Source organism: Corynebacterium aurimucosum ATCC 700975, assembly GCF_000022905.1.
GTDB lineage: Bacteria > Actinomycetota > Actinomycetes > Mycobacteriales > Mycobacteriaceae > Corynebacterium > Corynebacterium aurimucosum_F.
This window is the reverse complement of sequence record NC_012590.1, coordinates 2,347,082-2,404,373: the sequence shown is the minus strand read 5'-3', so window position 1 is coordinate 2,404,373 and position 57,292 is coordinate 2,347,082. Positions and strand designations below refer to the sequence as shown.

The 57,292-nt window shown below is 61.7% G+C and carries 50 protein-coding genes, 1 tRNA gene and 1 pseudogene (2 of these 52 cut by a window edge); 28 read left to right on the top strand and 24 right to left on the bottom strand.

The features are described from left to right. Both CAURI_RS11580 and CAURI_RS11575 read right to left on the bottom strand, forming a co-directional pair. Positions 1-208, bottom strand: partial view of a metal ABC transporter ATP-binding protein gene (locus tag CAURI_RS11580; protein WP_010188893.1) — the beginning only. 494 nt of this gene lie to the left of the window's left edge; only the first 208 of its 702 coding nucleotides appear in the window; its start codon is at positions 206-208; its stop codon lies beyond the left edge, outside the window. Then, complete coding sequence (locus CAURI_RS11575) at positions 209-1,276, bottom strand: metal ABC transporter solute-binding protein, Zn/Mn family (protein WP_010188894.1); 1,068 nt, start codon at positions 1,274-1,276, stop codon at positions 209-211. It abuts the gene before it with no gap. Positions 1,277-1,348: 72 nt separating this feature from the next. Between CAURI_RS11575 and CAURI_RS11570 the strand changes: the two genes are divergently transcribed. Beyond that, on the top strand, positions 1,349-2,434 hold the full coding sequence (locus CAURI_RS11570; RefSeq protein ID WP_012715307.1) for a LacI family DNA-binding transcriptional regulator: 1,086 nt from the start codon (positions 1,349-1,351) through the stop codon (positions 2,432-2,434). Here CAURI_RS11570 and otsB read toward each other — a convergent pair. The 5 genes from otsB to thrE are packed head-to-tail and all read right to left on the bottom strand — an operon-like array spanning position 2,431 to position 7,237. Then, positions 2,431-3,174, bottom strand: coding sequence for a trehalose-phosphatase (gene otsB, locus CAURI_RS11565; RefSeq protein ID WP_010188896.1), 744 nt, complete (start codon positions 3,172-3,174; stop codon positions 2,431-2,433). The two genes, CAURI_RS11570 and otsB, sit on opposite strands and share 4 nt — an antisense overlap. A 31-nt stretch (positions 3,175-3,205) precedes the next feature. After that, complete coding sequence (locus CAURI_RS11560) at positions 3,206-3,730, bottom strand: hypothetical protein (protein WP_010188898.1); 525 nt, start codon at positions 3,728-3,730, stop codon at positions 3,206-3,208. Continuing rightward, positions 3,727-5,148, bottom strand: a complete 1,422-nt coding sequence (locus CAURI_RS11555) for an alpha,alpha-trehalose-phosphate synthase (UDP-forming) (protein ID WP_010188900.1) — start codon at positions 5,146-5,148, stop codon at positions 3,727-3,729. Before CAURI_RS11555 ends, CAURI_RS11560 begins: the two co-directional genes overlap by 4 nt. A 2-nt stretch (positions 5,149-5,150) precedes the next feature. Then, the gene (locus tag CAURI_RS11550) at positions 5,151-5,510 is read right to left on the bottom strand and encodes a hypothetical protein (protein WP_010188902.1); all 360 of its coding nucleotides are present in this window, start codon (positions 5,508-5,510) and stop codon (positions 5,151-5,153) included. 50 nt (positions 5,511-5,560) lie between these two features. Further along, on the bottom strand, positions 5,561-7,237 hold the full coding sequence (gene thrE, locus CAURI_RS11545) for a threonine/serine exporter ThrE (RefSeq protein ID WP_010188904.1): 1,677 nt from the start codon (positions 7,235-7,237) through the stop codon (positions 5,561-5,563). A 185-nt stretch (positions 7,238-7,422) separates the two neighbouring features. Between thrE and CAURI_RS11540 the strand changes: the two genes are divergently transcribed. Continuing rightward, positions 7,423-7,495, top strand: a tRNA-Thr gene (locus tag CAURI_RS11540). A gap of 42 nt (positions 7,496-7,537) precedes the next feature. Here the strand turns inward: CAURI_RS11540 and CAURI_RS11535 are convergent. Next, positions 7,538-7,957: a TetR/AcrR family transcriptional regulator gene (locus tag CAURI_RS11535; RefSeq protein ID WP_012715306.1), complete on the bottom strand. Its 420-nt coding sequence runs from the start codon at positions 7,955-7,957 to the stop codon at positions 7,538-7,540. A 107-nt stretch (positions 7,958-8,064) separates the two neighbouring features. Between CAURI_RS11535 and CAURI_RS11525 the strand changes: the two genes are divergently transcribed. Next, positions 8,065-9,257 (top strand): IS3 family transposase gene (locus CAURI_RS11525; protein WP_420805221.1). Its coding sequence is split into 2 segments (ribosomal slippage): positions 8,065-8,347 and positions 8,347-9,257, totalling 1,194 coding nucleotides; the frame shifts between segments, so codons are not numbered across the junction. A gap of 100 nt (positions 9,258-9,357) precedes the next feature. On the opposite strand, the gene CAURI_RS11520 is transcribed toward CAURI_RS11525, so the two are convergent. After that, complete coding sequence (locus CAURI_RS11520; protein ID WP_010188916.1) at positions 9,358-10,857, bottom strand: MFS transporter; 1,500 nt, start codon at positions 10,855-10,857, stop codon at positions 9,358-9,360. Positions 10,858-11,026: 169 nt separating this feature from the next. On the opposite strand from CAURI_RS11520, the gene CAURI_RS11515 reads away from it, so the two are divergent. Further along, positions 11,027-12,772 carry a pyruvate dehydrogenase gene (locus tag CAURI_RS11515; protein WP_010188918.1) on the top strand — a complete coding sequence of 582 codons (1,746 nt, stop codon included), beginning with the start codon at positions 11,027-11,029 and terminating at the stop codon, positions 12,770-12,772. Positions 12,773-12,843: 71 nt separating this feature from the next. Here the strand turns inward: CAURI_RS11515 and CAURI_RS11510 are convergent. Further along, positions 12,844-14,133, bottom strand: a pseudogene (locus CAURI_RS11510) (MFS transporter). 81 nt (positions 14,134-14,214) lie between these two features. Here CAURI_RS11510 and CAURI_RS11505 point away from each other — a divergent pair. The 3 genes from CAURI_RS11505 (at position 14,215) to CAURI_RS11495 (ending at position 17,288) form a co-directional block, all read left to right on the top strand. Beyond that, entirely contained in the window at positions 14,215-14,988 is a 774-nt protein-coding gene (locus CAURI_RS11505; protein ID WP_010188922.1) for a MerR family transcriptional regulator, read from the top strand. Between the two features lie 132 nt (positions 14,989-15,120). Then, a complete protein-coding gene (locus tag CAURI_RS11500; protein ID WP_010188924.1) occupies positions 15,121-15,825 on the top strand; it encodes a response regulator transcription factor in 705 nt (234 codons plus the stop codon). Between the two features lie 11 nt (positions 15,826-15,836). Beyond that, the gene (locus tag CAURI_RS11495; RefSeq protein ID WP_010188926.1) at positions 15,837-17,288 is read left to right on the top strand and encodes a sensor histidine kinase; all 1,452 of its coding nucleotides are present in this window, start codon (positions 15,837-15,839) and stop codon (positions 17,286-17,288) included. Positions 17,289-17,311: 23 nt separating this feature from the next. On the opposite strand, the gene CAURI_RS11490 is transcribed toward CAURI_RS11495, so the two are convergent. Then, the gene (locus CAURI_RS11490) at positions 17,312-17,740 is read right to left on the bottom strand and encodes an HIT family protein (protein WP_010188927.1); all 429 of its coding nucleotides are present in this window, start codon (positions 17,738-17,740) and stop codon (positions 17,312-17,314) included. Positions 17,741-17,774: 34 nt separating this feature from the next. On the opposite strand from CAURI_RS11490, the gene purD reads away from it, so the two are divergent. Next, positions 17,775-19,049: a phosphoribosylamine--glycine ligase gene (gene purD / locus CAURI_RS11485; protein WP_010188928.1), complete on the top strand. Its 1,275-nt coding sequence runs from the start codon at positions 17,775-17,777 to the stop codon at positions 19,047-19,049. Between the two features lie 39 nt (positions 19,050-19,088). Further along, positions 19,089-20,528, top strand: coding sequence for an adenylosuccinate lyase (gene purB, locus CAURI_RS11480; protein WP_010188929.1), 1,440 nt, complete (start codon positions 19,089-19,091; stop codon positions 20,526-20,528). Between the two features lie 195 nt (positions 20,529-20,723). On the opposite strand, the gene CAURI_RS11475 is transcribed toward purB, so the two are convergent. Further along, positions 20,724-21,530 (bottom strand): hypothetical protein, encoded by an 807-nt coding sequence (locus tag CAURI_RS11475; protein WP_012715302.1) that lies wholly within the window; start codon positions 21,528-21,530, stop codon positions 20,724-20,726. A 64-nt stretch (positions 21,531-21,594) separates the two neighbouring features. Here CAURI_RS11475 and CAURI_RS13860 point away from each other — a divergent pair, with 64 nt between their 5' ends. From CAURI_RS13860 to CAURI_RS11460, 3 genes are all read left to right on the top strand, one after another. After that, positions 21,595-22,452, top strand: a complete 858-nt coding sequence (locus CAURI_RS13860; RefSeq protein ID WP_010188943.1) for a phosphoribosylaminoimidazolesuccinocarboxamide synthase — start codon at positions 21,595-21,597, stop codon at positions 22,450-22,452. Positions 22,453-22,461: 9 nt separating this feature from the next. Further along, entirely contained in the window at positions 22,462-24,570 is a 2,109-nt protein-coding gene (locus CAURI_RS11465; RefSeq protein ID WP_010188944.1) for a S9 family peptidase, read from the top strand. Between the two features lie 118 nt (positions 24,571-24,688). Then, on the top strand, positions 24,689-25,372 hold the full coding sequence (locus CAURI_RS11460) for a DUF2334 domain-containing protein (protein ID WP_010188945.1): 684 nt from the start codon (positions 24,689-24,691) through the stop codon (positions 25,370-25,372). Between the two features lie 311 nt (positions 25,373-25,683). Here CAURI_RS11460 and CAURI_RS11455 read toward each other — a convergent pair whose 3' ends face one another. Further along, positions 25,684-26,838 carry an HNH endonuclease signature motif containing protein gene (locus tag CAURI_RS11455; RefSeq protein ID WP_012715299.1) on the bottom strand — a complete coding sequence of 385 codons (1,155 nt, stop codon included), beginning with the start codon at positions 26,836-26,838 and terminating at the stop codon, positions 25,684-25,686. 153 nt (positions 26,839-26,991) lie between these two features. Continuing rightward, positions 26,992-29,820 carry an ExeM/NucH family extracellular endonuclease gene (locus CAURI_RS11450; protein ID WP_010188948.1) on the bottom strand — a complete coding sequence of 943 codons (2,829 nt, stop codon included), beginning with the start codon at positions 29,818-29,820 and terminating at the stop codon, positions 26,992-26,994. 229 nt (positions 29,821-30,049) lie between these two features. Between CAURI_RS11450 and purS the strand changes: the two genes are divergently transcribed. From purS to purL, 3 genes are read left to right on the top strand one after another with little or no spacing between them, the layout of a single operon-like run. Further along, complete coding sequence (gene purS / locus CAURI_RS11445) at positions 30,050-30,280, top strand: phosphoribosylformylglycinamidine synthase subunit PurS (RefSeq protein WP_010188960.1); 231 nt, start codon at positions 30,050-30,052, stop codon at positions 30,278-30,280. After that, positions 30,280-30,942 carry a phosphoribosylformylglycinamidine synthase subunit PurQ gene (purQ, locus tag CAURI_RS11440; protein WP_010188961.1) on the top strand — a complete coding sequence of 221 codons (663 nt, stop codon included), beginning with the start codon at positions 30,280-30,282 and terminating at the stop codon, positions 30,940-30,942. The genes purS and purQ overlap by 1 nt, the downstream gene beginning before the upstream one ends. A gap of 28 nt (positions 30,943-30,970) precedes the next feature. After that, positions 30,971-33,268: a phosphoribosylformylglycinamidine synthase subunit PurL gene (gene purL, locus CAURI_RS11435; protein ID WP_012715298.1), complete on the top strand. Its 2,298-nt coding sequence runs from the start codon at positions 30,971-30,973 to the stop codon at positions 33,266-33,268. 229 nt (positions 33,269-33,497) lie between these two features. On the opposite strand, the gene CAURI_RS11430 is transcribed toward purL, so the two are convergent. Next, positions 33,498-35,027: an IS1634 family transposase gene (locus CAURI_RS11430; protein WP_041729718.1), complete on the bottom strand. Its 1,530-nt coding sequence runs from the start codon at positions 35,025-35,027 to the stop codon at positions 33,498-33,500. 127 nt (positions 35,028-35,154) lie between these two features. Between CAURI_RS11430 and CAURI_RS11425 the strand changes: the two genes are divergently transcribed. The 3 genes from CAURI_RS11425 (at position 35,155) to CAURI_RS11415 (ending at position 37,721) form a co-directional block, all read left to right on the top strand. Beyond that, positions 35,155-35,400, top strand: coding sequence for a phosphoribosylformylglycinamidine synthase 2 (locus CAURI_RS11425; RefSeq protein WP_012715296.1), 246 nt, complete (start codon positions 35,155-35,157; stop codon positions 35,398-35,400). A gap of 444 nt (positions 35,401-35,844) precedes the next feature. Further along, entirely contained in the window at positions 35,845-37,461 is a 1,617-nt protein-coding gene (locus CAURI_RS11420) for an FAD-dependent oxidoreductase (RefSeq protein ID WP_010188966.1), read from the top strand. Beyond that, positions 37,461-37,721 (top strand): metal-sensitive transcriptional regulator, encoded by a 261-nt coding sequence (locus CAURI_RS11415; RefSeq protein WP_010188967.1) that lies wholly within the window; start codon positions 37,461-37,463, stop codon positions 37,719-37,721. Before CAURI_RS11420 ends, CAURI_RS11415 begins: the two co-directional genes overlap by 1 nt. On the opposite strand, the gene CAURI_RS11410 is transcribed toward CAURI_RS11415, so the two are convergent. Then, positions 37,718-38,755, bottom strand: coding sequence for an alpha/beta hydrolase (locus CAURI_RS11410; protein WP_010188968.1), 1,038 nt, complete (start codon positions 38,753-38,755; stop codon positions 37,718-37,720). The two genes, CAURI_RS11415 and CAURI_RS11410, sit on opposite strands and share 4 nt — an antisense overlap. Before the next feature lie 290 nt (positions 38,756-39,045). Between CAURI_RS11410 and trhA the strand changes: the two genes are divergently transcribed. Next, a complete protein-coding gene (gene trhA / locus CAURI_RS11405) occupies positions 39,046-39,699 on the top strand; it encodes a PAQR family membrane homeostasis protein TrhA (protein WP_236660870.1) in 654 nt (217 codons plus the stop codon). Positions 39,700-39,744: 45 nt separating this feature from the next. On the opposite strand, the gene CAURI_RS11400 is transcribed toward trhA, so the two are convergent. From CAURI_RS11400 to CAURI_RS11390, 3 genes are all read right to left on the bottom strand, one after another. After that, the gene (locus CAURI_RS11400) at positions 39,745-40,386 is read right to left on the bottom strand and encodes a DUF6891 domain-containing protein (protein ID WP_012715293.1); all 642 of its coding nucleotides are present in this window, start codon (positions 40,384-40,386) and stop codon (positions 39,745-39,747) included. A gap of 105 nt (positions 40,387-40,491) precedes the next feature. After that, complete coding sequence (locus tag CAURI_RS11395) at positions 40,492-42,576, bottom strand: acyl-CoA dehydrogenase family protein (protein ID WP_010188978.1); 2,085 nt, start codon at positions 42,574-42,576, stop codon at positions 40,492-40,494. Between the two features lie 28 nt (positions 42,577-42,604). Then, positions 42,605-43,903, bottom strand: coding sequence for an acetyl-CoA C-acetyltransferase (locus CAURI_RS11390; protein ID WP_010188980.1), 1,299 nt, complete (start codon positions 43,901-43,903; stop codon positions 42,605-42,607). Between the two features lie 185 nt (positions 43,904-44,088). Here CAURI_RS11390 and CAURI_RS11385 point away from each other — a divergent pair, with 185 nt between their 5' ends. Then, the gene (locus CAURI_RS11385) at positions 44,089-45,429 is read left to right on the top strand and encodes a 3-oxoacyl-ACP reductase (protein WP_010188981.1); all 1,341 of its coding nucleotides are present in this window, start codon (positions 44,089-44,091) and stop codon (positions 45,427-45,429) included. Further along, positions 45,430-46,359 carry a MaoC/PaaZ C-terminal domain-containing protein gene (locus CAURI_RS11380; RefSeq protein ID WP_010188983.1) on the top strand — a complete coding sequence of 310 codons (930 nt, stop codon included), beginning with the start codon at positions 45,430-45,432 and terminating at the stop codon, positions 46,357-46,359. It begins immediately after the preceding gene. 48 nt (positions 46,360-46,407) lie between these two features. On the opposite strand, the gene CAURI_RS11375 is transcribed toward CAURI_RS11380, so the two are convergent. Next, positions 46,408-47,442 (bottom strand): acyl-CoA thioesterase, encoded by a 1,035-nt coding sequence (locus CAURI_RS11375; RefSeq protein ID WP_012715292.1) that lies wholly within the window; start codon positions 47,440-47,442, stop codon positions 46,408-46,410. A gap of 33 nt (positions 47,443-47,475) precedes the next feature. Here CAURI_RS11375 and CAURI_RS11370 point away from each other — a divergent pair, with 33 nt between their 5' ends. The 3 genes from CAURI_RS11370 to purM are packed head-to-tail and all read left to right on the top strand — an operon-like array spanning position 47,476 to position 50,476. Further along, a complete protein-coding gene (locus CAURI_RS11370) occupies positions 47,476-47,880 on the top strand; it encodes a sterol carrier family protein (RefSeq protein WP_010188987.1) in 405 nt (134 codons plus the stop codon). A 34-nt stretch (positions 47,881-47,914) separates the two neighbouring features. Continuing rightward, the gene (gene purF, locus CAURI_RS11365; RefSeq protein ID WP_174878617.1) at positions 47,915-49,402 is read left to right on the top strand and encodes an amidophosphoribosyltransferase; all 1,488 of its coding nucleotides are present in this window, start codon (positions 47,915-47,917) and stop codon (positions 49,400-49,402) included. Positions 49,403-49,423: 21 nt separating this feature from the next. After that, a complete protein-coding gene (purM, locus tag CAURI_RS11360; RefSeq protein ID WP_010188991.1) occupies positions 49,424-50,476 on the top strand; it encodes a phosphoribosylformylglycinamidine cyclo-ligase in 1,053 nt (350 codons plus the stop codon). A 118-nt stretch (positions 50,477-50,594) separates the two neighbouring features. On the opposite strand, the gene CAURI_RS11355 is transcribed toward purM, so the two are convergent. Both CAURI_RS11355 and ygfZ read right to left on the bottom strand, forming a co-directional pair. Further along, positions 50,595-50,822, bottom strand: a complete 228-nt coding sequence (locus CAURI_RS11355) for a DUF3073 domain-containing protein (protein WP_012715291.1) — start codon at positions 50,820-50,822, stop codon at positions 50,595-50,597. Between the two features lie 188 nt (positions 50,823-51,010). Next, on the bottom strand, positions 51,011-52,072 hold the full coding sequence (gene ygfZ / locus CAURI_RS11350; RefSeq protein ID WP_012715290.1) for a CAF17-like 4Fe-4S cluster assembly/insertion protein YgfZ: 1,062 nt from the start codon (positions 52,070-52,072) through the stop codon (positions 51,011-51,013). A 30-nt stretch (positions 52,073-52,102) separates the two neighbouring features. Here ygfZ and CAURI_RS11345 point away from each other — a divergent pair, with 30 nt between their 5' ends. Next, complete coding sequence (locus CAURI_RS11345; protein ID WP_012715289.1) at positions 52,103-52,990, top strand: aminodeoxychorismate lyase; 888 nt, start codon at positions 52,103-52,105, stop codon at positions 52,988-52,990. Between the two features lie 53 nt (positions 52,991-53,043). Here CAURI_RS11345 and CAURI_RS11340 read toward each other — a convergent pair whose 3' ends face one another. Then, a complete protein-coding gene (locus tag CAURI_RS11340; RefSeq protein ID WP_010189008.1) occupies positions 53,044-53,718 on the bottom strand; it encodes a heme-binding beta-barrel domain-containing protein in 675 nt (224 codons plus the stop codon). Between the two features lie 63 nt (positions 53,719-53,781). Between CAURI_RS11340 and CAURI_RS11335 the strand changes: the two genes are divergently transcribed. Then, the gene (locus tag CAURI_RS11335; protein WP_010189010.1) at positions 53,782-54,822 is read left to right on the top strand and encodes a diacylglycerol/lipid kinase family protein; all 1,041 of its coding nucleotides are present in this window, start codon (positions 53,782-53,784) and stop codon (positions 54,820-54,822) included. Here the strand turns inward: CAURI_RS11335 and CAURI_RS11330 are convergent. After that, a complete protein-coding gene (locus tag CAURI_RS11330) occupies positions 54,819-55,655 on the bottom strand; it encodes an LmeA family phospholipid-binding protein (RefSeq protein WP_010189011.1) in 837 nt (278 codons plus the stop codon). The two genes, CAURI_RS11335 and CAURI_RS11330, sit on opposite strands and share 4 nt — an antisense overlap. Positions 55,656-55,688: 33 nt before the next feature. On the opposite strand from CAURI_RS11330, the gene mshD reads away from it, so the two are divergent. Further along, positions 55,689-56,603 (top strand): mycothiol synthase, encoded by a 915-nt coding sequence (mshD, locus tag CAURI_RS11325; protein ID WP_010189012.1) that lies wholly within the window; start codon positions 55,689-55,691, stop codon positions 56,601-56,603. 174 nt (positions 56,604-56,777) lie between these two features. Continuing rightward, positions 56,778-57,292: the 5' end (the start) of a phosphate ABC transporter substrate-binding protein PstS gene (gene pstS, locus CAURI_RS11320; RefSeq protein ID WP_010189013.1), read on the top strand. 595 nt of this gene lie beyond the right edge of the window; the window shows 515 of its 1,110 coding nt (coding positions 1-515); the start codon lies at positions 56,778-56,780; its stop codon lies beyond the right edge, outside the window.

Genomic DNA, 57,292 nt, shown 5'->3' with positions numbered 1-57,292 from the left:
ACATTCTTTGCTGCGGGATAAAGCCCACGCGGCACGTGACACCCACACTGCCCGCGGTCAGCTGGCGGGTGCCCAAGATAGTTCCCAGCAGCGTGGACTTGCCCACGCCGTTGGGGCCTAAAACGGCGATGAACTCGCCGCGGTCTACGGCGAGGTTCATGTCCGACCACAGTGGTTCTACTGCGGCATTCTTAAAAGAGATGAGCACTTACACAGCCTCGAGTGCGTTGACGACTTCTTCGTAGTAGTCGAGGAAGTTGGTCTCCTCCGGTGGGGTTTCCCCAATCTCTACCACCGGGATGTTCTTGTCCTCGGCGGCGGCGCGGATGCGCTTGGTCATGTCGGTTTCGGTCTGCGGGTTAAAGATGAGCAGGTCGATCTTGTCCTGCTTGATGTCCTCAAGGAAGCGGGCCAAATCCGCGGCGGTGGGTTCGCTCTCGGCGACGGTGGCCTTGCGGTAACCCTCCGGAGTGGCATCGGTGTACTTGAAGATGTAGTCCGCGATGGGCTCGGTCTGCGCGTAATTGCGCTGCGGGAGCTTCTCGATGCGTGCCTTCAGGCCCTCCACGCGCTCGACTAGCGGATCAGCGGTGGCCTTGGCTTCTGGGTTGGTTTCGTTAACGAGCTCGGCCACTTCGGTCGCCACCTTCTCGATGGCTGCGGCGTCGTACCACACGTGCTCGTTGCCATCGATGTTGGTGATTTGCTCGGGGTGCTCGGCGGCGATCTTCTTGGCCTCGTCCATGGTCACGGTCTCGCCTTCATGAGCGTGGTCATGGTCATGCGCATGTTCATCATGGTCATGCGCATGGTCGTGTTCCTCGCCATGCTCATGTTCTCCATGATCATGATCGCCATGGTCATGCGCGGTGAGCGGCAGGGCGTGAATGATCTGGTCTTGGTTCTTGACCGCTTGGTAAAGCCATGCGTCGTAGCCGCCGCCACCGGCGATGATGACGTCGGCCTCGTTGGCGCGGGCGATATCCGCGGCGGTGGGCTCGAAATGGTGTGGGTCCACGCTGTTACCGCTCACGATGGCGTGGACGTCGATGTTGACGTCGGTCTGCGCGGTGTTGACGACCGCCTGGGCCACATCAGCCCAGATGGAGGTCGAGGCGACGACCTGGATTGTCTCCTTATCGGAACCGGCATCCGAACCGCCGTCGGCGTTATCGCCGCTGGAGGAGCAGGCGCTCAGCGTGGCGGCGCCCAGGGTGGCAGCGAAGAGGAGGGCGGTGGGACGTCGGAAAGCACGGCGTGAGAGGGAAGTGGTCATGTCCCTATTTCTACGCTTTAGTGAAAATTGTTGTCAAATGATAATGAGTTGAAAACGGGTAACCTTACCGTCATGTCCAAACGCAGCACGACGCTGGCCTCCCTGGCCGCCGAACTCGGGGTTTCGCCCACCACGGTGTCCAACGCGTACAACCGGCCGGACCAGCTGGCGCCTGCCACCCGGGAGCGCATCCTCGCCGCCGCGGCGGAGCACGGCTACACAGGCCCGGATCCCACCGCGCGCAGCTTGCGCACGCGCCGCCAGGGTTCGCTGGGCGTCCTGCTTACTGAGCACCTGTCCTATGCCTTCGAGGACATGGCCTCGGTGGATTTCCTCGCCGGCATGGCGGAGGCCTCGGCAGGGGCGAGCACGACGCTTACTCTCATCCCCGCCGGCCCAGATACCGTTGGTGCTCCCAATGACGCCCATGCAGCGCAGCTCGTAGGGTCGGCGGCGGTCGACGGTTTTGTGGTCTATTCCGTGGCGGCGGGTGATGCTTACCTTGATGCCGTGCGGCGCCGTGGCCTGCCGGTGGTGGTGTGCGACCAGCCCACGGATTCGGGCTTGCCCTTCGTGGGCATCGATGACCGCGCCGCGATTGCCCCGGCGGCGCAGGCGCTTGTCGACGCCTCCCATACCCGCATCGGAATCCTCACCATCCGCCTGCACCGTGAGCGTCTCGACGGCGAAGTGACGGCCGCGCAGCTCGCCGCGGCGGATATGCACGTGCAGCGCTCCCGCGTGTTGGGTGCGCTCGACGTCTTCGCACAAGCCGGCCTCGATCCCGCGCGTATCCCCGTGGTGACGCGCCACATCAATGATCCGCGTACGGCCTATGCGGCCGCGGAGGAGCTGCTGACTAAGTACCCGGATCTCACCGCGGTGTTGTGCACGACGGATTCGATGGCGCTCGGCGTGATGGCTTATGCGCGCGACCACGGAATCGCTGTTCCCGAGCAGCTGTCCGTCACCGGATTCGACGGGATCGCGCCCGCCCTGGCGCTGGGGCTAAGCACCGTCGTGCAACCGAATAAGGAGAAAGGGGCAGCAGCCGGGCGCATGCTGGCGGGACTCATCGAGGGGCGCGGCGAGGTGCCGCGCGTGTTGTTGGAGACCACCTTCCACCCTGGGCGCACAGTGGCCCCGGCCGGAGCTTAAGCGCTGTGCTGCGCGCGTGCGGCGGCGAGTTCTTCCAGAAAATCGGATACGGCCCAGATATCGGGCACACGCAAAGCGGCTTGCGTATCTCCCTCGCCGACCTTGACGCCGAGGTCTGGCGGCTGGTTGAGCACGGCGAAGCCGTCTTCATCGGTGGTGTCATCCCCTAAGAAGACCACCGCCGTGGCGCCGACGCGCTGGCGGAGGGCCTCAATCCACGTGCCTTTCGTGGCTTGCGTTGCGGAGAACTCGACGACGCATTTGCCTTCTGTTTTGGGGAAGCCATCGGCGCTCAACGCCGCGCCTTCCGCATAGGCTGCGGCCGCGGCGTCCGGGTCCTGTAATTCCAATGCGCGCAGGTGCAGCACGCGCTGGAAGGGCTTGATTTCCAATTCCGCGCCGGGGTGGCGGGCGATGATCTCCTTGAGCTCTGCTTCCTTCTTAGCCAGGTGCGCTTCCATTTCTGGGGTGAGGACGGAATCCTCCCACGAGGACTCGGCTCCGTGTGAGCCGCCAAAAAGCACCGGTTCGCGCAGCGGGCACACCTGTTTTAGGCCCTCTAGGTGCCGGCCAGAGAGCACCGCGGCGGTAGTGTTCGGGAGTTGAGCTAGGGCGGCCAGGGCATCGAGCGAGCGCTGCTCTGGGCTTACTTCATATGCGTTACGGGCAAAGCCTGCCAAGGTGCCATCAAAGTCGGAAACGACCGCGAGGTGTTCAGCGGAGGCAAGGGCATCAATCATGGTCCCCACCCTAGCGCTGAAATCTTCAGGGCTACAGTGAGGCCATGCGGATGATGGGGGAATCCACCTTGTCGGTGCGCAGCGTCAAGACCAGTTGATTGTTGGGGTTAAGGGCAAAGTCAAATTCATGGCCTTCGGCGATGAGGTTGCGCATGAGCGAATCGGCCCACTGCACCGAGCCCTCGCAATCAGCACTGCGCGGCGGGCTCTCGTAGGTGGCTTTCTCCACTCGCATTACGTCGCCCTCCCAGATCGTGGAGGCCTTGTCATCCTTGTGGAAGGAAACCTCAGCAGTGAAGGAGACACAGCCAGTTGAGCCCACGGCGGTGTGTTCACCGAAGCTCATGTGCGGCACCTGCGCGGTATCGGCGGGCAGGGAGGAAGGAGCATCCGGAGATGTATAGAGGTTGATGACCTGCCAATCCTTGCCCACAATGCGATCGTCGCCGCGTGGGGTAGGTTCCTCCTCCGTGGAAGCGCACCCGGCCACCCCAAGCGCGAGCAGCGCAGTGCTGAGCACAGAGGTGAGCGCTGCAGTTGTTCGGCGCCGCGTCATGCTTGCTCCTGGTCCAACGCGCCGAGGAAGGACTGCGACCACAGCGCGATATCGTGCTGACGCACCTGCTGGTTCATGGCTGTCATGCGCTCGCGCATGGTCTCGGGGGATTCCTCCAGTGCCTTGACCGCGGAGAGTAGCGCGCGCTTGATGGACTCGATGTCGAAGGGATTGCACAGGTTGGCTTGGGTGAGCTCTGCTGCAGCGCCCGCGAATTCGGAGAGCACGAGCGCGCCGGAGCCATCGCTGTGGGAAGCCACGTATTCCTTGGCCACCAGATTCATGCCGTCCTTGAACGGCGTGACCAGCATGATGTCCGCGAGCCGGTAGTAGCGCCGCAGTACGTCTTTCGGGACGGAGCTGTGCTGGTAATGCACCACCGGCGCACCGAGGCGCCCGAAGCGTCCATTGATGCGGCCCACAGCTTCCTCCACCTTCGAGCGCGTGGCACGGTAGTGATCGATGCGCTCGCGCGAGGGAGTAGCCAGTTGGACGAAGGTCACCTTCTCCGGGTTCAGCGCCCCGGTCTCGAGGAGTTCCTCGAAGGCGGTGAGGCGCTGCAGGATGCCCTTCGTGTAATCCAAGCGGTCCACACCTAAAATGACGTGTGCGGGGTTGCCCAACTCAGCGCGGAGCTGGGCAACGTCCCCCGTATCGCCACCCTCAGCGAACTCACTCGCTGCAATGGAGATGGGAAAGGCGCCGACCCCGACGGAATGACCGCTATTCGTCACGATGTGCGCGGTGACCTCGCGGGTGCTGACCTCGCCTTCTACTGTGAGGCCCTGGGTGCGGGCCAGCTCCAAGAAATTGCGGGCGTTGGATTCGAGGTGGAAGCCGATCAGATTGGCGTCGAGAAGCCCCCGCACCAGCTCCTCACGCCACGGCAACTGGCGGAAGAGATCCGGGGAAGGGAAGGGGATGTGGAGGAAGAAACCGATAGTGAGATCGGGGCGCAGCTGGCGCAGGATGCCAGGCACCAGCTGCAGCTGATAGTCCTGCACCCACACCGTGGCATTCTCCGCAGCGACGGCCGCTACCTCGTTGGCAAAACGCAGGTTGACCTCGCGGTAGGTGTCCCACCAATCGCGGTTATAGATGGGAGTGACGATGAGGTCGTGATAGAGCGGCCACAGGGTGGCATTGGAAAAACCCTCGTAAAAGGCCTCAAAATCCTCATTTGTGAGGCGTACCGGGTGAAGCAGGACGCCGTTGTCGGTGGTGAAAGGCTCGGGAGCCTCGTCGGCCACGCCGGGCCAGCCCACCCAACAGCCCTGGTGTTCTTCTAGGACAGGGGAGAGCGCGGTGACGAGGCCACCGGGGGAGGCCTTCCACTCACGGGTGCCGTCGGCGGCGGTTTCGAGGTCCACCGGCAGCCGGTTGGCCACGACTACGAAGCTATTGCTGCGCCCGGACATAACTAGGCCTTCTTCGCGGCCTTTTTAGTTGCCTTCTTGGTAGCCTTTTTGGTCGACTTCTTAGTGGCCTTCTTGGTGGCTTTCTTCGTGGCCTTCTTCGTCGTCTTCTTGGTGGACTTCTTGGAGGCCTTCTTCGTTGCCTTCTTGCTGCTCTTCTTCGAAGCGGCATCGGCTTGCTCAGCCAAAACCTTGCGGTGGACCAAGCCTTCTGGTTCGACGCCCAGCATCGACATGAGGGTAACGCCGTCGAGGAAATCCTCCGCATAGGTGGCGACGACGCGACGCGCGGCGCGAGCGGTCTCTTCCTCTACTGCATGAGTCTGATCAGCGGCGGGCTGAGTATCTGTGACCTTTGGTGGCACGGAGTCCTCCTGGGATGAAGTGTGAAAGCTTTCAGACCGGCTATTCTACGCTATTGCGAGTTCGTTGGGGCGCTCGGGTCATCTTTGCCGGGCACCGTGTAGGTGGGGCGCTGCGCTGGAAATTGCGTGGTGACGGGCCACATGTCCGTAACGGCATCGCCCTGCTGGAAGCGCGCCTGCTGCGCAGGCGTCGGCGGTTTGGGGCCATACTGCGGCGGTGGGGCCGGCAGGTTGTGACGCGGAGCGAAGGGCGATAGGGGGACGCGCGGAATGAGGGCGCGCTGGGCCAAGCGGGTAGCGCGCGAGAAGGAGAACGTGCCCAGGCGCTTGATCGAGTTATAAGGCCGGAAGTACTGTGGGCGGCGCAGGCGGCGGGCCACTCGCTCGCCGAAGACCACGCCAGCGGCTAGTGCACCGGCAATGGCGAGGGCGCTGGCCAGGTTGGTCAGGCCGGTAATGAGCTGTTCGTTGAGCATGGCGTACATGCCGCGGTACAAAGTCAGACCCGGCAGCATGGGGGTATAGCCCACGATCATGGTGATGAGCGGCGGCATCATGTAGCGGCGGGAGAGGAGACCACCGGCGAGGCCGACCGCCACGGCCGAAATGCCGGAGGCGACGACAGCTCCGACGCCCAATAAGGCGACGAGGAAATAGTAGAAAACCATACCGGCGGCTGCGGTGAGCCCGGAGATGGTGACCTCGGACCACGAGGCTCCCAGTGCTAGTGCGAAGGCAGCCGAACCGATTCCACCGCACAGCACCAGAAGCGGGATCTGGTGATAGACGGGCGGGGCGAGTGTCGCCAGCGGTGGCAGGCTGAAACCCAACCACGACGCCACCTGGATACCCAGGCCCACGCCGGCGATGATAGCGCCGGTGGACATCAAAGCCTCAAAGAACTTGGCGGATGAGGTCACGGGCGCGCGGGTGATGCCGTCCACCAAACACTGCACCAAGGTCAGGCCCGCCACCAGCACGATGATGTCGGAACCGATGATTTGGGAAGGCAGAATCTGGATGCCAAATCCCGCGAAGATGTTGTAGAGGATGGCCGCGGGGACAACGGCGAGTAGGCCGCCGACGAGGTTCTGATAAAAGGGCGGCAAGCGATAGTCCGCCAGGAACATGTTCGTGCCCATAATGAGTGCCGAAATGAGGAAGGTGACAACACCGACGAGAAGGTCGCCGCCCAGCATCACGGCGATGAATCCACCCATGGCACCCCATGCGCTGACGATGGTGGTCTTGGAATAGGGATTCTTCATGGCATCGATGTCATCCAGGATTTTCTCCGCCATCGCCGGCGGGGTGGCACCGGAGTGGATGGAGCGGATCAGCCGGTCGACGGCGGAGAGCTTGGTGAAGTCCACGGCGATGCTCGGCGCCACGCGGAAGACGTGGAGGTTGTGCCTATCCGGCCCGGTGCCGATGGAGGTGTGGATAGTGATGGTGTTCATCAGAATCGACACGTGGCAGTAGTGCAGGCCGTAGGAGGATGCGACGAGGTGAATCTGCGCCTGCACGTCGGTATTGGCTGAGCCCGCCGCAATGAGGATTTCACCAACACGCGCGGCGATCTCCATGACGCCGGTGACCTGGGCCGGATCGGTGAGATCGACAGGGGCGAGAGGGGAGGGCGGTGGTGCGGCCTTTGCGGCGTCGATGGTGGCGACGGGGGCCGACCGGTACAGCAGACGCTGGCGCAAGGAAGAAAGAACAGACACGGAAAAGATAGACCTCAACAACACTTCTGGGTTCGGTAAATCAGCACTTTAGTAACTGCCGCCGATTTATGCACCTGCCAGTGCTTTTTGCGGCATTCACACCCACTTTTTCGCAGCGCACGCACCCTGGCTTTCATTCTAGGGGGTGGGCTCAGGTACGATTCCCATAGCGGATGAGCCGCGGTGCTGGAGTGGCGCAATTGGTAGCGCAACGCACTTGTAATGCGTAGGTTGCGAGTTCAAGTCTCGTCTCCAGCTCAAAAGGGGCCTTTTTAAGGCCCCTTTTTTCATATTCGGGGTTTACTCGGCGAGGTGGCCTAAGGCAACGTCGATAAGCGCGCGGCGCCTCTGCGGCGGCAGGGGACGGCCGGTGAGATGATCGTGGACCCACAGGCCGTTCGCAATCACCATCGCGAGCACCACGGATGCATCCTCGCCAGCAGGGTCGGGGATCCAGCGCCTATCGACGTCCTTCCACACCTCCTGGAAGTCCGGATGGGACTGTGAGTGGATGGACATGAGCAATTCAATGAGAGGGTCATTCTTGCCCATCGACTCCAATGTGGCGCGGTAGCGCTGGCGAGGACTCAACTGCTCCGCCGTCTTGCCACCGGAGAGCCCGATGAGCTCTTCCTCCCAGCGCTCCGCGCAGAGCTTGTGGCAGTCAATGAGCAGCTCGTGGCGGGTGGGGAAGTGGTAGATGAGTCCCGATTTACTCATGCCTGTGGCGGTGGCCAGGGAATCGTAGGTTAGTGGGACCTGACCCCTGTTTGGTAGACACCTGATATCCAGCCCGGTTGGGTTGGGAAGAAAGGTAATCTACCACCATGCCTAGGTACTCCGAACAGTTCAAACGTGATGCTGTGGCCCTCTACGAAAACAATGAGGACCTCTCACTTCACACGGCTGCAGCAGAGCTTGGAGTCAATCGTTCCTCACTTTATTCCTGGCTTAAGCAGTACGGCACCGGAAAGCGTGCCCGCACGAAGACCATGCGTGACAAGACTCAGGCGACAACCGATTCTGAGCGGATCCGCCAGCTAGAAAAAGAAAACGCAAAGCTGCGCGAAGAACGCGACATCCTGCGCAAGGCCGCGAAATATTTTGCCGAAGAGACACGCTGGTAATCCGCTTCCAGTTTGTCGATGACCACCGAACCGAATACTCGGTCAAGCGGATGTGCCACGTGTTAAAGCTCAATCGCTCCTCGTTCTACAAATGGGTCAACACCCGCCAAGAACGCAGGTTAAAGACGTGTTCCGATGCCCTTATTGGTGCGAGAATCAAGACCATCTTCGATGATGAGCACGGGCTTTATGGTGCTAAACGCATTGCTGCAAGCCTCAACGACGATACGGGCTTTCCTCCGATCAATCACAAGAAGGTCGCACGCATCATGAAATCCATGGGGCTGAAAGGCTTTACTAAACGGCGTCGATGCATCACCACCAGGCGCAAGCCTGGCCGTCGAGTCATGCCAGATTTAATAGGCCGCAAATTCACAGCTGACAGGCCAAACCACGTCTACGTAGGCGATATCACCTACCTGCCGTGTAAGGGCGGCAAGAACATGTACCTAGCCACGGTCATTGACGTTTACTCACGCAAGCTCGTCGGCCATGCACTCGCTGACCACATGCGGGTATCGCTGGTTATCGAAGCTTTATCTCATGCCAGAAAAGTCCGCGGAAGCCTTAAAGGGGCAATTTTCCATTCCGATCACGGCAGTGTGTACACCTCACAGGCATTTAGAGAGCACTGCGCTGTACTTGGTGTTCGCCAATCCATGGGAGCAGTGGGAACGAGTGCCGATAATGCCCTGGCAGAATCATTTAACGCCACCCTAAAGCGTGAAGTTCTGCGTGATCGGAAAGTCTTTGACAATCCCATCATCTGCCGCCAAGAAGTCTTCCGATGGTGCATGCGCTACAACACGCGCAGACGACACTCCTGGTGCAACCTTCTAGCCCCCGATGACTTCGAAGAACTCACATCAGCTACACTGACCCAAGCAGCATAGCTAACCCCCGACGTGTCTACCTTCCGGGGGTCAGGCCCGTGCGTGAACGCCATCCTTCTCGATGATGGCGAGCGCCTTTTCGAGCGCCTCAACCTTCTTACTAATGCGTGGCATCGGCACCTCCTGAAGTTGGGTTGCTGCGGAAGCACCAGCCGGTGACCGCGGCAAAAATAAGCATGACGACGCCGAGTCCAGCGGCGGTGGCTAGGTATGCGTCGGCGTACGCGGGGCCGGCAGCCTCCGCGAGCGCGGGGTCGTGGAGTGCATCCATGCCTAAGTCCCGGATGTCCTCGGGCAGCCCGGCCTTATAGAGCATGGGCAGCACCGAACCGGTGACCGCAATGGACAGCAGCGTGCCGAATTCATAGGAAACTTCCTCCACACCCGCGGCCATACCGGAACGTGAGGCAGGCGCGGCGCCGATGATGGCGGTGGAGGACACCGACATCACGAAACCCGCGCCGAGACCGGTGATGAACAGACCAGCCAGGTATGCGGGGAAGACCTCGTGCGTGCCGCCCCACACCACGCAGCCAATGCCTGCTGCCATGGCGAGGAAGCCGCCGGCAATGATGGGCAAGAAACCCCAGCGGTGCAGGTTAGCCCCACCCAGCGCAGACATGGGCAGCGCTGCAATCGCGATGAGGGAAATGATGAGCCCAGCGTGCAGCGGAGAGTAGAGGTCTACCAACTGCAGCTTCTGCGTGGTGGTCATTTCCAGCCCGGCCATGCCAAACATGGCGCCGGCTGCGGCCAACACGCCACCACTGAAGATGGGGGAGCGGAAGATATCGAAGGTGAGAAGCGGCTCTTCCAGTTTGTGCTGGCGGCGAGTGAAGAGGACAGCACCAATGAGGCAGGCGGCCAACGCGCCGCCAATAAGCATGGCGTTGAGGTGGGAGCTGGCGACTGATTTGATGACGAGCACCAGCGACGCCAGCGTGATGAGCGCGTAGAGGGAAGAAAGGAAATCCCAGTGCTTCGCCGGGTTCGCCACGTTCGGTGGGGCGAGGAAAGCGGTGAGGATGAGCGCGATGATGACGATGGGAACGTTGACCAAAAAGACCGATCCCCACCAGAAGTGCTCGAGCAAGAAGCCGCCCACCGTCGGGCCCGCGGCCGCGCCGACGACGGCGATGGAGCCCCAAATGCCGATGGCGGTGTTGCGCTCAATCTCATCCTCAAAGGTCAGGCGAATCAGCGCCAGGGTAGCGGGCATCATGATGGAGGCACCGAGACCCAAAAAGGCGCGGGCGGCGACAAGCTCCCACGCGCCGGGCGCAAGTGCCGCGGCGAGTGAGGCGATGCCGAAGACCCACAGACCGATGACGAACATGCGGCGATGGCCGATCTTGTCACCTAACGTGCCGGTGCCCAGCAGGAGTCCGGCGAGCATGAGCGCATAAGCATTGATGATCCACAGCTGCTGCAGAGAGCTCGCATGGAGTTGCTCGGAGAGCTCCGGCAGTGCGGTGTAGAGGATTGAGTTGTCCAGGCCGATCATGAGCAGGCCTAAGGAGACTACGCCAAAGAAGGTCCACCGGCGGGCTGCTGAGGTGCTTAAGGCCTCTGCGGAGGCTTTCGTGTGAACGTCTGTCACGCTGTGAAACTATAGCGAACGGTCGTTACAGTTTCAAAGCCTAGAATGTTGGCTTGTTGTTAAAGTCACAAAGTCCGCGTGACGTGAGGAAGCAGCTTTATGGTGGCGAAATACCACCGGGTAGGAGAACACTGGGGGCCGTTAGCGATAAAAGTTAGAGAGGTAAAACATGGCACGCAATTACGCCACGCAACTCGTAGAAACCTTGGAAGCCCAGGGGGTCAAGCGCATCTATGGCCTCGTTGGTGATTCCCTCAACCCCATCGTGGACGCGGTGCGGCAGTCCTCCATCGAATGGGTTCACGTACGTAACGAGGAAGCCGCGGCATTCGCCGCTGAGGCCGATTCCCTCACCACCGGTAACCTCGCCGTGTGCGCCGCCTCCTGCGGTCCGGGAAATACGCACCTTATTCAGGGGCTTTACGACGCCCACCGCAACGGCGCCAAGGTCCTCGCCCTGGCCAGCCACATTCCTTCCCGCCAGATCGGCTCGAAGTTCTTCCAGGAAACCCACCCGGAGGCCATCTTCCAGGAATGCTCCGGCTACTGCGAGATGGTCAACTCTGCTGAGCAGGGAGGCGTGGTCCTGCACCATGCCATCCAGAGCACCATGGCCGGCAAGGGCGTGTCCGTCCTCGTCATCCCGGGCGATGTCTCCACTCAAGAGGCAGAAGAGGACACCTTCACCTCCTCCGTTATTTCCTCCGGCCGTCCGGTTGTCTACCCGGACCCGGCCGAGGCCGCCGCGCTGACCCAGGCCATTAATGAGGCCAAGACCGTCGCCCTCTTCGTCGGTGCTGGTGTTAAGAATGCCCGTGAGCAGGTCCTTGCGCTGGCCGAGAAAATCAAGGCTCCCATCGGCCACGCCCTGGGCGGCAAGATGTACATCCAGTACGACAACCCCTTCGACGTCGGCATGTCCGGTCTGCTCGGCTACGGCGCAGCCCACGAGGCCACCCACGAGGCGGACCTGCTCATCCTGCTGGGCACGGACTTCCCCTATAACGACTTCCTGCCGGATGCCAACGTGGCCCAGGTTGATATCGATGGCTCCCACATCGGTCGCCGCACCCGCATTAAGTACCCGGTGACGGGTGATGTCGCCGCCACCATCGAGAACATCCTGCCGCACGTCGATGAGAAGAAGGACCGCTCCTTCCTCGATAAGATGCTCAAGAAGCACTACGACAAGCTGCATCACGTCGTTGAGGCCTACACCTCCGGCGTCGAGAAGCACACCCCGATCCACCCGGAGTACATTGCGGATCTCATTGACCAGCAGGCCGATGAGGACGCTATCTTTACCGTCGATACCGGCATGTGCAATGTCTGGGGTGCTCGCTACATCACCGCCAACGGCAAGCGCGAGCAGATCGGTTCCTTCCGCCACGGCACGATGGCCAATGCTTTGCCGATGGCCATCGGCGCACAGGCAGCGCACCCGGGCCGCCAGGTCATTACCTTCTCCGGCGACGGCGGGTTGTCCATGCTCATGGGCGAGCTGCTTACGGTGAAGCTGCACAACCTTCCGGTGAAGATGTTCGTGTTCAACAACTCTTCCCTCGGCATGGTCAAGCTGGAGATGCTGGTCCAGGGCCTGCCGGAGCATGAGACCGACCACGAGCACGTGAACTACGCCAAGATCGCGGAGGGCGCAGGCATCAAGCACTTCCGCATCGAGGATCCGAAGGACGCACCGCGCCTGATCAAGGAGGCCTTGGCCTACGACGGGCCTGCGCTTATCGACGTCGTCACGGACCCCAACGCCCTCTCCCTGCCGCCGACGCTGACCTTCGAGCAGCTGCTCGGCTTCTCCAAGGCAGCAACCCGCACCGTCTTCGGTGGTGGCGTGGGCCAGATGCTCTCCATGGCGAAGTCCAACCTACGCAACATTCCGCGCCCGCAGGACTTTTAATGTGTCGGCGTTAAGCGCCGCACATTAAAAAGAGGCTACGCACCACAAGGAGCTCACACGCTAGAAGGAGCTCACACGTTCGCGGGGTCTTTGACCGGGATGAGCACGAGCGCTCCGACGAGGAGGACTAGCCCGATGGCGAGCACGCCTCCCCGGTCTCCTTGGCCGATCAGGGAGACGAAGACGCCGAACAGGAAAGGCGTTAGCCACGCTACGGCGCGGCCGGTTGTGGCGTAGAGGCCAAACATCTCGCCCTCGCGTCCCGGCGGGGCAACGCGCGCCAAGAAACCGCGGGCGGAAGCCTGGGCTGGTCCCACGCACAGGCACAGGATGAGCCCGCAGATCCAGAAGGCCGTCGGGCCTTGCGCGAAGAACATGATTACCGCCATCAACGTCAGAATCGACAGGCAGGTGAGGATGATAGCTTTGGGGCCCACGTGGTCGTCGATCAGCCCGCCCGCCACCGCGCCCAGCGCGGCGGCAACGTTGGCGGCAACACCGAAGATGAGGACGTCGCCAGGTGAAAGGCCATAGACGGACACGCCCAGCACCGCACCGAAGCTGAACACGGCCGAGAGCCCGTCGCGGAAAATGGCCGAAGCGAAGAGGAAAGCAAAAGCGTTGCGATCCTCCCGCCATAGCGTGTGCACCGTGCGCCACAGCTCGCGGTAAGAGGCCGCAACGCCGCCCGTTCTTTCACCCGACGGCGCAATCTCCGGCACGCGCAGCAACACCGGGATAGCAGACAGCCCAAACCACGCCGCTGAAAGCAACGCCACGAGCCGGATATTCCAGCCGCCCTCCGTGTTCAGCCCCAGTCCGCCGCCCTCGCCGGAGACGAATCCGAAATAACACACCAACAGCAGCACAATTCCACCGAAATAGCCTGCCGACCACCCCAAGCCAGATACTCGCCCAACCTTGTCTTCGGTGGCCACTTGATTGAGCTGGGCAAAGTAATTGACCTCCGCGAATTGGATGGTCACCGAACCTACCGCCAGGCCGATAAGCCCGAGCCAGAAATACACCGGTGCATCATTGCGGATGAAGAACAAGCTGGCCATGACCAAGAATGTCAGCAGAGACCAGAAACCCAGCGCGCGCCGCCGCGTGCCCAACCGGTCGGAGCGCTGGCCCATCACGGGCGTTACCGCAAAGATCACCAAGCCCGCCACCGTCATGGACCACGACAACCATTACGCCGGGGTGAACTGCGAGTCAATCTGTTGGCCCACCGAGTCGGTGAGATAGACCGAGAAAATAAACGTCACGAGCACCGCATTGAAGGCTGCCGAACCCCAATCCCACAGGGCCCAAGCAGCCACGGTGAGGCGGTCAGTACGCTTCGAGGCTTGCGTCATGCTTCATTATCGTAGGCAAAAACACGAGCATGAGTGCCACGAGTTGCACTTAACGCGACGTCAACTTTTAGGCTCAACGGCATGCGTAACGACTACAGCATCGGCGATGTGGCCGGCATTTTGAAAGTCACCACCCGCACCCTGCGGTACTGGGACGACATTGGGCTGCTCAGCCCCGAGTGGCGCACTGGGGGTGACCACCGCTTGTACACCGAAGATGACGTGCAACGCGGGATGGACATTCTGATTTATCGCAGCGTCGGGATTGAGCTGAGGGACATCGCAGTGCTTCTCGATGCCCCTTCCTCCGCCACCCTGGCCCGCCTCCGCACCCAACACGAGGCCTTGCAGAAGCGGCGGGCCGATGTCGATGCCATGTTGTACGCAGTGGAAAGACTAATTGAGGAGACTGAAATGGATAAGAACCTAAGCCCCAGCCAAAAAATGCGCAACCTGGGTGACGCATGGCCCCAATTGCAGGAAGAAGCACACGAGAAGTGGGGAAACAGCAAAGAATGGGCGGCCAGTGCGGCCGCTGCGGAATCGATGGGGAAGAAGGGCTGGGAGGAATTCTCCGTGGACCATGAAAATTTCGCCGCAGAGCTAGCAGAAGCCGCGAATGCGGGAGTTGAGGCGGGCAGCGAGGAGGCGAAGGAGATCGTCGACAAGCACCGCGCCCTCATTGCCCAGTGGTACCCGGTGTCGAGGTCCAAGCAGGTGATCCTGGCGCGCATGTACTGTGAGGATCCGCGCTTCGATGAGACCTACCGCGGCAATGCCCACTATTTGCGTCAGCTGATTGAGGCGCAAGCGCAGGCGGAAGGTCTGGATTTGGGGAACCTCGTCTGGGACTAATCGGTTCACAGCGCACGTACAGACTCCGCTCAGTACGCTGGGAAGGCGTAGTGCAATACTTCTCAGTCTGAATGAGATATCCCTGGCGCCACCTGGCGTTAAGAGAAGCGGAGAAAGGACCAAAGCGGGACCATGGATGATTCAAAGGACGTCAAGGTACTTGTCGTCGATGACGAGCCCAATATTGTTGAGTTGCTCACCGTCTCCCTGAAGTTTCAAGGTTTCGACGTGTACAGCGCAAACTCTGGCAACGAGGCCCTGCGCATCGCGCGTGAGATCAATCCCGATGCCTACATCATGGACGTCATGATGCCGGGCATGGACGGTTTTGAGCTGCTGGGCAAGCTGCGCGCGGAGGGCCTCGACGGCCCCGTCCTCTACCTCACTGCCAAGGACAGCGTGGACCAGCGCATCCATGGCCTGACCATCGGCGCGGATGATTACGTGACGAAGCCTTTCAGCCTGGAAGAAGTCATTACCCGCTTGCGCGTGATCTTGCGCCGCGGCAATGCGGTGGATGACCAAGACGGCAGCGCCACCATGACCTATGCCGACCTCACCCTCAACGATGACACCCACGAGGTCACCAAGGCGGGGGAGATCGTGGAGCTTTCGCCCACCGAGTTCAACCTGCTTCGCTACCTCATGCAGAACCGCGAGGTGGTGCTGTCCAAGTCCAAGATCCTGGATAACGTGTGGCACTACGACTTTGGCGGCGATGGCAACGTGGTCGAGTCCTACATTTCCTACCTACGCCGCAAGATTGATACCGGCGATACACCGCTCATCCACACCGTCCGCGGTGTCGGTTATGTGCTGCGCACACCGCGCTCGTAGGCTCATTCACTATGAGCGAATCCACCGCGAATACCCAGGATCTGGAGTCCGGATCCGCGCCGGTGCGGAATAGCGCCCTGCGCCGGCGCATGCAGCGCCCTAAGGCGCTGCCCCTGCGCACGTGGCTGCTCGTGCTGATGGTGCTGGTTTCGGGCTTGGGCCTGGCTATGTCCTCCCTGGCGGTCTCGTCGATCATGCGCAACGTGCTCTACACCCGCGTGGACACCGAGCTGAATGATGCTCTGAGTTCTTGGGCCAGCAACCTCGACGCGGCTTTCTACACACCGCAGGACGGAAGCCGCCGACCCCCGACGGACTATGTAGCACTGGCGTATTATCCCGATGGCTCCGTGGTGACCACGCGGCCGACGGCGGCGTTGCCGGATGCGCGTTCGGTGGTCGTTGGTGGAGAGCCCAGCACCGTTCGCTCAATTCAGGGCGAAACCGAATGGCGTGCCGTGGCGAAGCTCAAAACGGATGGCTCCGTGGTGGTCGTCGCTAAGGACATGACGACGGAAAACTCCATCCTCAAAGGCCTAGCGATGGTCCAGGTCATTATCGCGGCGCTGGTCATGCTCATCATTGCGCTAGTAGGCATGTGGCTTATTCACCGGGCGCTGCGTCCGCTGCGCGTGGTGGAGAAAACGGCTTCCCAAATCGCGGCCGGCAACCTGGACAAGCGCGTGCCGGAGTGGCCGCCACATACCGAGGTAGGCCAGCTCGCCGCGGCGCTCAACGTCATGCTGGGGCGGTTGCAGAACTCCGTCGTCCACGCGCAGGAAAAGGAACAGCAGATGCGCCGCTTTGTCGGCGATGCTTCCCATGAATTGCGCACCCCGCTGACCAGTCTGCGCGGCTACACGGAGCTATACCGTTCGGGGGCGACTAAGGATCCGGAATTTGTCTTCAGCAAGATTGACGCCGAATCGCAGCGTATGTCGTTGATGGTGGAGGACTTGCTCGCCCTGACACGTGCGGAGGGATCGCGCTTGGATATGCGCGAGGTAGACATGTTGGAGCTCGTGCTTTCCGTGGGTTCCTCGGCACGCGCGGCCTTTGCTGGCCGCACGATCAACGTCAACAATGAGGCCTCCGGGATTCCGATGGTCAACGGTGACGCGGACCGCCTGCACCAGGTGCTACTTAACTTGGTGTCCAACGGTATCCGCCACGGTGGTGAGGAGGCATCGGTGACGCTGACCCTGCGGGATGATGAGGAGCACGTGCTTATCGACGTCGCCGATGACGGCAAGGGCATCTCCCCCGAAGATGCGGCCCATATCTTTGAGCGCTTCTACCGTGCGGATACTTCACGAACCCGCGATACGGGTGGCTCGGGCTTGGGCTTGGCCATCGTGAAATCACTCGTCGAGCAGCACGGTGGGTCGATCTCCGTGGACTCCGAGCTGGGCAGCGGATCGGTCTTTACCGTCCGCCTCCCCAAGGCGGCAGCTAGTGCCTAGCTGCCAAAGGTAGCAGTCAGCTCTTAGCTGTCGCGGCGGCCGTCCTCATCCGTGCCGAGGTGCTGGCGGATGCGCGCGGCGGCCTCGTCCATGGCGGCGGGGTCGGTGGCATCGGCAGCGAAGGCCTTGGCAAAGTCGTAGTCTTCCATCTTCTCGGTGGGGAAGAGGTGGATGTGGGTATGTGGCACGTCGAAGCCAGCAATGATGTAGCCGGTACGTGGGGTATCAAAGGCCGTCTTAATGGCGCCACCGATTTCCAGAGCGATGGCATTGAGGTGAGCCCAGGTTTCAGGATCGAGGTCAGTCCACTTATCTACTTCCTCGACCGGCACCACCAAGGTGTGACCGTAGCGCAGCGGCTCGATGGACAAAAATGCCACGCATTTCTCGTCGCGGTAGACAAAGCGAGCAGGCAGCTCGCCCTCGATGATCTTTGTAAATACTGAAGACATGGCCCCTAGGCTACCGCCAGTTAAGATAGACGGCATGCGCATTCTCGTTATCGGTTCGGGCGGCCGCGAACACGCCCTGCTCACTGGCCTGAAAGCTGACCCCACTGTTACCGATCTGCACATCGCACCGGGCTCCCCGGCCCATGCGAAGCAGGCCACCGTCCACCCGGAGTATTCCCAGGTGGATGATCCTGCGCGCATGGTCGAACTAGCCGTGGACATCGCCGCTGACCTCGTCGTCATCGGGCCGGAGGTGCCGCTGGTGAAAGGCGTGGCGGATGCCCTGCGTGAGCGCGGCATTGCGGTCTTCGGGCCGTCGGCAAGCGCGGCGCAAATCGAGGGTTCCAAGGCCTTTGCCAAGGACGTCATGGCGGCCGCCGGCGTGCGCACCGCCCGCGCGGAGCAGCTCGCCCCCGGTACCAACGATGCGGACATCGAGGCCGCGCTCGACCGCTTCGGCCCGCACTTCGTGGTCAAGGACGATGGCCTAGCCGGCGGCAAGGGCGTGGTGGTGACCGAATCCCGCGACGCGGCCCGCGCGCACGTAGACGCCGTCCATGCAGCCGGCAACCCGGTGCTGCTCGAGTCCTTCCTCGACGGCCCCGAGGTTTCCCTGTTCTGCCTCGTGGATGGTGAGACCGTCGTGCCGCTGTTGCCGGCGCAGGACCACAAGCGCGCCTATGACAACGATGAAGGCCCCAACACCGGCGGCATGGGCGCTTATACGCCGCTGCCGTGGCTGCCTGCCGACGGTACCCAGCGCATCGTCGACGAAGTCTGCGTCCCCGTGGCCAAGGAAATGGTCAAGCGCGGCACGCCGTACACCGGGCTGCTGTATGCAGGACTGGCCTGGGGCAAGGAAGGCCCGGCCGTCGTCGAATTCAACTGCCGCTTCGGTGACCCGGAAACGCAGGCGGTGCTCGCTCTGCTGAAGTCCCCGCTGGGAGAGGTCCTGAACGCCACGGCGACCGGGCGGTTGGCATCACTTGCGCCGCTGGAGTGGGAGGAAGGCTACGCCGTTACCGTGGTGCTGGCTGCCGAGGGTTACCCGGCTTCCCCGCGCAAGGGTGATCCGATTACCTCGCCGGATCTTGATGATCCCACCCGCGTCCTCCACGCTGGCACCACCACGGGGGAGGGCGGATACGTATCCAACGGTGGTCGTGTTCTCAATGTCCTCGGCCGCGGTGCCACCTTGGCCGACGCCCGCGCCGCCGCCTACGAGGTGCTCGACGGCATCAAGCTGGAGGGCAGCTTCTTCCGCAAGGACATTGCGTTGCCAGCGGAAAAGGGCCAGATCAGCATCTAATCCGCTGATAATGCCTCCTTTGGGGCGAGGCGTGGAATAATGAGCGACGTGGCTGAAAAGAAGAACATTTCCAACGTCCTGTCCGCTCGATACGCCTCCCCAGAGATGGCTGAAATCTGGTCCCCAGAACACAAGATCATTCTGGAGCGCCAGCTGTGGATCGCGGTGATGAAGGCGCAGAAGGATCTCGGCGTCGATATTCCCGCCCAAGCCATCGCCGCCTATGAGGCGCAGGTTGAGAACGTGGACCTTGCCTCGATTGCCCAGCGTGAGCGCGTCACGCGTCACGACGTCAAGGCACGCATCGAGGAATTCAACGCCCTGGCCGGCTGCGAGCACATCCACAAGGGAATGACCTCGCGCGACCTGACGGAAAACGTCGAGCAGCTGCAGATTCTGCGTTCCTTGGAGCTGGTGCGCAATAAGGCCATCGCGGTGGTCTCGCGCATTGGTGAGCACGCCGCGCAGTACCAGACGCTGGTGATGGCAGGCCGCTCCCACAACGTTGCTGCGCAGGCGACGACCTTGGGCAAGCGCTTCGCCTCGGCTGCCGACGAGCTCCTGCTCGGCATCGAGCGCGTGGAATCCCTGTTGAGCCGCTACCCGCTGCGCGGCATCAAGGGCCCGATGGGCACCTCGCAGGACATGCTCGACCTCATGGGAGGCTCCGAGGACAAGCTTGCCGCGCTGGAGACGCGCATTGCGGATCACCTGGGCTTCTCCCGCGTATTCAACTCGGTGGGCCAGGTTTACCCGCGCTCCCTCGACTTCGACGCTGTGTCTGCGCTCGTTGAACTGGGTGCTGCGCCCTCCTCGCTGGCCACGACCATCCGCCTGATGGCCGGCAACGAGACCGTGACTGAAGGATTCAAGGAAGGCCAGGTCGGCTCCTCCGCGATGCCGCACAAGATGAACGCCCGCTCCTGCGAGCGCGTGTGCGGCTTCCAGGTCATTCTGCGCGGTTACCTGACGATGGTGGCGGATCTGTCTGGCCAGCAGTGGAACGAGGGCGACGTCTTCTGCTCGGTGGTGCGCCGTGTGGCACTGCCGGATGCTTTCTTTGCCATTGACGGCATGTTTGAAACCTTCCTCACCGTGCTGGCAGAATTCGGTGCCTTCCCGGCGATGATCGACCGTGAGCTGGAGCGCTACCTGCCCTTCCTCGCCACCACCCGCATCCTCATGGCGGCGGTCCGCGCGGGCGTGGGCCGTGAGACCGCGCACGAGGTCATCAAGGAAAATGCCGTAGCCGTGGCTCTCAACATGCGTGAGAATGGCGGGGAGCAGGACCTCATTGAGCGCCTGGCTGCCGACGAGCGCCTGCCGCTCGATGCCGCCGCCCTCGAGGCCGCGCTGTCGGACAAGCACGCCTTCATCGGTGCTGCCGAATCGCAGGTGAGCCAGATTCTGGGCCGCATCAAGGCGATTGTCGACCAGCACCCGAAGGCCGCGGCCTACACTCCGGGCGAAATCCTCTAGTTTCACCCTTGGTGGCACGTTTCGCAGACAAGCCCTCTCAAAGACGAGTTTTCGGGACGCTATTTACGAAAACGTACCGCGCTGGCCCGGTCCAAGTACGTTTCGATCAAATAAGGCCCCAGATCTTCAATTTTCTGGCCCTTATTTGATCGAAACGTCTTTCCCCCACGGCCACGGGCAACCCTGCACTAGCTCTTAGACCATCCCGGGGATGCGCAGCACCGGCAGCTCGAAGCCGCCGAGGGACTTGCCGTTGGCGGTGAAATAACCGCCGAGCATCAGCGCGGTGAGCACCGCCATGATGCCGAGGACCGCAGCACCCGTGGACGAGGTTTGCTGCTGCGTCGTCTTGCCCGAAATGGGCAGTTCCGGCACCGGCTGGATGCCCTCTTGTGCACCGCGGCTGCGCAGCTCCTCCACGCACTCAGCGAAAGACTGCATCTGCGCTGCGTTGAAGGCATCGACTGCTTCCTTTTCCTGCGCCTGGTTTTCTGCCAGAGCGGCGCGCAGCTTGGGGCTGAAATCGCTACCGGTGGACAGCAGTGGCGCTCGTTCCTTCTCAGCCTGGGACTTCGCCGCATTGATGGAGTACTCGGCGTCCTTCGGTAGCAGCACCGATTCATCCTCCACCAGATCTTCCGGGGCGGATGCACCGACCATGATGATGACCATATCCGCGCCCGTGTAGCCGGCTTTGCCCAGCGCGGCCACCGTCGCCGCGTAGCCCGGCGCCTTGCTGATATCGCGCGAGGTGTACGCGGAGAAGTCCAGCTTCGGGAATTGCGCTTGAATCTGCTTCGAGGTTTCGCGAATGGTGTTGATGTAGCCCTCGCGGACATCGCGGGCTAGTTCGCGATCCGTGGCCGAGGCCGACATCGTGCACAACCACTGGCCGTGGTCAGATTCGCGCACGGAGATATCGGCAGCCTGCGCCGCCGGCACGCTGAGGGCGCCGCCCACCAGCGCGGCGGAGGTCAAAAGGGAGATCATGCGAGAGTGCACGGGCTTAACTCCTCAAGCTTGGGATGTATCTTGAAGCAGTCTAGACGGGTCTAGGATGTATGTCATGCGTCCAGAACTTTCTTCCTATGCCCACATCGCCTCCGGCAAGGTGCGCGATATCTACGAAATCGACGACAGCACCCTGCTCATGGTGGTCTCCGACCGTATTTCCGCCTATGACCACGCCCTTGAGCCCGCCATTCCGGATAAAGGCCGCGTGCTCACGGCGACCTCAAAGTTCTTCTTCGATGTCATTGTTTTCCCTAACCACCTCGCCGGGCCTCTCGACGATGAGCGCATTCCCGAAGAGGTACTCGGCCGTGCCATGGTGGTGCAGAAGCTCGACATGCTGCCCTTCGAGTGTGTCGCCCGCGGCTATCTCACCGGCTCCGGGCTGAAGGAATACCAGGCATCCGGCAGCGTGTGCGGCGTCGAGCTGCCCGAGGGGCTCACCGAGGCCTCCCGCCTGCCCGAGCCCATCTTCACCCCAGCCACCAAGGCCGAGCAGGGCGACCACGATGAGAACGTCTCCTTCGACGTTGTCGTGGACAAGCTCGGCCGCGAGCGCGCCGAGGAGCTGCGCGAGGCCACCCTGCGCATCTATGCCGAAGCCGCCGCGTTGGCGGAGGAGAAGGGCATTATTTTGGCGGATACGAAGTTCGAGTTTGGCGTCGATAAGCACGGCACCTTGGTCTTGGCCGATGAAGTCCTCACCCCAGACTCCTCGCGCTACTGGCCGGCCGATACGTATGAGGAAGGCAAGGTCCAGCCTTCCTTTGATAAGCAGTACGTACGCGATTGGCTCACCAACTCCGGCTGGGACAAGGAGTCCACGCCGCCGCGCCTGCCAGACGACGTTGTCCAGGCCACCCGCGCGCGTTATGTTGAGGCCTTTGAACGCCTGTCCGGAACCACTTTTTAAGGAGGCTGAATGAACGCACCGATTGCTGCTAAGCGCCCGGTGACGCGTGAGTTTCACGGCCGCAGCTTCGTTGATAACTACGAGTGGCTGCGCGCGAAGGAGGCGCCGGAAACCCGCGAGTACCTGGAGGCGGAAAACGCCTACACCAAGGAGCGCACCGCACATCTGGACACCCTGACGGAGAACATTTTTACCGAGGTCAAGTCCCGCATCAAGCAGACGGACATGTCCGTGCCCCAGCGCCGCGGCAAGTACTGGTACTACGGCCGCACCGAGGAGGGGAAGGAGTACGGTTACAGCTGCCGCATTCCGGTGTCGGAAGGCTCTGATCCGTGGACGCCGCCGACCATTCCGGAGGAAGGCGCTCCCGACGGGGAGCAGGTGCTTCTCGACGTCAACGCGCTCGCTGAAGGCCACGACTTCTTTGCCTTGGGTGCTTCTTCGGTGAGTGATTCCGGTGACTTGTTGGCCTATTCGGTCGACGTGGCCGGCGATGAGCGCTTTGAGCTTTTCATCAAGGACTTGCGCACGGGCGAGCTGTTGGAGGACCGCCTGGAAGGCATCTTCTACGGTGCGACATGGGTTGGGGAGGAATTCATCTTCTACACCACCGTGGATGACGCATGGCGGCCGGACACCGTGTGGCGCCACCGCGTGGGCACCCCGCAGTCGGAGGACGTCGTGGTCATGCGCGAGGAGGATTCGCGCTTCGGCATCGGCGTGGGCACGACCCGCAGCGAGAAGTACATCATGATTGTCTCCGGCTCGAAGACGACGAATGAGGCGTGGGTGCTCGAGCAGGATAATCCGGAGGGGGAGTTCCGCTGCCTCTGGGAGCGCGAAACGGGCGTGGACTACGACGTCGACCACGCCGTGGTGGCAGGAACCGACTACTGGGTGGTCACGCACAACGCCACCGGCCCCAACTTTGCCTTGGGGTATTGCCCGGTTGCTGATGAGCTGCCTTCTTTGCGTGACCTGACCGTGCTCATGCCGCATGATGACTCCGTGCGCATCGAGGGCGTGGATTGTTACCGCGACCAGATCGTCGTGGGCTATCGCCGCGGCGGCATCGGTCGTGCGGCGGTGATGGACGTGCGGGAGGGGTGGACGTCGTTAAGCGAGCTCCACTTCAACGAGGAGCTCTACACCGTTGGCGTGGCCGGCAATCCGGAGTGGGATGCGCCGGTGCTGCGCGTGAGCTATACCTCCTTCATCCAGCCGGCCCAGCTCTTCGACTACCGCGTGGCCACTGGGGAGTACACGCTGCTCAAGGAGCAGGAAGTCCCAGGCGGCTATGACAAGGATGAGTACGTGGCCTACCGCGTGTGGTCTAAGGCTCCGGACGGGACGGAGGTGCCGGTGTCCATCGTGCACCGCGCGGACTTGGACCGCACACAACCGAACCCGACGCTGCTTTATGGCTACGGCTCCTATGAGGCGAATATGGACCCGTATTTCTCGGTCTTCCGTTTGTCTCTTATGGACCGCGGCATGATTTTTGCCATGGCGCACGTGCGCGGCGGCGGTGAGATGGGCCGCAAGTGGTATGACGACGGCAAGATGCTGGCGAAGAAGAACACGTTTACTGACTTCATCGCGGTTGCCGATGACCTCATCGCGCGTCGGGCGACCACGCCTTCGCAGCTGGTGGCGGAGGGCGGCTCGGCCGGTGGCCTGCTCATGGGTGCGGTGGCGAACATGGCGCCGGATAGGTTCAAGGCCATCGAGGCCAACGTGCCCTTCGTGGACCCGCTGACCTCCATCCTTATGCCAGAGCTGCCGCTCACGGTGGTGGAGTGGGAAGAATGGGGCGACCCCTACCACGACCCTGAGGTCTATGACTACATGGCCTCATATTCGCCGTATGAAAACATCGCACCGCAAAAGTATCCGAATATTCTGGCGCTGACCTCGCTCAATGACACCCGTGTCCTCTACGTGGAGCCGGCGAAGTGGGTAGCCAAGCTTCGCGACGTCGCCACCGGCGGCGAATTCCTCCTCAAGACGGAGATGGCCGCCGGCCATGGTGGTGTGTCCGGACGCTACGCCAAGTGGCGGCAGGCGGCATTCGAGTATGCGTGGCTGATTAACCAGGCCACGGGTGCTGAGTCTTAGGATCCCCGCTTGCGCTGTGTGGTTAATGAGCCGCACAGCGTCCTGGGCCGCCCATGTGGGGGAGTGCTGCATCCCTCTCAGCGCGCGCCGGGACGGTGGCTGTGCGATAATTTTCCTTATGCATGGCCACCTTCTGGTTTCGATTTCCAGTATCTTCGACGACACCCGAAGCCAAGCCTCCGATCTGCTCAAGCAGTTCGATAAAGCTGGTGTTCCTGTCTCTTTGCTGGTGGCGCCGCACATCGACGGCAATTGGCACCTAGCTAAAGACGCGGCGACGCAATCCTGGCTTCGCGAGCAGGCCGAATCGGGCCGAGTGCTGATTCTCAATGGCTTTGATCAAGCGGTCCAGGGTCGCCGTGCGGAATTCGCCAACTTGGATGCGCACGAGGCACGTCTGCGTCTCAAGGGGGCGACGCGGCAGATGGCCAGAATCGGCTTTGAGCCGACCATTTTTGCACCACCGCGCTGGCGCATGTCGGAGGGAACACTAGAAGTCCTTCCCGAGTTTGATTTCGACTTTGCCGCCTCCACCCGTGGCATCCACGACCTGCGCACAGGCGAGCTCCACCAAGCCCGCAATCTGTCCTTTGGCGAGGGCTTCGGTTCGGCAAAGTGGTGGCGCCGTAACATTATTCGCGCCGCGGAGCGCTCCGCGCAGCGCGGCAACACCGTGCGCCTATCGATTTCCGGCCGCAACCTCGATGACCGCAAGGTAGTTGCTGATTTCCTCAAGGCCGCCGAGCGCGCCATCGAAGCAGGCGCTAGCCCCGCCGACTATTCCGTCTTCGCACCGCGCTAGCCGTCCCTGTTCGCATCCCCACGACACGTCTAGGCATCCGCTTATCCGGTGTCTGTTAGGCCTGTATAGCTAGGGAGGCGCGCCCTCCAGGATCGCCGATGTTCCCGTCAACCATCTTTCGGTTGGCGGGTCTCGTTCTTTAAGGGCTTAACCTCTCCTCCAGTGGGCAGCACCTGAATCCTGGTCAGGGATCGCCGATGTGCCCGTCAGCATGGCTTTGACTGACGGGTTCCTCTATCAGGGGCGACGGTGTTGTCGCAGGTGGTCGGCGTTTTCCTTTCTGTTTCTGCTGTGTGTGGTGGTTGTGGGTGTTAGCTGCTGTCGGGTGGTGGGTCTGGTGGTTGTGGTGCTGTGCCCGGTGTTGTTGCAGATCCTTGGGCTGTGGCCTGTGTCTTTGTGGCTGTTTCCCGCTCAGCGTTGAGTCTGGCTAGTGCTTCTTGGTATTCGGGCATTGCGGTGATTGGTGTGCCCCAGGGTGGGATGAAGCTGACCCCTGTGTTGAGTCGGTACATGTAGCCGCGTCCGGTAGGTCTTAAAGGGTCATCATCATTAATGCCGTTGTGGTAGGCACACAGGAAGGTCAGGTTGTTGATGTTGGTGTAGCCACCTGCCTGCCAGGGGATAAGGTGATGGACTTGGCAGTAATCAGCTGGTTTATTACACCCAGGACGTGAGCAGGTGTGGGATTCGGCGTGCAGGCTAAGGCGTTGGTTGAGGTTTGCTCCACGTGATAGTCGCCAGGTGTTGATGGGCCCGTCGAGGGGGTGGACGAGGGTGGCGTAGCCTATTTCGGCGAACTTGTGGGTTAAGAATTCTGCGCCTGTCATGCGCGCGCCGTTGGTGAGGTTGAGTTCGATGTCATCCCCGTCGCCGTTAATAATCTGGTCTAGCTCGTTGAGGGTGACGATGACTTGGGTGCGCACCGCAGGCTTCGTACCGGAGGCTTTGTTGAAGAAGATGTCGTTGGCGGCCTTTAGGAGGTCGGTGTTGTTGGTGGATTCTAAGACGCCGCGCATGTTGGCAATCGTGGTGGCATCATCGGTTATGGAAAGCGTGTTGGGGCCTTGCGTGCGGTAGGTGATACGCACACCGGGCTTGGCGGTTCTTTTGCGTGTGAGTTCTTTAAGTCGTGCGGTGGCGACCTGGCGGATGCGGTGTGCGGGGGTGGCGGCGAGTTTTGCTCGGAGGTTCCAGGCATCCAGGGTCTTTTTCACCTTGGATGTGTAGGTTTCGATGAGTGTGAGGGTGCCCAGGCTGTGGCGTTGTTGAAGGGCTGCGTGGCGGGCTTTGCGTTGTTTACCTGTATAGCGGGTCGGCCCGAAATACACCTGATGTAGGTGTGAAAGCTCGGCAGCATCGGTGGTATCCGCTCCGAGCGCGCGGAGCTCATCGGGTGTGCCAGGTATATGTTCCACCAGCGCTATCCCCGAGTTGCGTAGGTGGATGTAGGTTTCGATATCCCCCATGGGCACAGAGACTAAAACAGGTCTATGCACCCCGCAACCGGAGAGACAAAATTCCTGGTTAGAGGGAATGCAGGTAGAGGAGGAACTGGCCTGAGAAAAGCCCCTCTCACGAGGGGCTTAACGCGACTGAACAAATGCGCTCAGCAGAGCGCTTTACTTAGACTCGGTCGGGGCGCAGGCCGCGCCGATGATGCCAAGCACAGCTAGCAGGCCGAGGCCACCGGCAGCGGACTGAGCTTCGCGCGGGATGTCGCGGGTCATCGACTCAATCTGTTTCCGGACAGGCTCGAAGCCTGGGATGTTGAACTGCGTGTTGGCAACCCCCAAGAAAGCCAGCGGAATGGCAAGGGCTGCGGGGATGGCGAGACCGAGGACAGTAGGGAGGCAGCGCTCGCTGGCAGAAGAACCGGAACTGTGAGTGGGCTTGTTGACATCCTTGTCGTCATCGTCAGACGGCTCCGGGTCCTCCGACGGAGCCGGCTCCTCCGAGGGGTCCGGCTCTTCGGGGTTCTCGCAATCCTTGAGCTCGTCCGCAGAACGTTTCACCGTCGCAAGGTTAAAGCCCACCTTGACCGGGTCGTGGTCGGAGGAGCGGTAGGGGTTATCAGCCTCAAAGACGTCGCCGCCGGTGTAGTTGCGGCGGGAGTATTCCATAGCGATTGGCTCGTTGGAGTTGATGTTCCATGTTTGGGCTGCCTGGGCGTCGACATGCTCGTTAGCCAGGATGTGGTCGAGAGAGCCGAGGCGACCGGAGAACTGGTAGGAGGCCACGTCCTGCCAGTCCTCTTGCGCATTGAGCTCTTCCACCGGGATGGTGTAGCCGGCGTTGCGGAAGACAGAGATGGCATCTTCCTTGGAGTAGGCGTTCAGGTCGCCCATGACGAAGGTGGCCTTCTCCTGCCACTGCGGCTGCTTGGCCAGCCCGTCGAGGACGGCCTGGGCGTGAGCATTGCGCACGTTCGGGTTGTTGCCTTGGCCGTCGCCGGTATCCGCATCACCGTTCGCCACAGAGCCCTTGGACTTGAAATGGTTGGTCACCACCACGAAGGAATCAGGGCCTTCAGCAGCGCACCTATCGGAAACGGGCTGGAATTCAGCGGCGAGCGGGGTGCGGGCGGTGCCCTTGAAGCGGGCGTCCTCAAGCAGAGTAGCCTCACCCACCGGCTTAACGCGGTCCTTCTTGTAGATGATCGCGGTGCGGATGACGTCCGTATCGGCTGACGCGTTCGCCGGGGCCTTGACGTAATCCCACTTCTCAGAACCCGCGCGGGAGTTGAGCTCACCCACGAGGTACTTCACGGCGTCATCGTAGGAGCCACCCACGGTATTCGCGGCGTTCTCGATCTCAGACAGGCCAATGACATCGGCATCAAGGCCCTCCAGCGCGGTGAGGATCTTGCCCTTCTGGTCATTGAACGCGGACTCGGACCACGCACCGCGGAAGGTCCCGCTATCGGAGCCCACGCCGTTGCCAAAGCGGTCCTTGTAGGATTTCGCGCCGTTGTCTTCGCCCAGGTTGATGAAGAAGTTCAGCACGTTAAACGCCGCGACGGTGTAATCGCCGTCCACCTGCGGGGCCTCCGGACGGGCCGGGTCCCACGTAATCGGCAGGTCCGCGGCGGCAGAGTCACCGGTAATCATCGCGGTGGGTTGGAAGCGCCACTGCTCGTGACCGTAGCCCAGGATGACGCCGGAGTCCGCGAACTCCACCTGGTTGGTGGTGCGGATGGTCTTGACCTCCGAGCCGTTCTGCATGATGTAGGGCAGCTTCGTCGAGGCGCCATCACGGGAGAAGTCGCGCGTGGAGCCGTCGTCCAAAATGACGTACTTCGCCGCGTTAGCAGCCTCCATGTCCTTTTGCTCTTGGGTGCCCGGGGAGACGATGTCGGTGGGCTGACGCAGAGCCTCGGTGCCCGGTGCCAGGCCCAGCTCGCCGTAGCGGTTGAGACCGTAATTGTCGGTCACGGTGTGCACGCCAGGCTTGAGCAGCATGGACTCGAGCTTCTCCCGCTCCTCATCGCCTTCCGGCAGGGCCTCGAGGGCCAGCGGGGTGACGGGGGAGAGGGCGTCGTCAAGCGTGGAGCCGGCGCTCAGGGCAATCTGGGTCTGCCCAAAGTACTCATCAACGGTGCCGGTGACCTCGACGGAATCCCCAATTTCTGGGTAGAAGCCGGTTCCACCGGTGTAGACGAAGACGGCCTCGGAGGCCTCGGTCGGCGCGGTCTTTCCCGTGCCCGGCGTCTGGATGGTGAAGCCGTTGAGGGATTTCTCGCCCTGCCACACCGCGGTGACAACGCCTTGGGTAGTGACGTTCTGGCCCTTGAGCGGGGACTCCGCGCCGGTGCCCTGGATCTCCGGGATGGTGACGGTCGCGCCTGGCTCGGTCGGGGTGGGGTCCGGTTGCGGGGCTGCGCTACCGCCCGACTTCGGGGTTGGCGCAGCCGCAGAGAAGTCCGCGGAGTTGTCGTCGGTATCGGTGCCCTCGGCGTCGCGCTGGGCGGAGGTGGAGTTGTTCAAGGCTTTGGTGGGGGAGCCCTCGCTGAGCGACGCCTCTCCGTACCCCACGAGGTCCACCTCGGCCCCGGAGGCGTCGTAAAGCTTCACCGATCCTTTGGAGCCGGACAGGTTCAGGTTCCCCTCTGCATCAGGGGAAGGAAGCGGCTCCCCGGTGTCGCCGCCACCTTCCTGGATGAGGAAGTAGCCCCCAGCCGGGAGGGAGCCGGATAGCTCGTGCTTTCCGCCTGAGTTGCCAGAAGCGGATAGGTACTCCACGGACCAGCCAGTGAGGTTGAGGTCAGCGGAGGTGGGGTTATAAAGCTCAATGAAATCGTTAGTAAACGCCGCCCCCTTGTTGCCGCCGCCACCGTAGACCTCAGAGATAACGGCGTTGGAGCCGTCCGCCGCCGCACTGGCCTGAGGTGCGACGATACAGGTAGAGACAAGAGCAGCGATGGCGAGTGAGCCAATGTGTGTGAGATGCATGAGAGGTTCCTTGGATAGGTGAGAACAGGACAATGCATCTCGTTCTACCCGGGTTTCGCACCGAGTGATACCGGAGCGCACTAGGTGAGCTGGGGGTTAAGGTGGGATTCCCCAAGAATTCTTCAACCGTTTGGTTTGAATTCATCACCCCCAAAGATTCCGAATCTTTCTCGCCGGCGGGATAGACTGGCGGGGCACCTATACTCACGCACAGTAAGGCAAAATTTTCATGGCTCGTGTAGTTGTCAATGTCATGCCCAAGGCCGAGATTTTGGACCCGCAAGGTCAGGCCGTCGTCCGCGCGCTGGGCCGCCTGGGGGTTGCTGGTGTCAGCGACGTGCGCCAGGGCAAGCGCTTTGAGATTGAAGTTGATGATTCGGTCAGCGCCGAGCAACTCGAGAAGGTGGCTTCCACCCTGCTGGCCAACACCGTGATCGAGGATTACGAGGTCATCCAGTAATGAAGATCGGCGTTATTACCTTCCCTGGCACGCTTGACGACGTCGACGCGGCCCGCGCCGCCCGCACCGCCGGCGCCGACGTCGTGTCCCTGTGGCATGCAGATGAGGACCTGCGAGGAGTGGACGCCGTCGTTGTACCCGGTGGCTTTTCCTACGGTGACTACCTGCGCTCCGGCGCTATCTCTGCGCTGGCCCCGGTGATGCGCGCGGTAGTGGAAGCAGCGAATAAGGGCATGCCGGTGCTCGGCATCTGCAACGGCTTCCAGATTCTGACAGAGGCCGGCCTGCTGCCCGGCGCCCTGACTCGCAACCAAGGCCTGCATTTCCACTGTGTGGATACCTACCTCGAGGTGGCGAACGCACAGACCTCCTGGACCAGCGAGTTTGAGCAGGGTCAGCGGATCCTGATTCCGGCGAAGCACGGCGAGGGCCGGTTCCAGGCGGATGCGGAGACCGTGGAGCGCTTGGAGGGCGAGGGCCGCGTGGTCTTCCGCTATACCGATAACTTCAATGGCTCCATCAATGGCATCGCCGGTATCACCAACGAGGCCGGCAACGTGGTGGGGCTCATGCCGCACCCGGAGCATGCCATCGATCTTCTCACCGGCCCGTCCACCGACGGTCTGGGTTTGTTTGTGTCCGCCCTCAAGGTCGTCGCTTAACCCGCGCCGACGGTTATAAGGAGAAACAATGACCGTACACAACGACACCGTCGAGCAGGCGGCCGCGCAGCCTGAGCTGGAGCAGCCCTACCGGGAATTGGGTCTGAAGGATGATGAATACGCGCACATCCGCGAAATCTTGGGCCGCCGCCCCACCGACGCTGAGCTGACCATGTACTCGGTGATGTGGTCGGAGCACTGCTCCTACAAGTCCTCCAAGACGCACCTTCGCTACTTCGGCGAAACCATGACCGAGGAAATGGGCTCCAAGATCCTCGCGGGCATCGGTGAGAACGCCGGCGTGGTGGATATCGGAGACGGCAACGCGGTGACCTTCCGCGTGGAGTCCCACAACCACCCGTCCTACGTGGAGCCGCACCAGGGTGCGGCCACGGGCGTCGGCGGCATCGTCCGCGACATCATGGCGATGGGCGCTCGTCCGATTGCCGTGATGGACCAGCTGCGCTTCGGCCCGGCTGATGCCCCCGACACCAAGCGCGTTTTGCCTGGCGTGGTCGGCGGTATTTCGCACTACGGCAACTGCTTGGGCCTGCCCAACATTGGCGGCGAAACTGTTTTTGATGAGTCTTATTCCGGAAACCCACTGGTCAACGCGCTGTGCGTGGGCACGCTGAAGGTGGATGACCTCAAGCTGGCCTTCGCCTCCGGTACCGGCAACAAGGTCATGCTCTTCGGCTCGCGCACCGGTCTCGATGGCATCGGAGGCGTGTCCGTGTTGGCCTCTGACACCTTCGAGGACGGCGCGGAGCGCAAGCTGCCGGCCGTTCAGGTGGGTGACCCGTTCGCGGAGAAGGTCCTCATCGAGTGCTGCCTGGAGCTGTACAAGTCCGGCATCGTGGTTGGCATCCAGGACCTGGGTGGCGCGGGCTTGGCCTGCGCGACCTCCGAGCTGGCCGCCGCCGGCGATGGCGGCATGGAGATCAACCTGGACAACGTCCCGCTGCGCGCCAAGGACATGACCGCCGCAGAGATCCTCGCCTCCGAGTCCCAGGAGCGCATGTGTGCCGTGGTGACCCCGGAGAACGTGGAGAAGTTCAAGGAGATCTGCGCGCATTGGGATGTCACCTGCGCTGAGATCGGTGAGGTCACCACTGGCAAGCACCTCATCATCCGCCACCAGGGCGAGGTCGTCGTGGATGCCCCGGCCGGCACCATCGCGGACGAGGCTCCGGTCTACGACCGCCCCTATGCCCGCCCGGAGTGGCAGGATGCGCTGCAGGAGTTCAAGGGTGTGGAGAAGCAGGACCTCACCGTGGCGCTGAAGAAGCTCGTGGCTTCTCCGGCGCTGTGCTCCCGTGATTTCATCACCGAGCAATATGACCGCTACGTGCGCGGCAACACCGTGCAGTCCCACCACGCGAACGCTGGTGTGCTGCGCATCGACGAGGAGACCGGCCGCGGTATCGCGGTATCGGCCGATGCCTCTGGTCGCTACACCAAGCTGGACCCGAACATGGGCACCCGCCTGGCGCTGGCGGAGGCCTACCGCAACGTCGCCGTCACCGGTGCCCGCCCGGTGGCCATTACCAACTGCCTCAACTACGGCTCCCCGGAAAACCCGGACGTGATGTGGCAGTTCCGCGAGTCCGTGCATGGGCTTGCCGACGGCGCCGTGGAACTCGGCATCCCGGTCTCCGGCGGCAACGTCTCCTTCTACAACCAGACCGGCGAGGAGCCGATCTTGCCGACGCCCGTCGTGGGCGTCCTGGGTGTTATCGACGACGTCCACAAGTCCATCGGCAACGAGCTTGGTCTCGTGGAGGAGCCGGAGGTACTCGTGCTGCTGGGTGAGACCAAGGATGAATTTGGCGGCTCCATCTGGCAGCAGGTCAGCGCTCGTGAGCAAGGAAATGAGTCGGAGAATGGTTTGAATGGTCTGCCCCCGCAGGTGGACCTGGCCAACGAGCAGCGCCTCGCTGACTTCTTCGTGGGCAACGAAGGCGTCACTGCTGCTCACGACCTCTCCGAAGGCGGCCTCGCCGTCACCGCATTCGAGATGGCCAAGCGCAGCGGCGTGGGGCTGAACCTGGATCTGTCCAAGGTCCATGAGGACGCCTTCGTGGCTGCCTTCTCCGAGTCCGCCTCCCGCGTGCTCGTGGCAACGACCGCTGACCGCGTCGACATGCTGCTGCACCGCGCTGAGGAGTGCGGTGTGCCGGCCGTCGTCATCGGCCAGACCACCGACAACGGTGAGCTGGAGCTCGGCGGTGAGTCCATCGCTGTCTCCGAGCTTCGTGAGGCCTGGGCGGCGACCCTGCCGGACCTCTTCGGCCACGCGGTGGGGGCCAACTCCGTGGTGGAGTAGACCCCACTCACGCTGCTTGTCCCGCAGCCTCTAGAAGAAAAGCCCAGCTTCGGCTGGGCTTTTCTGGTTTTAGGGCGGGCGGTTATGGAAACTGAGGGGCTTCTTGACGTAGCATACCCCAGGGGGTATATTCCTTCCTGTGTCCGCGATACCCTAGGGGGTATATGGTGAAATGAAGGAGGACCGGCATGTGCCGTGCTGTGAAATGTAAAACCTGACTTAGGCCAATTTAGTGCGGAAGTTCGCGGCCGGTGATTGCTTGGATGGTGGCGGTGAGGTCGGGCGGGAGTGGTACGGCGGCGTGAATGGTTTCGCCGCCAACGACGAGTTGAAAGCTGCGGTATTTCTTGAGTGTTCTCACGAGGCGTTTGATGGATTGACCACTGCGGGTCTCCATCAGGTGGGCCACGGCTAGTGCTGCCATCACAATATGGAGATGTGCAGTGATCGAGTCTTGTTTCCTGGCGTAGATTGGGCGTGCTTTCAGGTCTGATTTCGACATCCGAAACGACTTTTCAATGTTGAACAGCCTGCGGTAATGCCCGATAACCTCACTAGCGGGGAGAGCGGTCAGGTCGGTTTCATAGCCTTTAATTCCGGCTAGGGCTCGGTGTTTGGCAGCAAGAGCGTAGTTGACCTTCTTGTTTGGGGCGGAAAGATCGATATAGCGGTTGCGCTTGATTGCGATATCGCCGTCAACAGCGCGTTTGGCTTTTGCGACTTGCTCTTTGATTCCGCGCAGGCTGCGCCTAGCCCGATCATGGGAGTACTGGAAGTGGGTCACCGTATTCGGGGTTGTGTGTTTGCGCCCATCGCTTGCCGAGGCTTGTGTCCAGATCTGGCCGTGGGTGTAGTCGTCACCGGGGTTTTCCCGCCGCCAGGTTTCGATCACCTCAGGCACGGTGGGGGTTTTCACCGACAAGATGTAGTGCAGCCCTGCATCTATCAATGCTTGTTTGTTCGCTGCGGAGAACATGCCTGCATCAGCAACGACGGTGACTTCATCGAGTTGGTAGGCCTCTTGGAACCGTGTGATCATCGGTAGCATCGTGTGGGTTTCTGCCGAGTTTCCGGCAAACGCTCCAACATGTAGTGGAAAACCAGTGGCATCAGTAAGCAGCCCGACAAGGATTTGTGGCTCGAGGCGGCGCTCTTTGGAAAAACCAGGTTTGCGAAGCTCATCAGGAGTATCGGTTTCAAAGTACAAGGTGGTCACGTCGTACAAGATGAATGCGCCTGGCCCGATACCTGCATGATGGGCCAACGCTTGGGTTAGTATCTCCCCGAACGATTCGGTAGCGAAGGAGGAAAGACGCCTCTGGATGGTGCGGTAGCTTGCGCTGGTGATGCCAACCTCGGCAAGAGTCTCGATGGAATCCAGCTTTGAGCCGGGATTGATAATCCGGGCACGCACCAGATCCCGAAACACCTGATCATCACCGCTTGCTACAGCAAGACCTAACTCGTTGAAACACGCATCAATACAGTCCAGCAAGTATCCGGCCCGCTGACCGACTACCGGCAGCGGGTGGCAAACGCTGCCCGTTGCCGGTGGGATGTGTTCTACCTCGCCGAAGTCCAATGCGAGTTGGTCACCATCGACGATGCGTTGAGCTTCAGCCCGCAAAAGCGCAAGCTCAGACTCTGAATGCGCTGAGCCGATATGCTTCATCCTTTTGGCACCTTTGCGTTCAGAGAACACCACCTGCACCGCCATCGCCCCAGAAGCGGTCTTGACGGTGCGAATATAAGGACTCACAAAAATCAGACTACTGAACACCCCCGGCACTACCCACTTAGTGCGGAAAAATTCCTCCCCACCGACGAAAACCAACAGGTAACAGTGTCAAGAGTGACGTTACTCACCCACCCATGACCTAAGTCAGGTGGCTGCCTTCTCCGAGTCCGCCTCCCGCGTGCTCGTGGCAACGACCGCTGACCGCGTCGACATGCTGCTGCACCGCGCTGAGGAGTGCGGTGTGCCGGCCGTCGTCATCGGCCAGACCACCGACAACGGTGAGCTGGAGCTCGGCGGTGAGTCCATCGCTGTCTCCGAGCTTCGTGAGGCCTGGGCGGCGACCCTGCCGGACCTCTTCGGCCACGCGGTGGGGGCCAACTCCGTGGTGGAGTAGACCCCACTCACGCTGCTTGTCCCGCAGCCTCTAGAAGAAAAGCCCAGCTTCGGCTGGGCTTTTCTGGTTTTAGGGCGGGCGGTTATGGAAACTGAGGGGCTTCTTGACGTAGCATACCCCAGGGGGTATATTCCTTCCTGTGTCCGCGATACCCTAGGGGGTATATGGTGAAATGAAGGAGGACCGGCATGTGCCGTGCTGTGAAATGTAAAAACTGCGGAAAGACCACCTGGGCAGGGTGTGGGAACCACGTTGCTGAGGTCAAGGCCAAGGTTCCGGCCGGTCAGTGGCGCACCTGTAGTTCTGATAAAGCCGGCCAGGAAAAGCCGGCTAAGGGCCTATTTGCCCGGCTTTTTGGGTAGACCCCAGCGCTTGTCTTGTTCCACCCCTGACTAGGGCCTGTGGTGCAGGCCCACCCACCCAACGATTACGGAGAATCCAACCATGTCCCACATCCCCACCACGGTGATTATCGGCGGTGTTGCCGGTGGTATGTCCACCGCTACACGCCTGCGCCGTAACGACGAACACCGCACCATCATTATCCTTGAGGCCTCTGGCCACGTTTCCTTTGCAAACTGTGGCTTGCCCTACTATGTGGGCGGCGTAATCCCGAAGCGCTCCTCGCTGTTGCTCCAGACTCCGGAAGCGCTCAAGCAGCGATTCAACCTAGACGTCCGCGTCAACACCCGGGTGGTAAGCATTGACCGTGACGCCAAGACTGTTGCTACCGAAGCCGGCGAAGTGATCAGGTACGACGAGCTTGTCCTTTCGCCCGGCGCCACGCCCTTCCTTCCACCCATCGCAGGGATCGAGTGCGCGTTTACGCTGCGCACCGTTGAAGATGTCGACAGGATTGCTGCCGCCGTTGAAGACAAGAAGAAAGCTGTGATCATTGGCGGTGGCTTCATTGGTCTAGAGATGGCGGAAAACCTTCACCACCGTGGCCTCGAAGTCACCCTCGTGGAAGCAGCGCCACAGATTATGGGGCCGTTAGATGTGGAGATGGCGGGAATCGTCGCCAAGCACGTGCGCGCCAACGGAGTGAGGGTTCTCACCAACGCGCAAGCTACGGAAATCTCCGAAACTAGAGTGGTGCTGCAGGACGGGCAGGAGCTCGAGGCGGACATCGTCATCGCTGCAATCGGTGTGCGCCCGGCTAGTGAGCTGGCACAAGCTGCAGGGTTAGAGATATCGGAACGTGGTGGCATTGTCGTCGACGCCCAACAGCGCACCAGTGATCCCCACATTTTCGCTCTCGGCGACGCCGCCACGAAGAAAGATTTTCACAGTGGTGCAGACTCCCTCGTTCCGCTAGCGCAGACTGCTAACCGTCATGGTCGTCTTGTGGCGGATGTCATTACGGGCCGAGAGACCGCGTCATTGCCGGTGCTGGGTACCGCGATTGTGGGGCTTTTTGGACTAGCTGCGGCGGCCACAGGGTGGAATGAACGCCGCGCACGGGCGGAAGGTAAGAATGTACGAGTGATTCACCTGCATCCGGCCAATCATGCGGGCTATTACCCCGGTGCGGCACAACTGCACATGAAGCTCGTCGTCGATGCCGAAAATGACGCGATCTTGGGCGCGCAAATTGTGGGTGAGGAAGGCGTGGACAAGCGCATCGACGTCATTGCCACCGCCATGCGAGCGGGCTTGAGTGCCACCGACTTGGCTGATCTGGAGCTGGCGTATGCGCCGCAGTTTGGCTCAGCTAAGGACCCCATCAACTTTGCGGGCTTTATCAATGACAACATTGCGCGCGGAGAATGTACGGTGCAATGGCATGAACTTCAGGGGCGCTTGGACTCCGGAGCATTGCTCGTCGATGTGCGTAGCCCGCAAGAGTTTGCTGCCGGTGCCATCCCTGGTGCGGTGAACATCCCTCTGGATGAGCTGCGCGAGCGCCATGGTGAGATTGCCAATCACGAAGATGTCATCGTGCACTGCCAAGTAGGATTGCGTGGTCATAACGCAACGAGGTTATTGAATAACTTGGGCTATGACGTTGCTAACTTGGATGGCGGCTACCTGACATGGGTGAATGGACAGGAGGAATAATGAACCTTGATCCGCAGGAAGTTAAGCCCTCGATTACTCGCTTGAAGCGGGCGCGCGGCCAAATTGATGCGGTGATCCGCATGCTAGAAGCGGGAGAAGAATGTGAATCCGCTATCACGCAGTTGGCCGCGGCCGCGAAGGCGATTGATCGTGCGGGATATTCCATCATCGCTACCGGGCTAAAACAGTGTTATCGCGAGGAAGGTGCAGACGGTATCGACGCTGAGAAGATGGAAAAACTCTTCCTGTCTCTGTCCTAAGCGCCGATAGTGCGGGCGATGGTCTGGTCCCAGCTCAGCTTCATCTGGTGAGAGAAAAGGTTGAAGGTGTGCGAACCCTGGGGGCTGAAGTAACGGTTCACTCGCACCCCGGCGTTGCGGGCGTTGCGGGTGAATTCCTCCGAGCACTGGTTGGCCACCATCTCTACCGCGCGGGGGCCGAGCAACTGGGCGGGGCTGTTGGTGCCATCGATGGGGCCCGGGGTGCCGGAGGCCGAGCCTACGAAGACCTCGACGTCGCGCAGGCGTCCGGGGTTGGCGTTGGGGTCGTGCTCGAACCACTGCGGGGAGCCCGGCAGGCCCCAGGCGTTGAAGGATGAGCCGCCGCCGTAGGCGATCATCGCGGTGGAAGTGGGGAATCCAATCGCGCCGGAGCGTACCGGGCAGCCGGAGTAGGAAGCCGCGGCCTTGTAGCGCTGTGGGGCGTGGCCGGCGATGTCGAGTGCAGCGCCGCCGGTGGAGGAAATGCCGCCGATGGCGTCGCGGCCGGTGCCGTGGAACTCGGCGTCGATCAGCGGGGGCAACTCAGCGGTCATGTAGGTGTTCCACTTGTTGACACCCAGGATAGGATCCTCGGCATTCCAATCGGTGTAGAGAGAGTAGGCGCCGCCGAGCGGCATCACCACGTTGACGTTCTTGCCCACGGCCCAGTGGCGGATATCGGAGTGTGTCATCCAGTTCATGCCGGCCTGGCCGCCCTCCACGCCGGGCAGCAGGTAGAAGGAGGGGCGCGGCTTATCGCCCTCGGGGAGCAGGACGTTATTAGAAATCACCGCATGATTGGCCGGGGACCAGACGTCCACCACCCAGTGGTTGCCGCCCATGTGACGCTTTGCGGTAATGAAGGCCTTGTCGCCGAGCCAGGGCTGCGGGTTGGTCACGCGCGAGGAAACCTCACCGATGGTGCTGGACTGGGCGGAGGCGGAGCCGATGCTTGCCGACGCCGTCCCCAGTGCCACCATGGCAGCTGCGACCAGCGCCGCGGCGCGGCGAGAACGTGAGACAAAGGAAAGCATAATGTGGGTAGTTTACGGCGTCAGCGCCCTCGAACTGCAAATATCGGAAGAAAAACTGGAGGAAACTTTCGCTCCACCCTTGTCTGCCACAATGCTCGGCCGTATAGTTACGGGTACGTAAGTTTTGGGAGTGAATGCGTTATGCGCACGACCCGCATCTCAGGCAAGGCAAGGCCCCCACTATGAACGCACCCAGTGCTCAAAAATCGTCCCCGCAAGAATTTCCAGTTGAATCAGGCTCTGTGCAGGAAAATAGCACGATAGAGCAGCTCATCCAGCGCACGTACTGGATGGCGGACCGCGGCCCGCGCCCATTAACGCGCGGCTGGGGGCACTTCTTTGCGGCCATCGCCTCCCTGATCGCATCGACGGTATTGATTACCTTTGCGTGGATGACGCTGCCGTGGTGGCAGGGGCTCGCGGTGACGGTCTACGGCGTCGGCGTGGTTGGCCTCTTTACAGTCTCGGCGCTGTACCACCGCTGGCCGTGGGTGACCATGCGGGCGGTGCAGTGGTGGCGCCGGGCGGACCATGCCACCATTTCCGTCTTTATTGCCGCGACGTACACGCCGCTGTGTGCCATCGTTCTAGAGCCGACCCAGGCGCTGTGGATGCTGACTGCTGCTTGGGTGGGCGCCATCATGGGGGTTGTCTTGAACTTGGTGTGGATTAATCACCCGCGCTGGCTGGACGTGGTGGTCTACCTGGTGCTGGGATGGCTCATCCTGCCTCTGCTGCCAAACCTGTGGCAGTCCGCGGGGCCGGCCGTGGTGTGGCTTCTCTTTGCCGGCGGCGTGGTCTATTCAGTGGGTGCGTTGATGTACGGCTTCAAGTGGCCAGGGCGCAACGCACGCTGGTATGGCTACCACGAACACTTCCACACCGCGACGATTGCCGCGGCGGTGGTGCACATGGTAGCCATTTGGATGGTTGTTGCGGGCTAGCCGAATGTGAGGGGGAGATAGCTTGAAGGGCGCTATGGACGGTGCCTATTCGGAGCTGGTGAGATCGTCCGCGAGGGGGAATTCGACGACTAGGCCTTGGCACAGCACGCGTGCGTTAGGGTTGCCATCCCACGTGGGGTTGAAACCAACAGCGCGCAGCGCTTCGACGAGTTGCTCGCCAACGCTTGCTGGTGTGCTGAGCTCGGCATCGGTTTTCATGGTGCCGAAACCAAAGAAGAGGTCTCCGGTGTGGATCAGCCTGTCGATATCTTGCATGTGGCAATAAACATATCCTGCGGCATCGTCTTCTTCCGCCTTTTCGGCGCCGCATTCAGCGCCGTCGGAGGCGTCCCACCCCTCGTCAAAGCTGAAAGCTAGGTTGCGCTGTCGCAGTTCATCCCGAAGGGCGTCGAGGCGCTGTGCGTCTGCGGACTTCTCTGTGACCTTCTGTGAGTACTCAGCGGCAACTTCGTCGATGATGGCATCGAAGTCTTCTGGGAAAGGATCCGTGCGCACTGTCGTCCACTCGGAAGGATCGTCGAGAAGCTCAATGAAGTCGTTGTGAATGTCCTGGCGTGAATGGCCGTGGCACAGATGAAGCGAGATGTCGTTGCGGAGGGTACCGGAGACTAAGAGGTCATCGGAGGGTGGGAAGGAACTGGAGAACATGGCGTGTGACGTAGTCATGCTTGTGGATGGTAAATGCGTGATACTGTGCGTGACTGAAAACAGGGAGGGCACCCCGCCAGGTGGCGGAAGTGCCCTCGAGATGCGTGGCGTGACTAGGCGTGACTAGATGTGGAGCGGATCTACACCAGCCTCGGTGAGCATCGGGATGTTGTGTACCTCAGGCGGGACGCCGAAGGCATCCACGAGAACGATGGACCACGGTGCCAGCGAATCAACAAGGTCGTTGATGGCGGCGCGGGCAGCCTTGATGCGGCCAGCCGGGATGAGGTTGTGCTCCTGGTACCAGCCCGCGTGCTGAACCAAGGTGTCGAAGACGAAGAGGTGGCGCAGCTGCTCAAAAACCTGGCGTGCCAGCGAGCCTTCCTCAAGGCGCTCTTCTGCCTCAATCATGGCCTGGACCAACAAGGTATCCACGCGGGCCCAGCCGGCGGCGATGAGGTGATCCTGGCACTGGTCCACGATGGCAGCGGCCTGCACCTTATCGGCCTTGCGGGCCGGCTGGATGCGGCGCACGAGGGAGAAGAGGATGGACTGGGCGCGGTCGTCGATCAGCTTGGCCTGGTAGGTGGCGTCGAAAAGCGAAGCCTCAGAGGGATTCACGCGGTCCACCAGGCTTTGCAGACGGGTGGTGAAACCATAGCGGCGGCGAACCACATCGGTGGCGGTGGTGGCTGCGTACTTCACGGTGTCCCACGGGCTCATGTCATTCATCGCACGACCATAAGCGGTGAGCAGGTTCTTCCCCACCATCTGAATGAGCACCGTGTTATCGCCCTCGAAGGTTGCGAAGACATCAGAATCGGCGCGGTAGGTGGTCAGGCGGTTTTCTGACATATAGCCGGCGCCGCCGCAGGCCTCGCGGCATTCCTGAATGGTGCGGGTAGCGTGCTGGGTCTGCGCAGTCTTGATGGCTGCGGCCAGAGACTCCATCTCGCGGGAGGCGAACTTCTGCTCCTCGGTCGGTTCCGTGACGGACCAGGCGCCGGACTCCTGCTGGTCATTCTGTTCCTGGTAGCGCTCCAGAATCTGGTTGTAGAGCAGGTGCAGTGCGTAAGTACGGGCCAGCGGAATGAGCAGGCGGCGACGGTGCTGGCGGTGCTCGATGAGGCGCTTTTCCGCGCCGGTTGCACCTTCGAACTGGCGGCGGCGGTTGGCATAGCGGATGGCGATGTCCAGCGAGGCCTCGGTGGCCGCGCCCGCTGCGCCGGATACACCGATGCGGCCGCGGATAAGCGTGCCTAGCATGGTGAAGAAGCGGGCATTCTTGGACTCGATGGGGGAGGAGTACTTACCCTTCTCATCGACATCGGCGAAGCGGTTTAGTAGGTTCTCGCGCGGCACGCGGACGTTGTCGAAGCGCAGGGTGCCGTTATCGACGCCCACCAAACCGCCCTTGTGGCCATGATCGCCCAGGGTGACGCCTGGTAGCTCGTTGCCATTTTCATCGCGGATAGGGACGATGATGGCGTGGACGCCGTGGGAGCGGCCGTCGCTATCCGGGGTGATGAGCTGGGTGAAGACGACTGCGGCGCGGCCGTCCTTGGCGGCGTTGCCGATGTAATTCTTCACCGCGGAATCGGAGGGGGTGTTGATGATGAACTCATCGGTCTCCGGGTCGAAGGTGGCGGTGGTCTCGAGGGATTGCACATCGGAGCCGTGGCCGCGCTCGGTCATGGCGAAACAGCCCGGAAGCTCCAGGCTGGCGGCCTTGTTGATCCAGTCGAGGTGGCGCTCGGTGCCCAGCTGATCTAGCGCGCCACCCCACAGGCCCCACTGCACACCGGACTTGATGGCCAGCGAGCCATCAACCCAGGCCAGGCCCTCCAGAGTGAAGGTGGAGAGGTTCGGCTTGCCGGCACCGCCGTGTGCGCTGCGCAGACCGTGGTTGAATCCGCCGAAATCGCGAACCTTGGAGAGGTTTTCAAAGGTGTGCTGGCGCTGCTCTGCCATGGACAGGTCGGCCTTCGGGAAGAGCTCCGGGTCATTGAGGAAGGTGCGCAGTTCCTGGCGGAAGGCGGCGTGGGGGCCGTCGAGAAGCGCGGCAAGTTCGGCGGCGACGGACAGCTTGGGAGTGGTGGGCAGGCGGTGCGGGCTGCGGGCCTCTGCCTTGGGTGCATCGGTGGTGGCCTGGTTGTTGAGCTCCGGGGAGACGGGTTTCTTGTCTGAAGAAGACTTGGTGAGTGCCATTGTGGGGTCCTTTCTGAGAGGGCGGTGCTTAACGCTCGACGATGGCTGCGACACCCTGGCCGCCGGCGGCGCAGATGGAAATGAGGGCGCGTCCGCCGCCGTTTTCCTCAAGAATCTTGGCGGTGGTGGCGAGGATGCGGGTGCCGGTGGCGGCGAAGGGGTGGCCGGCAGCTAGGGAAGAGCCCTTGACGTTGAGCTTGGCGCGGTCGATGGAGCCGAGTGCAGACTGCAGGCCCAGGCGTTCGCGGCAGTAGGTTTCGTCTTCCCATGCGGACAGGGTGGCGAGTACCTGGGAGGCGAAGGCCTCGTGGATCTCGTAGAAATCGAAATCTTGGAGGCTCAGATTGTTGCGCTCCAGGAGGCGAGGGACTGCGTAGGTGGGGGCCATGAGAAGCCCATCGGGGCCGTGGACAAAGTCGACTGCCGCGGTCTCGGAATCCAGCAGGAAGGCGCGGGGTTCGATGTTGTGCTCGACCGCCCACTCTTCAGAGCTGAGGAGGGCGACGGAGGCGCCGTCGGTCAGCGGCGTGGAGTTGCCTGCAGTCATCGTGGCCTGCGCGCCGTGCTGCTCGGCGTCGCGCTTACCAAAGACCGCTTTGAGTTTGGCTAGGGACTCTAGGGAAGAGTCCGGGCGCAGGTTGGTATCGCGATTGACACCGAGGAAGCCGGTGGTGAGGTCATCGAAGAAGCCCTCCTCCCAGGCCTTGTGGAGGTTCTGGTGGGAGGCGAGTGCCAGCTCGTCCTGGGCTTCGCGGCTGACGTTCATCTCGCGGGCGGTGATGGCGGCGTGATCACCCATGGAGAGCCCGGTGCGAGGTTCGCCATTCTGCGGCTGTTCCGGGGCTAGCTGCGACGGGCGTATGGAGCCGACGAGCTGAGCGCGCTGCGCGGCGGTCTTGGCGCGGGTGAGGTTTAGCAATGTGCGGCGCAGGGTGTCATTGACGGCCAGCGGGGCGTCTGAGGTGGTGTCCGTGCCTCCTGCGATGCCGGCGGAGATGCGACCTTGGGCGATGGCATCGCCGACGTGGATGGCTGCCGCCAGGGAGGTGCAGCAGGCCTGCTGAACGTCAATAGCTGGAGTCGTGGAGTCGAGGGCAGAGCCGAGTACGGATTCGCGGGTGAGGTTGAAATCGCGGGAGTGCTTGAGCACAGCGCCGGCGGCGACGAGGCCGAGGCGTTCGTCGTGCAGCCCGTAGCGTGCCACGAGGCCGTCGAGCGCACTGGTGAGCATGTCTTGGTTGGACGCGTGAGCGTACTGCGTATTGGAGCGAGCAAAGGGAATGCGGTTGCCGCCGAGGATGGCTACGCGGTGCGGGGGGTTGGTCATTGAAAACTCCTTCGCGAGTGGTCTGGTGCGAATCGTCCCAGTGGGAGGGGGTAGCAACCCGACTGTTCATTTCGCGTCACAACTAAAGTGATATTGTTAGTTCTATCACTTAATTAACTAACCTTGCAACCAGTCGATCAGGGCTCGCAAGGTTGTGAAGACCCGAGAAAGGAACACGCCAGCCTATGCCGCACGTCACATTTGCTGAGAAGCTCATCAACTCACCGCTCGCCGCCAAAGCAGGAGTACCCCAAGGTCACCCCCTGCGCCGCCACAAGGCAGGGGAACCAGCACTCGATGGTCCCATCGTCATTGGCGGCCAGGGGCGCATCGCTGAGTTTCTGCGCTCCCAGCTAGCCGTGGACTATCAGGTCATCAACTCTTCGGCAGAGGCCAAGCGCGCTGCCCTCGTCTTTGACGCCACCGGTCTAGACACCCCTGAGCAGCTGCGTGAGCTTTATGACTTCTTCAACCCGCAGATGCGCAACCTCCTGCCGTGCGCGCGCTTGGTAGTGGTTGGCACCACCCCGGAAGCGGCAGATACCATCGACGCTCGCATTAGCGCACGCGCCCTCGAAGGCTTTACCCGTTCTTTGGCCAAGGAGATGCGCAAGGGCGGCACCGTGAACCTGGTGTGGGTAGACCCCGCGGCCACCGCAGAGGTGGAGTCCACGGTCCGCTTCTTCCTTTCCGGAAAGTCGGCTTTCGTGGATGGGCAGGTAGTGCGCGTCAGCGCCCAGGGACAGGTTCCTTCCGTACATAGCGGTGGGGCGCAGAACTGGGAGCAGCCACTCGATGGGCGGCTTGCGGTGGTGACCGGTGCCGCCCGCGGTATCGGCGCCACCATTGCTGAGGTGCTGGCGCGCGATGGTGCGAGCGTTATCTGTATCGACGTCCCACAGGCCAGCGAGCATCTGGCAAAGACCGCGAATAAGGTCAAAGGCACCGCGCTGCCTCTCGACGTCACTGACCTTCAGGCCGCGGACAAGATTGCCCAGCACGCCCAGGAGCGCCATGGCCGAGCTATTGACGTCATCGTTCACAACGCCGGCATTACCCGTGACAAGTTGTTGGCCAATATGAATGAAGGCCAGTGGGATGCTGTCCTGGCCGTTAACCTTCTGGCGCCGGTGCGCATCACCGAAAACCTTCTGGAGTCTGGTTCCCTCGCGCCGGGTGCATCCGTGGTCGGTGTGTCCTCCATGGCTGGCATCTCCGGTAACCGCGGCCAGACGAACTACGCCACCACCAAGGCCGGCATCATCGGGTTGGTTGACGCCCTGCGTCCCGTCCTCGCCGAGAACGGCTCCACCATCAATGCTGTGGCACCGGGATTCATTGAGACCGCCATGACCGCCGCGATGCCGACCGGCCCGCGCGAGATCGGCCGCCGCCTGAACTCATTGCAGCAAGGCGGCTTGCCTGTCGACGTCGCCGAGACCGTCGCCTTCTTTGCCTCACCGGCCTCCGCGGCAGTAAGCGGCAACACCGTCCGCGTCTGCGGCCAGAACCTCATGGGAGCCTAAATGAACGTCACCACACTCAACGAGATTCCAGATCTTCCTGCGCTCTACCGCAGCCTGATGGTAGGCGCGGTGCCTATTCCTGGGCTGGGGGCAGGCAAGCGCAAGGTCGACGACCCACAGACTGCTTACCGGGTCGCGGGAGTGCGCGTAGACACCGAGCACCTCGCACGTTACTGCCAAGCTACGGGCCTGCGTCTGGGCAACGAGCTGCCCGCCACCTACCTGTACGCGCTGGCCTTCCCGCTCGCCATCAAGGTGATGGCCGCTCAGGATTTTCCTTTTCCCGCTGTGGGCGTGGTGCACCTGTCCAACCGCATCGAGCAGCAACGCCCGCTGCGCGTCGACGAGAGCTGCGACGTCACCGTGCATGCGGAAAACTTGCGGCCACACCGCAAAGGATTGGTCATCGATATGGTGACCACCTATAGCGTGGACGGTGAGGAGATCTGGCGCCAGACATCGGTCTTCCTAGGTCAGGGCACGAAATTCACCAAAGACACCCCGCTGCAAGTGAGAACGCGGCCGGAAGCCGAGCGTTTCCTTGACTTCCCCGGCGATGAGGTGGGAACCCCCACGGCAACGCTGCGCTTTAGCGCCGAGAGCACTCGCGTTTATGCGGCGGCATCTGGTGATAAGAACCCCATTCACGTCTCCACCGTGGGCGCCAAGCTCTTCGGCTTCCCGGCGCCCATCGCCCATGGCATGTACACGCACGCCCGTATGCTGTCGGTGCTCGACGGCACCCTTCCGGGTGCTGTTCGCATCAGCGCGGATTTCTACAAGCCAGTCATTCTTCCAGCGACCACGGGCGTGTTTGTGGCTCCGAGCGTCGCCACAAACAGTGAGATCGGAGCGCGCACCGTTACGTTGCGCAAGGCCAAGGACCCAAGCTCCCTCCACGTGGCGTGCCACGTCGAGCCATTGGACTAGTTCCTCGGCACTAGCGCCCAAGCGGCTGTGGGGCTGTGGGGCCTCGGGCTAATCTATGTGCTGGTGCTGTGGTGCTACCACCAGCGGCTTCGGGGAGTACTTGCCGCGCAGCTCGCGAAGGATGCCTGCGTGCTCCCAGAGGCGCTTGTCCTCCTCGGTACGGGGAGTGAATTGGCGGGCAGCCAGCGGCTGCCAGTCGGCGTCCATGCCCATATAGGCCACGGTGGCATGGATCGCGGTTTCCAGTTTCTCGCGGCCACCGCGCGGGTTGCCCGAGCGCACGTGGATCGACATCTGCATGGAGCGGGTATCCGTGCGCATCATACGGGCATCCACCTCGATGAGGTCTCCAATGTGAATGGGCCGGTAGAAGCGAATACCACCGGCATAGACCGCAACGGTGTGCTCTCCCGACCATTCCATAGTGCAGGCAGCGCCCGCCTCATCGATCCATTCCATCGCCGTTCCGCCGTGGACGTTGCCGCCCCAATTGACATCGGTGGGCTTAGCCAAGAAGCGGTTCACCATGCGGGGTGCATCGGACGGGCCATCATAAGTCTGCTTTTCCATTTCCGCTTCGATGGCCTGGCGCAGCTCGATGCGGGATTCCGCGGCCTCCCACACACGTTGGTGCTCAGTGGTGTCCGGAATCAGCGGGGGAACAGCCACCGACTTTCCGGTCTCGGTATCTTTGGCGACGAAGATGACGAGGCAGTCGCAAGCGCGGGTAAAGATGCCATCGCGAGGGTCGGCGGAGAGCACCTCGTTGACGATGTGCATGGAGGAGCGACCCGTCATCGCGATTCGTGAGCGCACCTCCACCAAGTGGCCCGAAGGGATTGGGCGAGTGAAGTGAATATGGCCCACGTAGGCTGTCACGCAGTAGGTGCCCGACCACTGGACCGCACATGCATAGGCAGCCTTATCGATCCACTCCAGAACGCGGCCGCCGCCGATGCCTTGGGCGCCGGCGATGGTGAGATCTGTTGGGGCGGCCATAAACCGCAACGTGAGGGAGGGGGACTTCCCGGTGGGAACCGGCTTCTTTTCTTCCGAAGAGCTTGGTGGCATGGTTGGTGACATGGATAACAAAGTATCAGGGAGCGTGCGTAGCGTATGAAGAAGGCTGTTGATGTCGCAACCACTCGCGCCGCCGTCGAAGCGGTTGAGGAGTGGATTCGTGACCCTGAAGGGGTGGAAAAACCAGGTCGTCCGGCCCTTGCGAAAGCCACTCGGACCACAGCCCGCCTGTTAGAGGCGGACGCGCCGGGCCACTCCGTGGAACTGCGGGTCCCCCCATTCGTGGCAGTGCAGTGTATTGCCGGGCCCCGGCACACCCGGGGTACCCCTCCGAATGTGGTGGAGACGGATCCTCAGACATGGTTGCAGCTGGCCACGGGCGTCTTGGACTGGGAGCAGGCGCTTCACGACGGTCGCGTGGACGCCTCTGGCTCCCGTTCTCATGAGATCGCTGGCTGCCTGCCCGTGATTCCGTTAGTTTTCACTGGCCGGAACAGCTAGGATTAGCGCCGTGGTAGCTGAACACGTCCAGAGCATGACTAAGCCCCTGTCTACGGATCCCAGCTTGGATCCGGAGCCCCGCGAAGAATGCGGAGTCTTCGGTGTTTGGGCACCTGGAGAAGAGGTTTCCAAGTTAACCTACTTCGGACTTTTCGCCCTCCAGCACCGCGGCCAAGAGGCCGCCGGCATCGCAGTCGGGGATGATGACCGCATTGTTGTCTTCAAAGACATGGGCCTAGTCTCCAATGTCTTCGATGAATCCATCCTCACCTCATTACACGGAAACGTGGCCGTCGGTCACACGCGTTATTCCACTGCGGGCGGCAAGGAATGGTCGAATGTGCAGCCGATGTTTGGGACGTCGCCCAGCGGCGTCGATATCGCGCTTGGTCACAACGGCAACCTGGTGAACTACCAAGAGCTGCGCGCCGAGGCCGTGGAACGCGGTCTCATCAAACCGCAGGAAGAGTCCGTCTCGGACTCCATGTGTCTGTCCATCTTGCTGGCTGATGGCGTGAGCGAAGACAGAAGCGTGTTCGATTCCGCTCTGCAGCTCTTGCCCACCGTGCAAGGTGCGTACTGCCTGACCTTTACGGACGGGCACACTCTCTACGCCGCCCGCGACCCGCATGGCGTGCGCCCGCTTGCCCTCGGACGGCTCAACACGGGTTGGGTGGTCGCTAGTGAAACGTGTGCGCTCGACATCGTGGGCGCGCAATTTATTCGGGAGATCGAACCGGGCGAGCTCGTTGCTATCGATGAGACGGGCATTCGCTCCGAGCGCTTTGCAGAAACTAAGCGTCACGGCTGTGTCTTCGAATATGTCTACCTGGCGCGGCCGGATACCAATATCAAGGGCCGTTCGGTTAACGCCACGCGCGTGGAAATTGGGCGTCGCCTAGCGCGCCAGTACCCGGCACCCGATGCGGACATGGTGATCCCCGTTCCTGAGTCCGGCAATCCGGCTGCCGTGGGATATGCCCGCGAATCCGGGCTGACCTTTGCGCATGGCTTGGTGAAGAACTCCTATGTGGGGCGCACCTTCATCCAGCCCACACAGTCCCAGCGTCAGATGGGCATTCGCCTCAAGCTCAATCCGCTGCGGGAAGTCATCGAAGGCAAGTCCATCGTGGTGGTGGATGATTCGATCGTGCGTGGTAACACGCAGCGCGCACTGATTCGGATGCTGCGGGAAGCCGGCGCTGCCGAAGTTCACGTGCGCATTGCCTCCCCGCCGGTGAAGTGGCCATGCTTCTACGGCATTGACTTTGCCTCCCCAGGCGAGCTCATTGCCAACGCCAACCCCTCCGATGATCCGGAAGAGGTAGCACAGACCATCTGCACCGCGATTGGAGCGGATTCGCTGGGATTTGTCTCCACCGATGAGATGGTGGCGGCGACCCAACAGCCGCGCAACGAACTGTGCTGCGCATGCTTCGATGGTGAGTACCCACTCGGACTGCCCGCCGGAAACCCCAATGCTGAGGCCGTGCGCACCCTGCAGGGCTCGACGACAAACTAAGGAATAAGGACTAAGTCACTCATGAGCGAGAACACGTATGCTGCCGCCGGCGTCAACATTGAGGAAGGCGACCGCGCAGTAGAGCTAATTACCCCCCACGCTAAGCGCGCCACCCGTCCCGAGGTGATGGGTGGGCTCGGCGGCTTCGCCGGCCTGTTCAAGCTGGGGGACTACAAGGAACCGGTCCTCGCAGCTGGCTCTGATGGCGTGGGTACCAAGCTGGCTGTGGCCCAGGCCATGGACAAGCACGACACCATCGGCATCGACCTCGTCGCCATGTGCGTGGATGACCTCGTCGTGTGCGGCGCCGAGCCGCTTTTCCTGCAGGACTACATCGCGGTGGGCGAGGTTGTGCCGGAAAAAGTAGCGGAGATTGTGAAGGGCATTGCTGAGGGCTGTGTCCAGGCTGGTGCTGCCCTCCTGGGCGGCGAGACCGCGGAGCACCCAGGCGTCATGGGCAAGGATGAATACGACGTCTCCGCCACCGCCGTTGGCGTGGTGGAGGCCGATGAGCTCCTCGGCCCAGACAAGGTACGTGACGGCGACGTCCTTATCGCTATGAAGTCCTCTGGTCTGCACTCCAACGGCTACTCCCTGGCGCGCTACGTCCTCTTGGAGCAGGCCGGTCTGCCGCTTGACGGCTACATGGAAGACCTGGGCCGCACTCTCGGTGAGGAACTGCTGGAGCCTACCCGCATCTACGCCAAGGACTGCCTGGCCCTGGTATCTGAGTGCGCGGTGTCTACCTTCTGCCACGTCACTGGCGGCGGCCTCGCCGGTAACCTGGAGCGCGTCATCCCGGAGGGCCTGACCGCTGAGGTGAGCCGCTCGACGTGGACTCCGGGCCAGATCTTCAAGACCATTTCCTCGGTGGGCAAGGTTGCGCTCGAAGAGATGGAGAAGACCTTCAACATGGGCGTCGGCATGATCGCCGTCGTTGCGCCGGAGGATCGCGAGCGCGCACTGGCCATGATGACTGCCCGCCACGTTGAAGCATGGGAGCTGGGTACCGTCCGCGTTGCCGAAGAGGGCGAGCCGCGCGTTCTAATGACCGGCGAGCACCCAGGTTTCTAAGTCCTAGGCACGGAACCTGGGAAAGGAACAGGGCCGGCAGTTTCCTCCTCTTATTGAGGGGGAAGCTTGCCGGCCCTTTGCTTACGTGCTGTGCACGGTGGGGAAGTGATCCACGCGCTTAGCGTGCGTCGGAATCATCCTCATCCCACTCGTTCGAGTCCCAGCGATCCGCATAGTCTTCGTAGTCCGCGTACTCCGAGTACGGGTCCTCGTCCTCATCGCGGGAGCGCTTGGAGTTTTGTGAGGCGAGTTCACGCTGGAGCGAATCCAGATCCATCTCGGGCGAATTGTACTTCAGCTGGCGTGCAACTTTGGTCTGCTTTGCCTTTGCGCGTCCGCGTCCCATGTGCATGACCCCCTTGAGGTGTGTAGGGCGGTCCAGGGATTCTTGGCCGCCCCATCGTCTTAGTCAGATATGTGTATGTTCCTGTAAGACACCATAGCCTGTGTGACGAAAAAATTCCGAACTACCCCCCAGCGTCGCGCAGAAAAGGGCTGTAGCCCGCGGAGAAGAGGCGAATGTGTAATTCGCCACTATTTCCCGCGCAGGCGGTCTACAGCGGCGCGCCCGGCCTTGGGGCCCTCATCAGTGGGGATGGAATCTGGTTCAACCGACGCCGCCACAGGGCCAATGTTCAGATCCCCGTGGTTGAGAGCGCTGCGCTTAATCAGACCAAGGGCGATGGGGCCATAATCGCAATCCTCCACCACGGTGCCGAGCCTGCCGACGCGCCGGCCCCCGAGCGTGATGTCGGCGCCGCTATCGGGACGCTCTGGAGCAGACCCGTCGAGGTAAAGCATCACCAGCAAACGGGGAGACCGGCCGAGGTTTTCTACGCGCGCTACTGTCTCCTGTCCGCGGTAGCAACCTTTTTCTAGGTGAACGAATGCGGGGACATCGTCGTTGCGCCGGATCCATTGTGGGACCTCATGGGCGATGGTTTTCTCATCAAGGTCACCGGCTAGTTCGGGCTCACGTGCGCGAACCCGCTCCGCGGTATAAGCCATGAGACCCGCTAGGCTTCCGCCCTGCTTCTCTAGCTCTGCTACGGCAGCATCCAGCTGCTGGCGCGGCACGAGGAAATCCTGGCGTGGGCAGCCTGGCCACTGCACGGAACGCTCGACCAAGGCCGCAGAAGGTTTCTGCAGTGGCTGTCCCAGAACCGTGATGACCGCTGCGTCTGCTTCCTCCACGGTGACCTGGGACCAGAACACCATAGCGGTTAGGAAATCCCGCAAAGATTCGAACTGTGCTGTGGGCACGTCGAGGTAGAAGGTTTCCCCGTCGAAGGACAGATCCATGTGGTGCAGGACGTGGCCCTGAATGTTGAGGTCAAGGGCGCCTGCGGAAAAGCCGCTGTCCACGTCGTCGAGCTTCTGACTCAGGAGGTTATGCAGGAAGGCGCGGGCATCGGGGCCAGATACCGCGATGACGCGGCGATGGGAGCGGTCGATGATGGCGGAGCCTGTCTCTACCGCGCGCTGCTCCACGAGGGGGTTTCCATAGTGCCAGGGGACCCCGGAGGCATCGACAAGCGTGGTGCCCTGGAACTCAGCGGCTCCGGGCCGGGAAAGAAGTGGCGAAGAGTAACTCACGCCCTCCGATGGTAGGGCATAATCGGGTCTATGAGCCTTCAGCGCAGGAAAGAGCCGGTTATCTACGTTGTGGAACCGTTTGGAGGGTCGGTGCGGCGCCATATGCCGAACCTTCCGTTGGTCTATTGGGATGATGCCGCGGTGACGCGCGGCGATGGGATCTTCGAATCCCTCCTTGTTCGCAATGGCAAGGCCGCTAACTTTCACCGCCACGCGGAGCGCTTCCGGCATTCCGCCCGCGCGCTCGATCTGCCGGAGCCGCCGATGCACAAGTGGCAAGAAGCCACTGAGTTGGCCATCGCGGACTTCTATGGCCCCGACGGCGCGGAGGGAGAGAAAGGCTCGTCGCGAGAAGCCAAGTGCACGTGGACCTATACCCGCGGCCGCGCTTCTACCGGGGTGCCCACGGCCTGGGTAGTGGTTCAGGAGGTTCCGGACGCGGTTGTGGCGCAGCGCGAAACCGGCGTCAAGGTGATGAGCACCCCGCGTCTGTGGCAAGTAGCGGAGGAGCTACCGGCGAAAACGCTGAATTATGCGGCCACTATGGCCACGCTGCGCCTGGCGCGCGAGCGCGGGTTTGATGATGTGATCTTTACTGATCCCGATACGGGACTGGTGCTGGAAGGTGCCACCTCTACCGTGGTGGCAGTCAAGGGGTCGAAGCTGCGCACGCCCGCGGGTAAGGGCATTTTGCCCGGCACGACGCAAGCGGCGCTCTTCGAATACGCCTCCGAGCAGGGCTATCGCTGCAAGGCGAAGGAGCTTGACCTGCGCTACCTCGAGGAAGCTGACTCGGTATGGCTAGTATCCTCAGTGCGCACGGCGGTACGTGTGACGCGCCTGGATGGCAAGAAGCTCAAGGCGCCGGCGAACGCGGAAGAAATACGCGCGCTGATCGACGCCGCCCTGGCCCGCTAGATTCCCTCGTACTACGACCTAGCGTTAGCTAGCTCAGCTAGCTCGCCTGCTGATTAGCCCGCTACGCGGGTGAGCTCGGCGGACATGAAGGGGCGCATTTCGCCGTCGACAAGCCGCTCATCTACCCAGCCCAGGTTGTTGTTCGGCATGAGGCCGTACATGCGCTTGCCGGGGCCGAGGTTGGTAGGCCCAGTTTCCGTGACCATGGTGGACGCAGATTCCAGCTGCCAGGCGCGCTCGTTGAACAGCGAGCCGTAGAAGATCTCGTTGATGCCGTTGGAGGAGGTGTAGGTCATCTCAATCTCGTCTTTGAGGGAGATGCGCCAGAATCCGGACTCGCGGACGTCCGGGCCCACCGGCTTGCCCTCGGAATCGATCTTCCAGGTGCGGGAGGTGTAGGTCAGGTAGTTCTCACCGTCGTGGGCGATGATGAGCTGCTGTCCAAAGGCGTACTGCTCGCCGTCGGTGCTGTGAGCCTGGCCTTCGCCCTGCCAAACACCGACGAGGGGGAGAAGCCCCAGGAGGCCATCGTGCAGTGAGGGGCCCTGGCGTAGGTTCGCCGTCTCATCCGGCAGAGGGTTATCAGCCACATCAACGGTAGGAATGTTGCGGGAGGCAGCGTCCTTCCACGCTTCAGCAGCTTGGTTAACGGCTGCGTTGCCGTCGATCTTGGTGTTCTCCGGGTGGGTATTTTCTGTCTGGTTTTCACTATTAGTCTGTTCGCTCATGCTGCCCCAGCGTAGTCGTGGTGGCATCACGGAAACCACTAGGCTCCAGTAGTCTTGGGAGCCATGCGCGTTTTGCTGATCTCAAACCCGAACTCCACGAGCCAGAATTCGGCCCTTTTTCGCGAGGTTCTGCCCGTTATTCGGGACGTGGAGGGGCTGCAGCTGCTGGCTCGCTTCACGCATTACCCGGGGCATGCCCAGGATATGGTGCGTGGCATGACGCGGGAAGACTTCGATGTCATCTTGGTCTTCGGTGGCGATGGCACGGTGAATGAGGTTGTCAACGGGCTGCTGGGTCCTGCAGATTCCGCAAATCGTCCCAGCCCCCAGGAGATTCCAGTGCTCGCAGTGATCCCCACTGGTTCCGCCAATGTCTTCGTTCGCGCCCTTGGTTTCCCCAATACCCCAGTCGAGGCAGCGCACGTGTTGGCTCGGATGCTGGAGCGCAATACGCGCCGCACCGTCTCCTTAGGCGTGTGGAATGACAGATGGTTCGCGGTCAATGCTGGTTTCGGGCTGGATGCTGACGTGCTGGCTCGCGTGGACCGTGCTCGGGAGATGGGCTTTTCGGCCACCCCGCTGCGCTACCTGGCGGTGGCCTTTCAGGCATATCAGCGCGCCCGCATCCGCCCACCGCGCATTAGCGTTCGTGCGCGCTCGAGTGCAGGAGAAACCTTCGCGGCTGATGACGTACCCGTCATGTTCACCTCCAACACCAACCCGTGGACTTTCCTCGGCCCACTGCCCGTGGTGACTAATCCGCGCAACTCCTTCGACCAAGGGCTTGGCCTCTTCGGGGTGTCAGACCTCGGCGGCATTGATGGTCTCGTCGGCGTGCTCCACCTCTTCGGCGTGGATCACCGCCACTGGCTGAATAAAGTCACGGATGCCCGCACGCTGCACTTCGAGGATGCTGTCGCGGTGGATCTGGTGTGCCCGAAGCCGCACCGTTTCCAGGCAGACGGGGAGTCGGAGGGCACTTTCACGGAGGTCCACTTGGAATCGGAAGCGGACGCGCTGGAAGTCTTCGCCCCCGTCGATCCGGCCCCGCCTATGCACCGCAACATCCGCAGGATCCTGCGGGACCTCGTTCGAATCAACTAGTTTTGGCGCCAACTCGGTGGCGTCGTCGGCGCACTACCCACCTCATTGGCCGTGTCCTGTGCCTTCTGCGCTGCATCTTCAACGGCCTTTTCTTCCGAGCCGTCGATCTCCAGCGGTGAGAGCTGCGCCGTCTTCAACGTGATGTTGCGGCGCTGCACCTCGAAGGTGATGGAGCCGCCGTGCAGTTTTACGGAGGTGGCTTGGGAAGGCAGGGGGAGCTGGCGGGTATCCAAGACCAAACCGAAAGCCTTCTTGAGGCGTTCATCATCGGTTCCATAGACGCTCATGCGAAACTCTGGGCCGACGAGGCGCAGCGTCACCGTCGCGGTGGACTTGGTGTTATCTCCCGGAAGTGTGCCGGTGAGCTCAGCTTCGGCCGAGGTCCCGCCGGTGGGGGACATGTCATCGGGGTTGGCAATGGACAGATCGGTAATGCCCAGCATGCGGCCCAAGGCCACACCATCGAGGCTGATGCTGCGCGTGTAGGTCGACACCGGCGAGCCTTCCAGCTCGCCGCTGAAGAGCTGCTCGGGGCGGATCGTGATGTCGCGCAGAGTAGTTGAGGCATTGACCATGCCGAGCTTGGGAACCTCCACGTCAGAAGACTTAACTTCCAGGTAGGGGATCTCCTTGGTGAATGCGCCCAGGGTAAAGGGGACTCCGCCGATATACACATTCGGTGTGTTTTCCAGCTGGGAGCTGGTCTTCGCCTGCTGGGCCACGGTGTGTTCCGCATGCATCGCTACTGCTGAATCCGCCAGCCATGCGGTCAGGACCACTCCCGCGACGGCGGCAAGACGTACGAGGTTGCGGCTGAGATAGATGACGGTCACCCCTCTATTACTACCGCACGTAGGGTGGGAAGCATGAATATAGAGACCAATACTGTGCCGCAGAATCTAGATCTCGCGCAGCGCGTGGAAGAACTTGCTGCAGCGGCGGAAACACACGATGGCGTTGCGCCTCTCTCAGAGCAGTTTCTTATCGGGCTGCGGGATGACCGCCTGGGCCACCGCCATCTCCTCGCCATCGAGGGCGACGAGGTGCTCGGTGTGGCTGCCCTCGACGGGCAGACCGTGGAGCTCTTTGTCGGTGTGGACAACCGTGGGCGAGGGATAGGGAAGGCGCTTGTCGACGCCCTCCCGGCATCCCCCCAGATCTGGGCACATGGCAACCTCCCGGCCGCCCAGGCGCTGGCGAAGCGTAATGAGATGGACGTCGTCAGGCGCCTGCTCGTCATGGCTATTGAGGGCCGGGACCTACGTGCAGCGGAAGAGGCGCCCACAACGGTTGACGGGCTAGAGATTCAGACCTACACCGAGTCGGTGGAGCGCTTCGGACGTGAGCACGTCGAGGCGGAATGGGTACGCACCAACAACGAGGCCTTCTCCTGGCATCCGGAGCAAGGAGGCTGGGACTTGGAGCGCCTACACCGCGGGATGGAAGCTGAATGGTTCGATCCTGCCGACGTGCTATTCCTGTGGGATTCGCACGGTGGTGCGCACAGCGCCCCAACCATGGCCGGTTTTCACTGGCTGAAATGGCATGCGGAGGACACCCCAGCCTTCGGCGAGGTCTATGTTGTGGGGCTGGCTGAGGACTACCGCGGGCGTGGGCTCGGTGGGCCACTGCTCACTGCAGGGCTGCAGCGCATGGTGGAAAAAGGCGCGGACAAGGTCATTTTATACGTCGAGGCGGACAATGATCCTGCAGTAAAGGCCTATGAGCGTTTGGGTTTCTCCATTGCAGAGGAACACTGCGTCTGGGCGAAAAGTGACTAGCCTCACCGCCTTTTGGTACAAGTTCACCGATTGTTCATCTCTTGATCCCTGTGGGGTTAACCCACCCGATATAGCTTTACTTCCCGTGAGTTAATCGTGCTCGCCTTTAAAGAACGGCAGCGAACGGTTTTCTCGGACAATCATTCTCTTGTATCCGCACCGGAAAGGTTTCCCGTGATCCGCAACTTCAAGCGCACTGCCGCTATCTTCGGCATCGTCGCCGCCACCTCCACCGCTCTCGTCGCTTGCTCCGAGTCCAACGACTCCGGCTCCGCTGAAGGCGGCTCCGAGGGTTCTGACGTCTCCGGCGAGCTCGTCGGTGACGGCGCGTCCTCCCAGCAGAACGCAATGTCTTACTTCCAGACTGCCTTCTCTGAGGATCACCCGAACGCTTCCCTGTCCTACAACGCTTCTGGTTCCGGCGCTGGTGTTGAGGCCTTCACCAACGGCCAGGCTGACTTCGCTGGTTCCGACTCTGCTCTGAAGGAAGACGATGGCGAGGTTGAGGCTGCCGCTGAGCGCTGTGGCGGCAACGAGGCATGGCACCTGCCGACCACCATCGGTCCGGTTGCTATCGCGTACAACCTCGAGGGCACTGAGATCAACCTGTCCACCGAGACCCTGGCTAAGATCTTCAAGGGTGACATCACCAAGTGGAACGATGAGGCAATCGCTGCTGACAACGAAGG

Coding starts and splice junctions, on each gene's coding strand:
- purD (WP_010188928.1), top strand. CDS start 17,775: ATGCGCATTCTCGTTATCGGTTCGGGCGGCCGCGAACACGCCCTGCTC.
- CAURI_RS11370 (WP_010188987.1), top strand. CDS start 47,476: ATGAAGAAGGCTGTTGATGTCGCAACCACTCGCGCCGCCGTCGAAGCG.
- purQ (WP_010188961.1), top strand. CDS start 30,280: ATGAAGATCGGCGTTATTACCTTCCCTGGCACGCTTGACGACGTCGAC.
- purM (WP_010188991.1), top strand. CDS start 49,424: ATGAGCGAGAACACGTATGCTGCCGCCGGCGTCAACATTGAGGAAGGC.
- CAURI_RS11375 (WP_012715292.1), bottom strand. CDS start 47,442: ATGTCACCAACCATGCCACCAAGCTCTTCGGAAGAAAAGAAGCCGGTT.
- CAURI_RS11505 (WP_010188922.1), top strand. CDS start 14,215: ATGCGTAACGACTACAGCATCGGCGATGTGGCCGGCATTTTGAAAGTC.
- CAURI_RS11555 (WP_010188900.1), bottom strand. CDS start 5,148: ATGTCCGGGCGCAGCAATAGCTTCGTAGTCGTGGCCAACCGGCTGCCG.
- CAURI_RS11340 (WP_010189008.1), bottom strand. CDS start 53,718: ATGAGCGAACAGACTAATAGTGAAAACCAGACAGAAAATACCCACCCG.
- mshD (WP_010189012.1), top strand. CDS start 55,689: ATGAATATAGAGACCAATACTGTGCCGCAGAATCTAGATCTCGCGCAG.
- CAURI_RS11390 (WP_010188980.1), bottom strand. CDS start 43,903: ATGACCAACCCCCCGCACCGCGTAGCCATCCTCGGCGGCAACCGCATT.
- CAURI_RS13860 (WP_010188943.1), top strand. CDS start 21,595: ATGCGTCCAGAACTTTCTTCCTATGCCCACATCGCCTCCGGCAAGGTG.
- CAURI_RS11335 (WP_010189010.1), top strand. CDS start 53,782: ATGCGCGTTTTGCTGATCTCAAACCCGAACTCCACGAGCCAGAATTCG.
- CAURI_RS11460 (WP_010188945.1), top strand. CDS start 24,689: ATGCATGGCCACCTTCTGGTTTCGATTTCCAGTATCTTCGACGACACC.
- CAURI_RS11455 (WP_012715299.1), bottom strand. CDS start 26,838: ATGGGGGATATCGAAACCTACATCCACCTACGCAACTCGGGGATAGCG.
- CAURI_RS11380 (WP_010188983.1), top strand. CDS start 45,430: ATGAACGTCACCACACTCAACGAGATTCCAGATCTTCCTGCGCTCTAC.
- CAURI_RS11395 (WP_010188978.1), bottom strand. CDS start 42,576: ATGGCACTCACCAAGTCTTCTTCAGACAAGAAACCCGTCTCCCCGGAG.
- CAURI_RS11415 (WP_010188967.1), top strand. CDS start 37,461: ATGAACCTTGATCCGCAGGAAGTTAAGCCCTCGATTACTCGCTTGAAG.
- CAURI_RS11490 (WP_010188927.1), bottom strand. CDS start 17,740: ATGTCTTCAGTATTTACAAAGATCATCGAGGGCGAGCTGCCTGCTCGC.
- purS (WP_010188960.1), top strand. CDS start 30,050: ATGGCTCGTGTAGTTGTCAATGTCATGCCCAAGGCCGAGATTTTGGAC.
- CAURI_RS11575 (WP_010188894.1), bottom strand. CDS start 1,276: ATGACCACTTCCCTCTCACGCCGTGCTTTCCGACGTCCCACCGCCCTC.
- trhA (WP_236660870.1), top strand. CDS start 39,046: ATGGCGGACCGCGGCCCGCGCCCATTAACGCGCGGCTGGGGGCACTTC.
- CAURI_RS11355 (WP_012715291.1), bottom strand. CDS start 50,822: ATGGGACGCGGACGCGCAAAGGCAAAGCAGACCAAAGTTGCACGCCAG.
- CAURI_RS11535 (WP_012715306.1), bottom strand. CDS start 7,957: ATGAGTAAATCGGGACTCATCTACCACTTCCCCACCCGCCACGAGCTG.
- CAURI_RS11450 (WP_010188948.1), bottom strand. CDS start 29,820: ATGCATCTCACACACATTGGCTCACTCGCCATCGCTGCTCTTGTCTCT.
- CAURI_RS11420 (WP_010188966.1), top strand. CDS start 35,845: ATGTCCCACATCCCCACCACGGTGATTATCGGCGGTGTTGCCGGTGGT.
- CAURI_RS11500 (WP_010188924.1), top strand. CDS start 15,121: ATGGATGATTCAAAGGACGTCAAGGTACTTGTCGTCGATGACGAGCCC.
- CAURI_RS11345 (WP_012715289.1), top strand. CDS start 52,103: ATGAGCCTTCAGCGCAGGAAAGAGCCGGTTATCTACGTTGTGGAACCG.
- CAURI_RS11495 (WP_010188926.1), top strand. CDS start 15,837: ATGAGCGAATCCACCGCGAATACCCAGGATCTGGAGTCCGGATCCGCG.
- CAURI_RS11515 (WP_010188918.1), top strand. CDS start 11,027: ATGGCACGCAATTACGCCACGCAACTCGTAGAAACCTTGGAAGCCCAG.
- otsB (WP_010188896.1), bottom strand. CDS start 3,174: ATGATTGATGCCCTTGCCTCCGCTGAACACCTCGCGGTCGTTTCCGAC.
- CAURI_RS11385 (WP_010188981.1), top strand. CDS start 44,089: ATGCCGCACGTCACATTTGCTGAGAAGCTCATCAACTCACCGCTCGCC.
- purL (WP_012715298.1), top strand. CDS start 30,971: ATGACCGTACACAACGACACCGTCGAGCAGGCGGCCGCGCAGCCTGAG.
- CAURI_RS11570 (WP_012715307.1), top strand. CDS start 1,349: ATGTCCAAACGCAGCACGACGCTGGCCTCCCTGGCCGCCGAACTCGGG.
- CAURI_RS11465 (WP_010188944.1), top strand. CDS start 22,462: ATGAACGCACCGATTGCTGCTAAGCGCCCGGTGACGCGTGAGTTTCAC.
- purF (WP_174878617.1), top strand. CDS start 47,915: ATGACTAAGCCCCTGTCTACGGATCCCAGCTTGGATCCGGAGCCCCGC.
- purB (WP_010188929.1), top strand. CDS start 19,089: ATGAGCGACGTGGCTGAAAAGAAGAACATTTCCAACGTCCTGTCCGCT.
- CAURI_RS11560 (WP_010188898.1), bottom strand. CDS start 3,730: ATGACGCGGCGCCGAACAACTGCAGCGCTCACCTCTGTGCTCAGCACT.
- CAURI_RS11400 (WP_012715293.1), bottom strand. CDS start 40,386: ATGACTACGTCACACGCCATGTTCTCCAGTTCCTTCCCACCCTCCGAT.
- CAURI_RS11410 (WP_010188968.1), bottom strand. CDS start 38,755: ATGCTTTCCTTTGTCTCACGTTCTCGCCGCGCCGCGGCGCTGGTCGCA.